The organism is Microbacterium sp. NPDC090007 (genome assembly GCF_044748345.1).
In the GTDB taxonomy this organism is placed as follows: Bacteria; Actinomycetota; Actinomycetes; order Actinomycetales; family Microbacteriaceae; genus Microbacterium.
The window spans coordinates 1024920-1079129 of record NZ_JBIVFV010000001.1 but is presented as its reverse complement, the minus strand read 5'-3'; the positions used below and the strand labels follow the sequence as shown (position 1 = coordinate 1079129).

Genomic DNA, 54210 nt, shown 5'->3' with positions numbered 1-54210 from the left:
ATCAGCATCCACGCCACCATCGGCCGCGACCGCGGAGATGGTGAACGTCGTCGAGTCGGTCGACCCATCGAAGTCCTGCGTGGCGGTGGCCGTGTACCCGCCGACCCCGAGGCCGACGAAATCGACGGACCAGGTGCCGTCACCCTCGACCGTGGTCGTCTGGGTGCCTTCGCCGGGAATGGCGACCGAGATCTCCGCGCCCGCCTGACCGGTTCCGGTCACGACCACCGTGCGCGTCGCGTCGGGTTCGCCGACCTCGTACTCCGTGCCGTCGACCGGCGTCGTGATGACCACCTCGTCGGCGAGGACGACCGCGAAGGTCGCGGTGTCACTGGAGCCGTCCGCATCCTGCGTCGCGGTGGCGGTGTACTGCCCGATCGGCAGACCCTCGAACTCGACGCTCCACGTGCCGTCGTCATCGGCCGTGTCGGTCTGCACGTCCCCGTTGTCGAGGGTGACGGTGACGAGCGCACCCGGGGATGCCGTGCCCGAGACCGGAACGATGGCCTCGCCGTCGTCCTGCCCGACGGCGAACTCCGCGCCGTCGGCGGGCGTGAGGATCACGACGTCCGGTGTCTCGGCGACCGAGAAGTCGACGGTGTCCGTCGAACCGTCGAACGGCTGCGTGGCGGTCGCCGTGTAGTCGCCCACCGGCAGATCTTCGAACGTCGCGGTCCACTGGCCGTTCTCGCCCACGGGGACGGTCTGCGTCTGGTCGCCGACCGCGACCTCGACGTCCTCTCCGGGAGCACCCGTACCGGTCACGGTGACGTCAGAGGTGTCATCGGCGTCGGCCACCACGAAGATCTGGTCCGGCGTCGGCGAGGTGATGACGACGTCAGGCGCGGCGACCACGACGAACGACACGGTCGCCTGCGACCCGTCGACGTCCTGGGTGGCCGTCGCGGTGTACTCCCCGATCGGCAGAGCGTCGTACGTCGTGGTCCACTGACCCTCCGCGTTCACCGGTACCGTGCGGTCCGGCTGCCCCGTCACCGACACGGTGACGTTCGCGTTCGGCTGGCCCGTTCCGGCGACGACGACGGGTGTCGTGTCATCCGCGTCGGGGACGACGATCTGCGTCCCGTCCTCGGGCGCGGTGATCGTCACATCGGCGTTGGCGTCGAGGGCGTTGGGGCCGACGGTCGCGTTGGCGAGTTCGAGCTGCACCGCCCCGCCCGCGCCCAGCACCGGGAGCACCGTCACGATCGCTGCCGTGATCGAGAAGACTCCGGCCTCGCTCGTGGACTGGTTGTTGACCGTGATGCTCGCGACGGCGGGGATCACCGCGTCGAACGCGGGGAGGACGACGGCGTTCACCGGCGCGAGCGCCGCCGCCACCAGGTCGGTGACCTCGTCGACCAGTGCGTCCAACGGGGCCGTCAGCGCCGCGACGACCTCGTCGAGACCGAAAGGCAGCGAGATGGGCACGCTGAGCAGCTCGACTCCCGTGAGGTCCCCGTCGAGCAGTGCGCCGACGGTTGTGTCGATGGTGAGCAGATCGGCACTGCCCACGATGAGGCTGATGCTCGCTCCACCCTCGATCGTGATGCCGCGGATCGCCTGGGTCAACGCCTCCTGCACCTCGGTGAGCAGACCGTCGACGGCGGCGAGGATGGCGTTCTCGACGTACTGGACGGTGGCGCCGGTGAGGATCCCCTCGCCGATGCCGCGGGTATTGAGGTCGATGATCTGCTCGAGGTCGACGGTGACTGCTCCCGTGCCCAGGTCGATGGAGACACCGGGGTAGTCGGGGTCCGTGATGGTTCCGGTGAGCAGTGAGCTGACGGCGGTCGTCAGGTCAACCGTGCCCACTTCGAGGTCCAGGGTCGCGATGCCGTTCAACAGCCCGAGGACCTCGTCCAGGCTGCCCTCGAGTGCGCCCTGCAGCCCGTCGACGGTGCCCTGCAGCTCGGCGACGTCGGCGGCGATGCCCGAGGTGAGCGCTGCGAGCGTGGCGCTGTCCACCACGAGTTCTGCGCTCGCGATGGTGTAGTCACCGGTCGCGGGGTCGGGTGCGGCCTGTTCGGCGCGCGCACTCACGGCGTCGAGCGTCAGGCGCGCGTCGGCGAGGTCGCCCACCAGGTCGGCGGCGACCGTACCGGTCAGCGACGCGATCGCATCCTCCAGCCCGATCGTCAGGGGGCCGCCGGCCGGGGCTCCCGTACCGATGACGCCACCGGAGCCGACGGCACCCGAGGCGCCCACCGACGACCCGTCGGGAGCGGCTTGCGCGTACTGCCCCAGGACCCCGGCCGAGCCGAGGTCGAGCGGGACCTGAATGCCCCCGTCGACGGTGACGTTGACGAGCCCGAGGGCAGTGAGGTCGAGCGTGTTGAAGTCGACGACGGTGTCGCCTGTCCCGTTGCTCGTCGCCTGGGCGCCCTCGATGTTGGCGACGGCATCCAGATCGATGGCGTCGAGGATCGACCCGCCCAGGAATGTTCCCGTGGCGTTCGAGGTGTCGCCGGGCGCGGCGCTGGCCGCGGTCACCCCTCCGAACAGGCTCAAGGAGGCGGCCCCCACAGCCGCGGCGGTCTTGACCGCTGCTCTCCCCACCCGGGAGCGGGTCCAGACCGCGCTCCTTCTCCGTGTTCCGGCACGTCCGGGTGATGTCCCGGACGTCCCCCAATCCGCGCGATCCATAGAGGTGCTCCTGTACCTGGTGCTCGGACGCGGCAGACACCGCGCCCTCTGCGGCCTTCCGACAGCCGTACGGACCATTCAAGGGCGCAGGGGGAAAGCTGTGAACGAGCTGTGGTACCGGGATGACTACGTAAAGGCCGCGCGGCCCGGACGGGCGACTACCGGGATCGGGCTCGCACCTGATCCCGTCGGCCCGCACCATTGGCAAGGTCCGAGGACTACCGAGGCGACATCAGTACTACGGGGATGCCGGGGCCGGGACCGGTCGAGTGTGCGGCGTGCGCTATGTCCGTCAGAGCTTTCGCAACAACACCGATTCCACGGTGTGGTCGGCGCCCTTCTGCAGGACGAGCTTGGCGCGGTGCCGGGTCGGCAGCACGTTCTCTTCCAGGTTGGGCAGGTTGATCTCGCGCCAGTACCCGAGGGCGCGCTGGACGGCCTCTTCGTCACTGATGTCGGCGAAGACGCGGAAGAAGGATGTGGGGTTGGTGAAGGCGTTGTCGCGCAGCGCGAGGAAGCGATCGACGTACCAGCGCTCGATGTGCGCGGCATCGGCATCCACGTAGATCGAGAAGTCGAACAGCTCGCTCACCGCGACCTCGTTCGGCGAGGGCGGCGGCTGCAGCACGTTCAGCCCCTCGACGATGACCACGTCGGGGCGGTGCACCGTGATGTGGGCATCGGGCATGATGTCGTACCGCACGTGAGAGTAGAAGGGGGCGCGCGCCTCGTCTGCGCCGGACTTGACCGTGCTCACGAACTCGACGAGGGCGCGGCGGTCGTACGACTCCGGGAACCCTTTGCGTCCCATCAGCCCGCGGCGCTCGAGCTCGGCGTTGGGGTAGAGGAACCCGTCCGTCGTGACCAGTTCGACGCGCGGGGTGTCGGGCCAGCGGCTCATGAGTTCGCGCAGCAGCCGCGCGATGGTCGACTTGCCCACCGCGACGGATCCCGCGACCCCGATGACGAAGGGCGTCGTGGCATCCGGTTCGCCCAGGAAGGCGCTCGTGTCCTCGCCCAATCGTCGCGTCGCCCGCGCGTACAGGCTGAGCAGGCGGCTGAGCGGCAGGTAGACCTCGGCGACCTCGCGCGGGTCGAGGCGGTCGCCGATGCCGCGCAGCTGCACGATCTCGTTCTCGGTGAGGGGCTGCTCGATCCCCCCGGCCATGCGGGCCCAGTCGCCGCGATCGATCTGACGGTACGGACTCAGCGACGGTGCGGGAGAAGCTGTCTCGGCGGCGGACACCCGCCCATGTTACGTGGGCCCCCCGCCCGCCCGAGCGATCCGACGCGCGGCGGGCGGTCCCGCGGCGCATCGATGCCGCGCGCGCGGCGAGGGCGGCGGCCGGGAGGCCGTCCGGCGACGGGTGCGCCACGCCACTACGCTCGGAGCGTGCGCCTGGGAGTCCTCGACATCGGCTCGAACACCGTCCATCTGCTGGTCGCGAACGCGCGCGCCGGCGGTCGGCCCACGGCGACGACCTCGCATCGTTCGGTGCTGCGCCTCATGCGGTACCTGCAACCGGATGGCTCGATCTCGCCCGAGGGCGTTCGCGGGCTCGTGGATGCCGTGACCGCCGCCCGGGACCGCGCCCGCGCCGAGGGTGTCGACGAGCTGCTCGCCACCGCGACCTCGGCCGTGCGCGAGGCGACCAACGGCGATGCGGTCATCGCCCTGATCGAACAGACGCTCGGCCAGCCGCTGCAGGTGCTGGGAGGCGAGACCGAGGCCCGGCTGACCTACCTGGCCGTCCGCCGGTGGTTCGGGTGGTCGGCGGGGCAGATCCTGCTGTTCGACATCGGCGGCGGATCGCTCGAGATCGCCGGCGGCGCCGACGAGCTCCCCGACCTCGCCGAGTCCGTGCCCCTGGGCGCGGGGCGCTCGACCGTGCGGTTCCTCCCCCACGATCCCCCGAGCGACGTCGAGATCGACGCGCTGCGTCAGCACGCGGCATCCGTCCTCGCACCGGTGGCGGAGAGGTTCTCCGCCCTCCCCCGCCCCGACCACGTCATCGGTTCGTCCAAGGCGATCCGCTCGCTGGCGAAGCTGGCCGGTTATCCCGTGCCGGGGTGGTCGGGCATCGACCGGATGGTCCTGCCACGTCGCGAGCTGAAGGATTGGATCCCGCGTCTGGCCCGCATTCCCGCCGACGCCCGCGAGGCCCTCCCCGGCATCACCGCGGATCGCACGTTCCAGATCGTCGCGGCGGCCGTGGTGGTGGAGCGGGCCATGAAGGCGATGGACGTCGAAGAGCTCGAGGTGTCGCCGTGGGCCCTTCGCGAGGGTGTGCTGCTGCGCTACATCGAGTCCCTCGAATACTGACGGACGGCTCGGTCACCCCGCGGGGGAACCGAGCCGTCCGTGGATGCGTTCAGAGCGACAGGCGTTCCCGCACCACCGCGGCGAGTCTGTCGGCGTGCGCGCGCGCGGTGCCCGCGTCGGCGGCCTCGACCATGACCCGCACGAGCGGCTCCGTCCCCGACGCGCGCAGCAGCACGCGACCGGAGTCGCCGAGCTCTGCGGCGGATGCGGCGACGGCGTGCTGCACGCCCTCATCCGACACCCCGTCACGATCGACGCCGCGCACGTTCACCAGGACCTGCGGGTACACGGTCATGATGGCGGCGAGTTCGGCGAGCGTCTTGTTCTGTCGTGCCATCTCGGCGACGATGTGCAGGCCCGTGAGCAGGCCGTCCCCGGTCGTGGCGAATTCGCTCATGATGACGTGGCCGGACTGCTCACCGCCGAGCGAATAGCCGCCCTCGTTCATCGCCTCGAGCACGTAGCGATCGCCGACGGCGGTCTGCAGGACGCGGATGCCGTGGGCCTGCATGGCACGGTGCAGACCGAGGTTGCTCATGACGGTCGCCACGAGCGTGTCGTCCGCGAGCGCGCCGCGCTCCTTCATGGCGACCGCGAGGATCGCCATGATCTGGTCGCCGTCGACGACGTTGCCCTCGGCATCGACGGCCAGACAACGATCGGCGTCGCCGTCGTGCGCGATCCCGACATCGGCGCCGAGGCGCACGACCGCCTCGGCCAGCACGTCGAGGTGCGTGGACCCGACACCGTCGTTGATGTTGAGCCCGTCGGGTTCGGCGCCGATGACGGTCACCTGGGCGCCGGCGTCGCGGAAGGTCTCGGGCGACACGCCGGCGGCCGCGCCGTGGGCGCAGTCCAGGACCACGTGGATGCCGTCGAGCCGGTGCGGCAGCGATCCCAGCAGGTGCAGGACGTAGCGGTCCTCGGCGTCGGCGAACCGACGGATGCGACCGACTCCGGCTCCCGTCGGCTGCAGCCGGTCCCACGTGAGGGCGCTCTCGATACGCTGCTCGACGATGTCGGGCAGTTTGGTGCCGCCGCGAGCGAAGATCTTGATGCCGTTGTCGGGGGCGGGGTTGTGCGAGGCCGAGACCATCACGCCGAAGTCGGCGTCGTGGTCGGCGATGAGGAAAGCGGTCGCGGGGGTGGGGATCACTCCGGCGTCGAGCACGTCGACGCCCGAGGAGGCGAGTCCTGCCGCGACCGCGGCGGCGAGGAACTCCCCCGACACACGCGGATCGCGCGCGACGACGGCCGTCAGTCGACGGCCCTCCGCCTTGCGCGCCTCCGCAGAACGGCCCTGGCCCAGGACGACAGCAGTCGCCTGGGCCAGGTGCAGCGCGAGTTCGGCGGTGAGGAGGCCGTTGGCCAGCCCCCGCACCCCGTCCGTGCCGAAGAGAGGCATACGGAGGATCGAACTCAGCGCTTGGAGTACTGAGGCGCCTTGCGGGCCTTCTTGAGACCGGCCTTCTTGCGCTCCTTGACGCGAGCGTCGCGCGAGAGGAATCCGGCCTTCTTGAGGGTCGGGCGGTTGTTCTCGGCGTCGATCTCGTTCAGCGCACGGGCGATGCCCAGACGCAGCGCGCCGGCCTGACCCGAGGGGCCGCCACCGGAGATGCGCGCGATCACGTCGTACGAGCCGGCGAGCTCGAGGACGGTGAACGGGTCGTTGATCAGCTGCTGGTGCAGCTTGTTGGGGAAGTAGTCCTCGATCGTGCGGCCGTTGACCGTGATCGTGCCCGAGCCGGGAACCAGGCGCACGCGGGCGATGGCCTGCTTGCGACGGCCCACGGCTGCGCCGGGGACCGAGAGCACGGGGCGCTCGGTGGCGACGGCCGACTGCTCGGCCGGCGTCTCGGTGCTGTAGTTGCTGGAGTCGATGTTCGACACTGTTTCGTCCTTATCCGGCGGCGCTTACTGGGCGACCTGGTCGAAGGTGTATGCCGTGGGCTGCTGGGCACCGTGGGGGTGCTCGGCGCCGCGGTAGACCTTGAGCTTCTTGAGCTGCGCCGCGCCGAGGCTGTTCTTGGGCAGCATGCCGCGGATGGCCTTCTCGACCGCGCGGACGGGGTTCTTCTCGAGCAGTTCGTCGTAGGTGACGGACTTGAGACCGCCCGGGAAGCCCGAGTGGCGGTAGGCCTTCTTCTGCGTGAGCTTCTGACCCGTGAGCGCCACCTTCTCGGCGTTGATCACGATGACGAAGTCACCAGAGTCGATGTGGTTGGCGAAGGTCGCCTTGTGCTTGCCGCGGAGGAGGACCGCCGCGTGCGAGGCGAGACGGCCGAGGACGACGTCGGTGGCGTCGATAACGACCCACTCGCGCGTGACCTCAGCGGCCTTGGGGGTGAAAGTGCGCGTCACAGTAGTGCTGCTTTCTTGATCGAACGGAGGAGTTCGTGAATCCCGCTCCGGTGGTCCGTTGCCCCGACGATGCCGAGAGAACAGGGCCGGTGGAGGGCTCACGTTCGGGCGACCCGCTCGCAGAGAGGCGGGCACCAAAGAGCAAGACTACGGCATCCGGATGCCAGCACCAAACGCGGCCGGACCCCTCAGGCGAGAAGCGTGCCGATCGCGAGCAGCGCGAACCCCGTGGCGTTGAAGACGACGTGCATCACCACGGCCGGCGCCAGGCGACCCGTCGCCGTGGTGAGGACTCCGGCGACCGCCCCGAGGACCGCGAGGGTCATGAGGTCCGCACCGTCACGCGGAGCGGTGAGCGCGTGAGCGATCACGAAGAGGGTCGTGGAGCCCGCGATCGAGGCGACCACGGCCGGCCGGTGACCCGCGATCGGCCGCAGCAGGACCACCAGACAGATCAGGACGACCCCACGGAAGAACAGCTCCTCCACGACGGGCGTCACGATCGTCCCGGCTGCGGCCTCCGCCCAGAAGCCGGTCGGGATCCTCCCGTCGGTCGTGACCAGGGCGGGCCACGCGGCGGGTACACCCCGCGCTCCCTCGATCAGCCCCTGCACGCCTCGGACCAGGACGCCCAGCAGCAGACCCGCAGCCAGGTCGATCGCCCGGATCCCGAGCAGTCCGCGCGGTCGCGCCCGGCGCAGGCCCAGCAGCACCGGCACCGCGAGGGCGATCCAGACCATCGCCTGGGTGAGCGCGGGGGCGATCCCGCCCGGCGCGATGCGCGAGAGGACCGGGACGGCGAGGGTCGACAGGCCGATCGCGGCGATCGCCCAGCCGAGGAGTTCCGCGCCCCACCCGTCGACCACCGCATCGCGGGCGGTCCAGAGCCGCCTCCGGGCGTCGGAACGTCGGACGGCTCGGGACATGAGGGAACAGTAGGGCCGGGGATGCCGCGGTCGCGGGGCCGATCGCGGCTGCGGCGGCCCGCGCCGGACTCATTCACCCGTTCACTCACCCGCGGCTCGTGGGTACCTGCACAGATGCCCCGTCGCGAACGACGGGGCATCCGTGCAGGTCGAGCGTCCACCGCGGCTGCGGGCCAGAGCGCGGACGCCGAGTCCTCGTGAGAGCCGCGATCGGTGCGCAATCCCCCGCACTGATCGCCGCCGGGATCAGCGCTGCAGGAAGTCGACCAGCGCGCGGTTGAACTCGTCGGCGTGGCTGACGTTCACGCCGTGGGGCGCGCCCGCGACCACGTGCAGCTCGCTGCCGGCGATCGCCTCGTGCGTGCGCTTGCCCGAGCCCTCGAAGGGCACGGTGGCGTCGCTGTCGCCGTGGATGATCAGCGCCGGCACGGTGACGTTCGGCAGGTCCTGGCGGAAGTCGGTGGTGGCGAAGGCCTCCATGGACTTCAGCGCGGCGTGGTGGTCCGCCTGGTTGGCCAGCCGCTCGGCCTCGGCCTGCTCCTGCTCCGGCACGGCGAGCGAGCCGTTCACCGAGAAGAAGTCGGTCGTGAACTGGTGGTAGAACGACTTCTCGTCATCCTTCAGTCCCTGCTTCATCCCGTCGGCGGTGGCGTCGTCGAGCGGCCCCTCGGGGTTGTCGTCGGTCTGCGCGAGGTAGGGCGGGACCGCGGCGGCGAAGACGACGCTGTGCACACGATCGGCGCCGTGGCGGGTGAGGTAGCGAGCGACTTCGCCACCGCCCATCGAGAATCCGACGAGGGTCGCGTCGCGCAGATCGAGCGTCTCGAGCACCGCCTGCAGGTCATCGGCGAAGGTGTCGTAGTCGTACCCGGTGCGCGGCTTGTCGCTGCGGCCGAATCCCCGACGGTCGTAGGTCACGACGCGGTATCCGGCGGCTTCGAGGGCCGGAACCTGGTGGGCCCAGGACTCGCCCGAGAGGGGCCAGCCGTGGATGAGGACCACCGGACGGCCGGTGCCGCCGGTGTCGTCGACGTGGAGGTCGATGTCGGTCAGAAGTCCGTGGTGTGCGGTGATCTCGCTCATGACTGACATGGTTGGGCCGCTTCCTGGATGCGGGTCCGCGATTGACAAACGGTCTCGGATAGGTAACGGGACCGCTCCGCGGTCCGCCAGCACACGCGCTGCGCGGACGCAACGGTCCGGGGCGTGCGGCACGCACTCGTTAGCCTCGCGTCATGGCTCCGACCCGCATCCCCGCTGTCGCCCTCCTCGCCGTCGCGACGCTCGCCCTGGGCGCCTGCGCGCCTTCTGCGGACAGCGCCGGGCCCACGGCCCGCGAGGCCGTCCGTGCCATCACGACCGCCGAGTCCGCGGCGGGAGGCCGCGCATTCGAGCTCGACACGGAGGACGGGGAGTGGGAGGTCCACGTCGCCGTCGGCGACCGCGAGGTCGACGTGCGCGTCAGCGCGGACGGTTCGACGGCGACAGTCTCCGAGGACGACGACGGACTGGACGTCGACGACCGCGAAGCCCTGCAGGCGGCGACCACGACCCTCGCTGACGCGGTCCGCATCGCGGGGGCGCAGAACCGCGGCGGAGATCGCATCGACGGCGCATCCCTCGAGCGCGAGGACGGCGTCGCCGTCTGGGAGATCGAGTTCGACGACGGCTCCCCCGTCCGGGTCTCGGGGGCCGACGGCGCGATCCGCTGACCACGCAGAAGACGCATCGGCACGCAAGCCCCGCGCCTGTCGGCGTCCTCTCGGGTCGCCCTCACTACACTCGGCGCATGATTGCAGCGCGCGGCACCGACGGTCATCATGCGAGCGCCCGGGTGACCCCGGGCGTCCGCGGGTCGAGTGGGATGGCGAAGCGATGAACGACCTCGCCCTCAACATCATCCTCGTCGTCGTGTTCGTCCTCATCGGCGGGGTGTTCGCCGCTACCGAGATGGCGCTGGTGACCCTCCGCGAGAGTCAGGTGAACGCTCTCGCCGCCCGGGGCAAACGCGGCCGCAAGGTCGCCGACCTCGCCCGCAACCCCAACACCTTCCTCTCGGCCGTGCAGATCGGCGTCACCGTCGCCGGTTTCGCCTCGGCCGCGTACGGGGCGTCGTCGATCGCCCCCTCGGTGACCCCGTTGTTCATCGGGTGGGGGCTCGACCCGGCGCCCGCGGCGACCGTCGCCACCATCGCCCTCACTCTGGTGATCGCCTACCTGTCATTGGTCCTGGGCGAGCTGGTGCCCAAGCGGCTCGCGATCCAGCGCAACGCGGCGTTCGCCTACGGCGTCGCGCCGGTGCTCAACGGGTTCGCGACTCTCATGCGCCCGGTCATCTGGCTGCTGTCGATCTCGACGAACGTGCTCGTGCGTCTGCTCGGTGGCGACCCGAACAAGACCGGAGAGGAGCTGAGCGAGGAGGAGCTCCGCGACATCGTGTCGAGTCATGAGGGCCTGCCCGCCGATGAACGCCGCATCCTCGACGACGTCCTGTCGCTGCGGGACCGGCACGTCAGCGAGGTCATGCGGCCCCGTCCCGAGGTGGTGACCCTGGATGCCGCGGGCACCATCGCCGAGGCCCGCGACCGCGTCCGCGACCTGCCGTTCTCGCGCTACCCCGTGGCCGAGCAGACGATCGACGACGTCATCGGGTTCGTACACGTGCGCGACTTGTACGACGACGCCGAGCGGCCCCTGACAGCGGTCGTGCGCGAGATCCGCTACATCCCGTCCACGGCTCGGGTCCTGCCCACGCTGACCGCCATGCGGGCCGAGGGCAGCCACATCGCCGTCGTCGTCGACGAGTACGGCGGCACGGACGGCATCGTCACGCTCGAGGATCTGGTCGAAGAGGTCGTCGGCGAGATCTTCGACGAGTACGACACCGATGCCGAGCAGCCGCTCGCCGAGGGCGAGCACGGCACGGTGGAGGGCCGGCTGAACCTCCAGGACTTCGAGGAGGCCACGGGGGTCGCCCTTCCCCGGGGCGCCTCGGACACGGTCGCCGGATTCGTCATCGAACGCCTGGGGCGCTTTGCGCGCGTGGGCGACACCGTCGACGTGGACGGCGCGACGCTGCAGGTGAGCGCGATCGACCGGCGCCGCGTCGCCGAGCTGCTGGTGACACGGCACCCCGTCGACGAGGGCGACGAGGCGGGCGCGGACGAGCGGGACTGATCGACGATCACCTCCGTGGCACGGGTGGACGCGCTCCGCGCGCGGCCGACTCAGTGCGCCCCGGGTCCCTCGTCGAGGTCGAAGTGGTGCCCGTTGATGGCGAGCAGGTCACGGTCTCCGTCGGGGAGGAACCCCGACGGACCCGTCATGCTCGCGTCGCTCCGGCTGATCATGCGACCATGCTGACCCGAACCGCAAGGGGACGGCAGGGCTTGACATCGCGCGGTCGATCGCACGTCGCAGTTGAATTGTGCACAACTTAATTGTGTGCAAGAGTCTTTCCATGCCCGCCGTCGACTCCCTCGTCTGCTTCGCCCTGTACGCCGCGAATCGCACCACGACTCAGGCCTACCGCGTGCTGCTCGAGCCCTGGGGCCTCACCTACCCGCAGTACATCACCCTGGTGACGCTGTGGACCGACGGCGAGCAGACGGTGGGCAGCCTCGGCGAGGCCCTCCAGCTCGATTCCGGCACGCTGTCACCGATGCTCGCGCGCATGGAGACCGCCGGGTACGTCACCCGCACCCGCAAGGGCGACGACGAACGCATCGTGATCGTCGCCCTCACCCCGCGGGGAGCGGCGCTGCGCGACGAGCTGACGCACGTCCCCCGCTGCATCGCGGCGGGAGCGGGGCTGACGGATGCCGACAGCGCCCGCGACCTCGTCGACGCCCTGCACCAGTTGACCGAGGCGATGAAGAGCCTGCGCGACCACCCCGACGTCGTCCTCCAGGCGGTCGGGGCACCCCGACGCGACGCCTGATCCGCCACCCGGACCACCCCAGAGAGGAACACCATGGACGTTCTCTACACCGCCGAAGCCGTCTCCACCGGTCACGGCCGCACCGGCCACGTGACCGCCGGCTCGTACATCGATCTCGAGGTCGCCCCGCCGACCGAGATGGGCGGGTCCGGCAAGGGGACCAACCCCGAGCAGTTGTTCGCCGCCGGGTACGCGGCCTGCTTCCACAGCGCCCTGCACGCGGTAGCGCGCGGGCACAAGGTCTCGCTCCAAGACTCCTCGGTCGGCGGCCGTGTGCACATCGGACCGAACGGTCAGGGCGGCTATCAGCTCGCCGTTCTGCTCGAGGTCGTCCTGCCGGGCGTCGAGCCCGAGCTCGCCCAGCAGCTCGCCGACGAAGCCCACCAGGTGTGCCCGTACTCCAACGCCACGCGCGGCAACATCGAGGTCACGGTCACCGTCTCCGAGGACTGACCCCCCCACCCCGGGGCGGGGCGCTGAGCCCCACGTATCGTGCCCCGTCCCGGCTGCTCCGGCAGGACCGACGCCGCCCGCGCCCCGCGGGCGGCGTCGTCGCTCCGAAGCGTCACACCAGGCGCAGCTCGGTGTCGGTCTTGGCGTACGAGCGACGCAGCCACTGCCCGAATCCCGGCTGCGCCAGACACGCCGCCGGACCGTGGCACGTCACCACGGGATCCTGCGCGGCATAGACCTCGTACACATCGACCTTGGCGTCCAGCGCGGCGCCGAACACGTTCGCCGGCTCGTGCTGCGAGGGATACCCGATGTAGTAGGTCACGGCGTCCGCCGGCACTCCCACCGAGGGCGCGACCGCCCGCACGAGTGAACCGACGCACGTGTGATCGGGGTGGTCGCCGTGGGCGAAGGCGCTCTCGTGCGGGATGTTGGTCATCACACGATCGGGGCTCCCGGCGTGGATGAGCTCGGCGATCGTGTCCGACAGACGTCGCGCGTCGAAGATCGGACCGCCGTCGACCGGCTCGAGCGCCGGCACGGTGCCGTTGATCAGCTGCGTCAGACCGGCGTCCCCGGTGGTGGGAAAGCCCTTCGCGCTCAGGTTGCCGTCGGGCAGACGCAGCACCGTGATCGACAGCCGCGGATCGTCCACCGGTACGAACCTCGTCGCGCGGGCGCCGCTGAGGAGCGTCATCTCGCGCGTCTCCCACGGTGCCGTGCTGCCGCGCATGAGGTCGTAGGCGGCCCGGATGCCCGCTTCGCGCTGGCGGGCGTACACCAGACCACGGCCCGCGTCGCCGGCGGTGACGAAGACGGTCCGCAGGGTGGCGCCTGAGGCGATCACCGCACCGAGGTGGGGGTTGGCGAAGATGATGTCGTCGTCGGCGTGCGCCCACACCGCCACGGTCGTGTCGTCACCGGGCGGCTCGGCCGCGGGGGACGGCTCGCGCGGAGCCGCGTCGGGGACCGGCACGATCGGGCTGAGCGCGACCCAGGTCCCCTCGGGCCCGGCCGACCGTCGGATCTCGCGGTACAGCAGCGCGCCGCCGCCGACGGCCGCGAGTCCCCCGACGGCGATGCCGCCGAAGAGAAGCGCTCGACGACTGATCCCGGAGCGCGCCGGCACCCCCTCGGTCGGGGAATGCTCCCCGTTCGAAGGCTCGTCGATGTCACTCACGGCGACTCCGTCCTGTCATGCGCCCCCCGGCGACGGATCTCGGATTCCGCGCCCGTGGACGCCCCTCGACGCTATCGCGCTCGAAGCGGCATCCCGGACACGAAACCCCGTCGCGGCACCACCGCGAGGGCGTATGAGCCGGTCGCGCCGATCCATCATCCTGCGGGTGAAACGCACCCCTCGCCGGTCCGGATCGAACCCATCGGCGATGCTCAGCGGGCACCTAACGAGGGCGTGGACACTCAGCCTATGCAGACGTCCTCACCCCCGCGGTCGCTGTCGCCCGCGGCCCTCGAAGTCCGCGCCGTCCTCAACGACTGGGACCCCATCGGCGTCCACCTCATCGGCCGGGGTTGGCCCGACGACGAGTACGACGACCTCATCCTCCCCATCCTCCGCGCCCTCGACACGCGGCCGTCTGTGGAGGACCTTGCGGCGGAGCTGCGGGAGGTGGTCGAGGTCGACTACGGACTTCCCGCACCGCAGGGATGCCACGACGTCGCTCGATCCCTGCTCGCGCTCCCCCGCTAGCGATATCCGTCCGCCGCGGAGGGCGCAAGCCCTCCCGACGCGCCGGGCAAGGCGAATATCGTCCCGATCATGGTCGATCTCAGCCGCCCGCAGACCCCCGATCCGTATCCGCTGCTCCCCGCCGTCGCCTCGTTCGACGTGTCGAGCGATGATGTCGCCGACGGTGAGCCCCTCGGGGATGCACAGGTCGCCGACAAGGGGAACACCTCGCCCCATCTGCGGTGGTCCGGCGCGCCCGAGGGAACCAAGTCCTTCGTCGTGACGTGCTTCGACCCGGACGCCCCCACCCCGAGCGGGTTCTGGCACTGGGTCCTGGTCGATCTGCCCGCCGACGTGCACGAACTGGCCACGGGTGCGGCCGGCGCCGCGCTTGCCCCGGGCGCTTTCCACGTCCGCAACGACGGTGGCGAGAACGGCTTCATGGGGGCCGCGCCTCCGCAGGGCGACCAACCCCACCGCTACTTCTTCGTCGTGCACGCCGTCGCCGAGGAGACGCTCGGTGTCGACGCGGACGCCTCGCCCGCGGTGGTGTCGTTCAACCTCGCCTTCAAGACGCTCGGCCGCGCGATCCTGCACGGCACCTACCAGCACTGAGAACGGCCATGACGTCACGCAACGAGGAGTTCGACAAGGACGAGACCGTGGCCGGTGTGGAGGAGCGCGTCCAGGCACGCTTTCCCACGGCGCCGCACGAGGTCGTCCACGATGAGGCGGTGGCCGCCGTCGACAAGTACGCCGACGCGCCGGTGAAGGACTTCGTCGAGATCATCGCGGAACGCGATGCAAGGGCCGCGGTCGCCGAGGTCCTCGACGAGGACTGAGCCGGCTCAGCCGATCTGCAGTTCCGCCTCGGTCTTCGGATAGGACCGCTGCAGCCACTCGCCGAACTTGCGCGTCTTGAGGCACGCGGACCGGTCGGCGCAGCGGATCACCGAGTCCTGCTGCGTGTAGATGCGGTACGTGTCGGTCTTGGCGTCCAGGACCTCACCGCCGACATTGCGCGGCAGATCGGCGGACGGGTATCCCACGAAGTAGCGGATGCCGGGACCCGCCGCCGCGTCCGAGGTCAATGCGTCGCGCACGATGCTGCCGACCACCGAGTGGTCGGGGTGATCCCCGGGGGCGAAGGCACTGCCGCGGGGGATGTGCGTCAGGGTCGACGTCGGCGAGAACGCCGCCGCCAGCTCCTGTACGGATGCCAGCAGCTGGTCCCGCGTCACCGCCGGGGCCCCGTCGATCGGCTGAAGCACCGCGACGCCGCCCTCGTAGAGCTTGCTCAGTGTGGCGTGTCCAGTGGCGTCGAACCCCGCTCCGGTGATGTTGCCGTCGGGCAGTCGCAGGAACAGGACCGACAGACGCGGGTCTCCCTGGGGCGACAGGCGCCGCGCCTGCACGCCGGTGTTCAGCGTCAGCTCGGTGGCGTCCCAGAGGCCGTCCGTCCCGCGCATGTGGTTGTAGGCGCGCAGGATGCCGAGCTCTCTGGCGTTCACGTACACCCCGCCCTTTCCCGCATCGCCGGCCGTGACGAAGACCGTGCGGACGCACTGCCCCGCGGAGATCGCGTCCGAGATCGTGGGGTTGGCGAAGATGATGTCGTCGTCGGGATGGGCCCACACCGTCAGGACCGTCGTCGATCCGTCGCACCCCTGGGCGGCCGGCGAGGGCGGGGGCGGCGCGGGCGCGGCCGTCGGAGCGGCCGTCGGGGCGGGTGCGGCGGTCGGAGCACGCGTCGGGGAGGGGCTCGCCGTCACCGGCGCGGTCGGTGTCGAGGCCGTCGGCGCGAGCGGCGCGGCGGCGCCGGCCTCGGGCCGCAGGAGCGCGAAGGCGAACACCCCCGCAACGGCGGTGACCACGATGACGGCCGCGGCGATGGCGGCGATCAGACCGGCGGGGACGTGGCGGCGCGGCGGCGGCGTCGAGACGCGAGACATGGCGGCTTTCGTGCGGTGGGCGTCGACCACTTCCGCGGGGCGGGGCGATCTCGGCGATCGCCGGGATCGGCTGACCTGCGCCGAGTGTAGCGAAGGTGCCTCGTCCCGCCGATTCTTCACCCCTCGGGCGATGGGCGATCCCTTTCCGTTCACGTTTCCTGCGTATGACAAGCGTTAACGGGTGACTTTGTGGGTGACATCTGCCTGTTATCGTTCGCAAGGGGATCGACAAGGGTCGGTCGGGAGGAGGGTCGAGAGGGTGACATTCGACCTTCGAGAGAACACGACCGGACCGGATGCCGATCCGGGCTCGACGTCGGACACCCCCCTCGACCCCGCCGCCTCCTCCGCCCCCGCCGCGGGCAGCACGGAGGCCGCCCCGCCCGCGCGTGATCCCTGGCGCGCGCGGTACCGGCGCAACCTCGTCGTCACCGACCTGGCCTCGCTCGTCTGGGTCGTCTACGGCACGCAGATCCTGTGGTTCGGGCTCGGCAACGCCCAGCTCGCCGCCGGGCGCGACAGCCGCATCAGCGATCTCTCCTACTGGGCCTTCTCGGCCATCCTCGTGGCGATGTGGATGTGGGCGCTGGCCTTCGTGGAGTCCCGCAGCGACCGGGTCGTCGGGACCGGCTCCGCGGAATACGTCCGCATCGCCGACGCCAGCTTCCGCCTCTTCGGCGCGGTCGCCATCGTCGCCTTCCTCGCCCAGATCGACGTCGCGCGCGGGTACCTGCTCGTGAGCCTGCCGCTGGGTATCACCGTGCTCTGCCTCACCCGGTGGATGTGGCGGCAATGGCTCGTCGTCCAGCGCTCGCGCGGACGATATTCCGCGAGCGTGCTGCTGGTCGGCTCACTCCATTCCGTCGCCCAGCTCGCGCGGGAATTCGCCCGGACCCCGAGCGCCGGATACCGCGTCGTGGGCGCCTGCGTCCCCCACGGCAAGATCGCCGACGTCATCCCCGGCACGGGCATTCCCGTCATGGGTCACGTCGGCGACGTCACGAGGGCACTGCGGGCGACAGGGGCCGACACCGTCGCCATCACGAGCGCCGACGAGCTCCCCGCCGACAAGGTCAAGCAGATCTCGTGGAGCCTCGAGGCCGGCCGTCAGCACCTGGTCCTGGCTCCGAGCATCGTGGACATCGCCGGCCCGCGTCTGCACACCCGACCGGTCGCCGGGCTCCCTCTCATCCACGTCGAGACACCCAAGTTCTCGCGCGGGCAGAGCTTCCTCAAGCGCAGCGTCGACCTCATCGCTGCGTCCGTCGGCGTCCTCCTGCTCAGCCCCCTGCTGGCCTTCCTGATGATCGCGGTGCGGCTGTCGAGCGAGGGCCCCGTGTTCTTCCGGCAGACGCGCGTCGGCTTCCGCGGTCGCGAGTTCACCATGATCAAGTTCCGGTCGATGGTGGTCAACGCCGAGGACCTGCTCGCCCAGCTGGCGACGCAACAGCGCGACGCGGGCAACGAGGTCCTCTTCAAGATGAAGAACGACCCACGGGTCACGCCCATCGGACGCATCATGCGCAAGTTCAGCCTGGACGAGCTGCCGCAGCTGTTCAACGTGATCGGCGGTTCGATGTCGCTCGTCGGCCCGCGACCGCCGCTGCCGGCCGAGGTCGCCGTGTACGCCGACCACGTGCACCGTCGGTTCCTGGCGAAGCCGGGCATCACGGGCCTCTGGCAGGTCAGCGGACGCTCCTCGCTCTCGTGGGAGGAGTCGGTGCGCCTCGACCTGTCGTACGTCGAGAACTGGACCCTCCTCGGCGACTTCGTCATCCTCGGTCGCACCGCCCGGGCCGCCCTCGCCCCGGGGGATACGGCCGCGTGACTCACCCCCTCCCCGCCTCGCCCCCGCCCTCCGAGGCGGGGCGGCGCCGACTTGAAAGGCTCTCGCCATGCGTCTGTCTGTTGTAGGTTGCGGATACCTGGGAGCCGTGCACGCGGCCGCCATGGCATCCATCGGTCATGAGGTCGTGGGTATCGACGTCGATGAGCGCAAGATCGCCGCCCTGTCGAAGGGCCAGGCGCCCTTCTTCGAACCGGGGCTCCAAGAGATCCTCACCGAGGGCATCGCCTCGGGCCGTCTCGCCTTCACCACCGAGATGTCGGCCGCCCGGGGCGCCGCGGTGCACTTCGTGGGTGTCGGCACCCCGCAGCAGGCGGGCGGGTACGCCGCCGACCTCACCTATGTGGATGCCGCGATCGACGGCCTGCTGCCCTTCCTCGCCGAGGGCGACATCGTCGCCGGCAAGTCGACGGTGCCGGTCGGCACGGCCGCTCGCCTCGCCCCGCGCGTGGCGGAACGCGGTGCCACCCTCGTCTGGAATCCCGAGTTCCTCCGCGAAGGCTGGGCCGTGCAGGACACCGTCGATCCCGACCGCCTGGTCGCCGGAGTGCCCTCGGACGACGGCTCGCCCACCGCCGACGGGGAGCGCGCCGCCCGCATCCTGCGCGAGGTCTACCACCCCTCCGTCGCGAAGGGTACGCCGTTCATCGTCACCGACTACGCCACGGCGGAGCTGGTGAAGGTCGCGGCGAACGCGTTCCTGGCGACGAAGATCAGCTTCATCAACGCCATGGCCGAGATCGCCGAGGTCACCGGTGCCGACGTCACGACCCTCGCCGACGCGATCGGGCACGACGCGCGCATCGGGCGGCGCTTCCTCGGCGCCGGCATCGGATTCGGCGGAGGGTGCCTGCCCAAGGACATCCGCGCCTTCTCGGCCCGTGCCGAAGAACTCGGCCGGGGCGAGTCGATCGCCTTCCTCCGCGAGGTCGACGCGATCAATCTGCGTCGTCGCGACCGGGCTGTCGAACTCGCGACCTCCGCGCTGGGCGGAAGCGTCTTCGAGAAGAAGATCGCCGTCCTCGGAGCGGCGTTCAAGCCGCACAGCGACGACATCCGCGACTCCCCCGCGTTGGACGTCGCCGTGCGCCTGCACGGCCTCGGCGCCCAGGTGACCCTGACCGACCCGGCGGCGATCGACAACGCCCGACGCCTCCACCCACAGCTGACCTACGACCGCGACCTCGATGCGACCCTGCGCGATGCGGACGCCGTGATCGTCGTCACCGAGTGGGACGAGTACCGTCGCCACCTCACGCCCGAACATGCGGCATCCCTCGCCCGCGGGCGCGTGGTGATCGACGGACGCAACTGCCTCGACCCCGCCGCCTGGCGCGCGGCCGGATGGACCTATCACGGGATGGGCCGCCCCTGACGGTCTCACCCTCGACGCCCCGGTCCCTGCGGCCGGGGCGTCGTTCGTTCGGTCGCATCGCAGGACGGGGCTCCGAAACACCCCCGCGCCGCGCGGCCGATACCGCCCTGTCCGCGATGTGCGGTTCACGCGTGACGATTGCCCCGCATGCAACGTCTTGTCTGTGACGAGCCCGCTGCACCGCCCATCCGGACGGGAGCAAACGGCCCGTTCGAACGGAGGATGCCATGCGCAACAAAATCGTCCTGATCGGCGCGGTCGCACTGATCGCCTACGTCGTGGGGACGCGCACCCCGCGCGTGCAGATGAAGAGCCGTGAGTCGGTGGGCCACCAACTCGTGCGCCTGTGGAACGACCCGAGCGCGCGCAAGCGTCGGCACAAGGCCGCGAAGAAGGCCGCCGCCGCCGCCGAGAAGCGTGCGAAGAGGACCTTCCGCGACCTCCGCACGTGATAACGCACCGAAGGGAGAACGCCATGCGCACCACCATCGCCCGCCGGAGTCCCGTGAGGTCGCGTCACGGTGCGACCGCCGCCGCGACCGGAGCCGTCGTCGTCGTGCTCGTCGCGCTCGGGCTCTTCCTCCCCCTCGTGGGTCTGCTGGTGGGGGTGACCGCGTCCACGGCCGGGCTCGTCTCCTTCCCCGGTCTCAGCGTGACGGCGGTGACCTTGGTGGGCGCGGTCGTCGTGCTCGCCCTCCTGCTGGTCGCCCTGACGCGCAGGCGCGCCGCGGCGGCGTGGACGGCCGCGGGGTGCGCGGTGTTGGCCGCCCTCGGCGTGACCGTCTTCCCGGTGATCGCCGTGGCGGCAGGCTCGGCCGAGCGCGTCGGCGACGTCGCCCCGCTCCTCATCGACATCTGGCAGCGGATAACCGGCGGTTCGTGACCCCGCGCACCCCGGACCACGTCCGGATACCGCGGATCGCCCCCGGTCCGCGGCGCCCGGGCGGGATACGCTGACCCCGTGGTCGCCAGCATCCTCATCTCGATCTCCGCCGTGGTTTCGGCGGTGCTGGTCGGTTTCGTGGCGCGCCGGATCCTGGGCACGGCGGTGGGATGGCCGCGCAGCATCGTGGTGGGACTCATCGTCTTCTTCCTCGGCGTCCCCTCGACGGCCTGGACGCTGCGACAGACCGGTCTCGACGGTGCCGGAGCGGTCTCGGCGGATGCCGTGTGGCTGTGGATCGGAGTCACCGTCCTCTCGTTGGCCTGGGTCTTCGCCCTCGGCGTAGCGGCTCTGGTGGCGAGCGAGGCCATCTTCCCTACGCGACCCCTGCCCAACCCCGTCGACGTCGTGCGCGCGGCGCTGCGTCAACGCAAGCGCACGCGGCGTTACGTCAACATCCTCGCGATCGCCTCCCGCCACGGCGTGGGGTGGATGTTCCACGGCGGGCGCGCTCGCGTCGAGGAGCAGCTCAGCACCTCGGAAGAACGCGCGCACGCCATCGTCGCGACCATCAACGACGCGGGGGTGAGCTTCGTCAAGCTCGGCCAGGTCCTCTCCACGCGCCGTGATCTCGTGCCGGAGCCCTACCTGAGCGCCCTGGCCTCGCTGCAGACGAATGCCACCACCCTGCCGTGGGAGACCGTGCGAGGCGTCATCGAGGCGGACCTGGATGTCCCCCTGGATCAGGTCTTCGCCGAGGTCGACCCCGTGCCGCTGGCCGCCGCGTCGGTCGCGCAGGTGCACCGTGCACGTCTGCTCGACGGCACCGAGGTGGTGGTGAAGGTGCAGCGACCGGCGGCGCGGGCGCAGGTCGAAGCCGACGCCGACATCATCCTCCGTCTCGCGCACCGGGCCGAGGCGCGCACGCGCGTCGGCCGCGACCTTCGGATCGAGTCCGTCGCCCGGGGCTTCACCACGACGCTTCTCGAGGAGCTCGACTACCGCATCGAGGCACGCAACACGCAGATGATCGGCGCCACTCTCGATCGCATCGATCGAGCCGACCCCTCCCGGCGTCGGGCGGTGACCGCCCCGACGATCGTCCCCGCCGCCTCGCATCAACGCGTCCTGACGATGGGCCTGGTCGACGGCACCGCCCTCAGCGACTCCGCCGATCGCCTCCGCTCGATGGATGCCGAGGACCGCGACCGTCTCGCCGAGGTCCTCATGTCCACGGTGATCGAGCAGATCCTCGTCTACGGCGTGTTCCACGCTGATCTCCACCCGGGCAACGTCCTCCTCCGCCGAGACGGGTCACTGGGCATGATCGATTTCGGCGCGGTCGGGGTCATCGAGCGCAGCCGGCGCCAGCACCTGACGGCGCTGCTGCTGGCTGCCCTGAGCGAGAACGACGTCGCCGCCGTCGACGCCCTGCTGCTCATCGTGGAGGCGCCGGCCGACCTCGACATCGATGCCTTCCGTCACGACGTCGGCGTCGTCCTGACCACCGAGAGCCTGCGCACCGACGCGCACGGCTCGATCTTCACGAGCATGATCGACGTGATCCGCCAGCACCATCTGGCCCTTCCCGGCGAGCTCGCCTCGGCGTTCCGCAGCTTCGCCACCCTCGAGGGATGCCTCCGGGTCATCGTGGACGACTTCGACATGGCCGGTCGCGCGCTCGCGCTCATGCCGACTCTCCTGCGACGGACCGTCTCGCTCTCGCGCATGGCCACCGACGCGCAGGCGAACGCGGTGATCGCCATGGCGCGCCTCGAGCAGGTCCCGCGTCGACTGGACGCCCTGCTCACCGGGGCCGAGAAGGGTTCCATCGGCATCACCCTGCGCGGAGAGGACGGCCGTGATCTGCGCGGCCTGTTGGACCGCGCCACCGCGGAGATCGCGTCGACGCTGGTGTCCATCGCGGCCGTCGTGCTGGCGGTCGTGCTCATCGTGAGCGGCGGCGGTCCCGTGCTCGGCGGATCGATCACGCTCTTCGCCGTGCTGGGGGCGGGGATCGGGCTCTTCGGGTTCCTCGGGTTGCTGCGCATCGTCCGCCGCACGTTCGCCGGAAAAGACTGAGTCCGACACGCCCCGCCGTTCGCGGCGCCGCGGCGGGCGTCGGCACCGCGGCCGAGTGCGCCTAGGGTGAGGCATGCCCTCCGTCGCCCCGCCCCGTCCGCGTCGACTCGTCGTCGGGTTTCTCGCGGGGTCGTACGTGGTGGGGCTGGCCGTCGTCCTCCTATGGCCGGACCACCTCGATCGTGACGTCGGTCTGCTCTACGGGATCCTTTCCGCGATGTTCCCCACCGCCAGCGCGGGGCAGGTCGATTTCGCGCTCAATGTCGCATTGTTCGTGCCCTTCGGGGTGATGTCGAGCTTCCTCCTGGGGCGTCGGTCGGCGGCAGTCGTCGCCGTCGCACTCGCCGTCCCGATCGCGGTCGAGACGGTCCAGGCGCTGTTCCTCCCGGCGCGCACGGCGAGCGTCGCCGACGTCGTGGCGAATGTCGTGGGCGCTCTCACCGGCGCGGTCCTCACCGGCGTCATCCGTCGGCGTCTCACCCGAGACGGCACCCCGAGGACCGAGTGACATCACCCGTTTCGTCGAGTCGACGGCGGTACTCCCGCCGCGTCAACGGCGTCGACGACCCCGTCCCGGAGGACGGACCGGACAACGCCGAGATCGCCCCCAGGATGGTCGAGACCGCCAGGGTGGCCTGACGCTCGAAATCGCGCCAGAGGGCCGGAGGACCGTTCACCGGATCGACGACGTCATCGGCATCGCCCTCTCGCCCGGGCGTCGCCAGCCGGTACCTCCCCGCGGCGCGGACGAGGTGGGTCCAATCGCTCACCGCCCCCTCCGCGCACACCGCCTCGGCGCATCTCGCGAACTCCCGCAGCGTGAAGACCGACGACACGAGGTCGGGGCGCAGATCCAGCACGGTCCGGCGATGGACCCGCTCCGCGCAGAGCACCGTGTCCCCCGCACGAAGGATGCCGTCGTCCAGTCGTCGAGCGCGGTGGTCGCCGAGGTCGAGCCCATAAGCCCGGGCGATCTTCTGCACCTCGGCCGTCGCGCTCGCCCCGGGGCGGGCGGCAGTGCCCGCGCTCTCGATCTGGAGTCGAACGTGGGGGGACGAGTGCACCCGCGAGGAGAGCATCCCGGCAACGAACGGAGAGCGGATCATGTTCGCCGTGCACACGATCACCAGCCGGTGCGCGATCATCGGACGGCCTCGAACATCGCCCTCTCCTCTCGCTCGCGGATGCGCAGCGCCTCCGAGTAGACCCGTGCGGCGACGGGCGGAGCGTCGCATCCGATCACCGGCCTCGCTCCGACGGACGGGTGAACTACGTGACAGGGGCGGGCGAGCTTGAGCCCCGAACCGCCCGAGGTGACGATCGGGATCCCAGCATGGAGGTGCACCCATCGAGAGGAAGGCCGACATGGGCATCTTCGGAAACGCATTCTCGGGCTGGCATCTGCTGCTCATCCTCGCGGTCGTCGTTCTTCTGTTCGGTGCCGCGAAGTTGCCGGCGCTGGCGAAGAGCGTCGGCCAATCCGTCCGCATCCTCCGCTCCGAGACCGCGGAGGTCACGGGGGAACCCGCCCTTTCGGAGGCGGCGGCACGGAGCGATACCTCCGAGACCGATCACTCCGACGGGTCGACGTCGACGACGTGATCCGCGGGGCGCCGCAGGGCCCGACTCTGCAACGGGCCCTGAACCCGGACGAACGCCCACCCCTCGCAGATGCCCCCGGTTCCGGCGACGCGTGGTCGTCTGCACCTCGACAGTCGCCATCGAAGGCACCGAGGGCTTCACGATGACCGACCGAGCCCGATCTCACCGCCGAGAGAGGTGGGGCCGCCGCGTCTGCCCATGATCGAGAGCGGACGGCGCCGCACTCGCCGTCTTCTCGGCCGCTCTCGGCACATCGGCCGACCTCCTGAGCGTGCTCGTCATCGCGGCGCTCGGCACGCGCACGGCGGGCCGACGCCCGAACCGCCCGACAGATCCGGGCGCTCGGCACGCGCACGGCGGGCCGACGCCCGAACCGCCCAAGAGGTCGCCGTATCGCCCGCGGACCACGAGGCGCACCGCGGGGTCAGCGAGAAGACGACCGCGGTGACGCGCCGGCCTGCCCGCGCGCCCGCTCCACCTCGCGCTCGAGCTGACGCCCGATCGCCCCGGCGTCCTCGAGAGCGAGCGCGAAAGAAGCGCGCCCACCCGCCTCGACGACGATCCAGGTCGCGGTGTCGTCCCGACGCCGCAGAACGCCGATTTCGACGGCGCGGAGATCCCCGTCTCCGCACGCGCGCGCGTCGCGCACGCGGATGGTCAGACCCACACCGTCGCTGCGGTGGTCCTCATCAGCCGGGTGCACCGTGTCACCGTGCGGGGTGACGCACCAGCCGTAGACGCACCGGGACGCGGGTGGGCGAGCGTCGGAGATCGCGGGGGTCATGGCGTGCACCTTTCTCGAGGGATCGTCGCCGGTGACGGCGATCCGAACATCGGTGGGCACCCCCGCATTGAAACGCGAACCTCCGACATCCCCCTCACCGGCCGGGTGCGAGGCCCTTCGGCGGGGTCGGCACCAGTTCGTCGAGGGAGAGGTCCAGGACCTCGGCGAGCGCGATGAGAGTCCGCAGGCGCGGGTTCGCCGCGGTACCCGGATTGGACTCGCCCTTCTCCAACTTGCGGTACGTGAAGGTGGCGAGGCCGGCCGCATGGGCCACCTGTTCCTGCGACATGTGCTTGTCGGCGCGGGCGCGGAGCATGCGCACTCCGAGTTCGCGGGCGAAATCGTTCCAGGCATCGGGCGCATCGCTCATTCGTCCAGCCTGCGCGATCCGCTATTCCCACATGAACATGTAAACATTCTCCTCCCGCGCAGCACGTGCGGACAGAGCTGCTTCCACGAGTGGTGAAACCCATCGCCGAACGGGTGACAATCCGGGCGATACGCATACCGATCCCGCGATCCCGTACCTCCGCCCCGGGACATCCTCCGCGCGGCGATCGTGAGCCAACCGTCCGAAAGCCCAGGATGGTGGCGCCCCACGCCGCGCATCTCACCCGATCGAGCGAGATTCCGCCCGCGTTCCTCCCGCCTTCGGCGGTGGGAGAGTCATCGCGCTCCCGGCGTCCACCTGCGGCCGCCGGGCGAAGAAGACGTCCTCGGACGCGGGAGGCAGACGATCCGTGAAGACATCCGTTTCGTACCGTGACTCACCCGGGCTCTCGTCCGGCGCGACCCCTTATAGGTCCCCCCGGCGAGTCTCGTGGCAGCGCCGCTACGGCCGGTGGGTCCTGCTCACGGATCTGACGGTGATCACCCTCGTCGTGTTGTGCACACAGGTGCTGTGGCTCGGCCCGCCGTCCGTGGCGGTCAGCTCCACGGGGATCGACTACGGCACGGTTTCCGTCGGCGTAATCATCGCGTGGATGCTGGCGCTCTGGCTCAGCGGTTCACGACAGGAGCGCGTCATCGGGTACGGCGTCACCGAGTACCGCCGCGTCGTGGCGGCATCGGTGCAGCTCTTCGGCATCGTGGCGATCGCCGCCTACCTGACCGCCGTCGATCTCTCGCGCGGATACTTCCTGCTCAGTCTTCCGTTGGGCTCGCTCGCCCTCACGACGGGTCGCGCGCTGTGTCGCCGTCGGCTGGCTCGACATCGCCGCGCGGGATCGATGGGGACGCACGTCGTCCTGATCGGCAGCCCCGATGAGAACGCCCGGGTCGCGGCCGAGCTCGAACGCCAGCCGTCGGCCGGTCTGCATGTCGTCGGCGTGCACAGTGTCGACCGCGTCGGCGGATCGCCGTGGTCAGACGAGCAGTCCGACCGCCTCCGACGGCGCGTCGACGACCTGGGGGCCGACGGGGTGCTGGTGACGGGCGGAGCGGTGCTCGACGCCCACGATATCCGACGCATCGGATGGAGTCTCGACCCCGGCCGACGGCAACTCATCGTGGCGATGAATCTGACGGATGTCGCCGGACCGCGCCTGCACACCAGACCGGTGGCGGGTCTTCCTCTGGTACACGTGGAGACCCCCCGCTACTCACGGTCGCAGCAGCTGTCCAAGAGAGCCTTCGACGTGGTGGGCGCGAGTCTGCTCGTGGTGATGCTCTCGCCCCTTCTCGCCACCGTGGCCCTGCTCGTGCGCGCGTCGAGCCCGGGTCCCGTCCTCTTCCGGCAGGAGCGTGTCGGGCAGGGCGGCGTTCCCTTCGCCATGCTCAAGTTCCGGTCGATGGTCGACGGGGCGGACGACGCTCTGCTCGAGCTGTTGCGCGCCCAGGGGCGGTCCGGTTCCCCCCTCTTCAAGGTCGAGAGAGACCCGCGCATCACCCCGGTCGGGCGCTGGCTGCGCCGCCACTCTCTCGACGAGCTCCCTCAGTTGTTCAATGTGATCGCCGGCCAGATGAGCCTCGTCGGACCGCGTCCGCAGCGCGACGCCGAAGTGGCCTTCTACGACGATGTCGCTCACCGTCGACTGATCGTCCGGCCCGGCATGAGTGGGCTCTGGCAGGTCAGTGGGCGGTCCGCGATCTCCTGGGACGACGCCATACGACTCGATCTGTTCTACGTCGAGAACTGGTCCCTCATCGGGGACCTCATCATCCTGGCGAGGACCTTCCGCGCCGTCTTCGCTCCGGGCGACACCGCACACTGATCGCGCGGCGGTCCCGGTGTCGACCGGGACTAGCACGCGGTTGTCGCTTCGAACGGTCACCTCGAGCAGTTGACTCCGGACTCTCCCCCATCGAGGCCGCCGCAGGGTCGCACCGTCGCGGGGATCCGCTCCGACCGAGCGGATCCCCCTACTCCGTAGCCCGCGGCGACGACCGCCATCGACATGGTCGCTCCGGCAGCGCCTCATTCGACGCGTTCGCTCGACACCTCACCCGAGACCGTGTTGAACCTCACCCGTCGGCGCGGCTGCGATCCCTTGCGGCGCCGCGTTCGACCGACGACGCGGTCCGGACGCGACCGGGGGGTTCTTCGCCGACCTTCGACGGGCGCGACGGCGCGGCGGACGCGCGTCGCCACCCGGATTCGCGGCGCTCGTGCGCCCACGTTCATAAGAGTCGGTGTAACGGGCCCCGTAGTACGAGGAGTCCGGTCCGCGCAAGGGAACTCGGTTCAGGACGATGCCCAGCAGTCGACCGCGGGTCCTCGAGATGTTCTCGACCGCCCGGGTGAGCATGTCGTCCGTCGTCCGGCCGGCCGTCACCACCATGACCGCACCGTCGGCCCAGCTCGCGATGACGGCGGCATCCGCGACTGCGAGGGTCGGCGGCGAGTCGATGATCACCACCATGTCCTCGGCGAGCGTACGGGCGAGGGTCTGCATGCGCTGGGAGCCGACCATCTCCGTGGGATTGGGAGGCGTCCGCCCCGCCGCCACCACGAAGAGACGTCCGTCCTGGTCGACCCGATGGGCGACCTGCTCGATCTGCACGCGGGACGCGAGGACGTCGGACAACCCGACGTCCTCGGAGACGCCGAACATCCCGCCCATGACGGGGCGCCGCAGGTCGCCGTCGATCAGGATGACGGACTGACCGGTCGCGGCGATGCTGACGGCCAGGTTCGCCGCGGTCGTGGATTTGCCGTCCCCGGGCAGCGGGCTCGTGACCACGATCACACGCGGGGGGTGGTCGACGTCGACGTACTGCAGGTTGGTGCGCAGCTCGCGCATGGCCTCCTTGTGGGCGAACGAACCGCGCCCATCCCGGACGTCCGCGAACGAGAAGACCGCCCGCCCGGTCGCGAGCTCTTTGTCGACCGGCAGGATTCCGACGACCGAGACATCGACGGCGTCGTTGATGTCCTGCACCGTCCGGACCCTCCGGTCGAAGGTGCGTCGCACCAGCGCGAACACGACGCCCACGACGCCTCCGGCGATCCCACCCACCGCGACGTCGATCTTGACATTCGGCGAGGAGGGCGCGGTCGGAAGGCGCGCGGAATCACCCGCGACGAGTCGTACCGCTCCCCGGCCCGTGCCGCCCGTCTCGAGATCGTCGACCTGCGTCGTCATTCCCCGGATCCACGCCTCGGCCAGGTCCCGGGCCGACTCCGGCGTCGGCCCGGTGGCATCCACCCGGACGTTGACCGTGTCGACCGGGTTGGAGACGCGGACACGTTGCACGAGGGACTCCGGGCTGTCGTCCACCCCCAGGGCTTGGCGTGCGGACTCGGCCACGCTGCGCCAGTACCCCATGTCCACGAAGGACTTCACCTTCGACAGCGCCAGCTGATCGCCCGCGAGGGCGGACCCCGTCGACCCGTCGGATGACACGGTCGCGACGTACCCACTCGCGTCGGCCGTGTAGACCCTTGGCTGCAGCGCACTCCATCCCCACCCGGCCAGCGCTCCCAGCGCCAGCAGAGCCCCGATCGTCTTCCAATACGCGCGCATGATGCGCACGACTCGCTGCATCTCCACTCGGGACCGCCTTTCGTGCCGCGACGAGGAAGTCGTCGAGGTCGCACGAAGCCTAGGACCCGCTCGGCGCGGCGCCGTGACGACCGCCGGTGCCGCGAGGGGGACGAGAGAGCTCTTCTCAGCCCGCGGGGGTGACGACCGAGGGTGACGAAAAGGGTGATGCCAAAGAGGGTGATGAGGGGATGACGAGAGGGATGAAATGGGTCGTTTTCGACGGCCGGCATCCGACCTCACCCCGAAGATCGTTCCAGCGCGACCGCCCACTCGCCCCGCCGACGGCACTCCTCACCCGCAAGAGACGCCGCCCGACCCCTTGGAGGTAACTGATGCTGATCGATGTGGACTCCGTCTCCCCCGGCGTCCGGACGGGCCGACGAACCAGCCGGTTCTGGGCCGCACGGTCGACGGCCATCGCCCGCCTGCGCGAGGCCCTCTCCGGCGACGTCGTCCTCGTCCGCGGGCCCGCCGGAGTCGGCAAGAGCTCGCTCCTGCGTCAGTTCGCCGCCGCTCTCGATGACGACGAGAACCTGGGCGTCCAGGTCGTCGACGGGAGCCTGGCGGGGTCCGACACCGCGGAGCGCATCGCCGAAGCATTCGCCGTGGGCCCGTCCGCGCACGTGCTCCTCGTCGACAACCACGTCGATGGATCGAAGCTGTCCACGGAGCACCTCCTGCAGCTTCTGCGGGCCGATCCGCACCTGCGCATCGTCGTGGCGACGCGGCACGCCACAGGGCTGGAGAGCCCCCTCATCGCACTGGAGTTCGACGTCCACGTGATTCCGGCCGACGCTCTGCTGATGACCCGCGACGAGATCGCGGAGGTGCTCGAGCTGAACGGCATCGTCACCGCCGACGTGGCGATCGACGACCTGGCTGCGCGCATCCACGGGTGGCCCGCGTTGGCGCAGCTCGCCGCCGCGCGCCTCCGCCTGGAGGGACTGCCCCTGCGTACGCGCGGCGAGGCGGCGACGGTGGCGGAGTACGCCACGGCCGCTCTGACGGCGGAATTCGAGCAGCGACTTCAGCTACCGGTGACCGACGACATCCGTCTGCTGGCGGTGGCGCCGTACGTGACGGCGGAGATCGCGGAGGCGCTGAGCGCCGACCCGTCGATCGGCTCCACGGCCGATCTGATGGTCCGCCTGCAGGACGGCGGACTCGCCTGGCCGAGCTCGACCCGCCTGACCCTGGCCGAACCCGTTCGCGAGAGATGGCTGCGCGACATCACGGACCGTGCGCCCGACCGGGTGAGTCGCGCGCGGCTCCATCTGCTCGAGCACCTCGTCGACGCCGGTGAGCCGCTCGTCGCCGCACGTCTCGCATCGGCCGCCCACCAGTGGAACACGCTTGCGCAGATCCTCCGCTCGTCGGGTCCCGAGATCTGGGCTCGGGATGCGCACTGCCTCACCGGACTGCTCGACGATCTGGTCGCGCACGCGCCGACGACGCCTCAGACGGTGGAGGCCCTCCTCTCGCTCGACCCGCGCACCGCGTCGTCGACCGAGGCACCCGCGCTCGCGGTCGCCGCTCTCTCGCAGATGTCGGATGCCAGGACCCCGGCCGGCGCAAGTGTCGAAGCCCTCACGCTCCGCGTCGGTCTGCTTCGCGCGGCGGGCAGGTTCGCCCTGTCCACCGAGTCCGCCGCCGCGCTGGGCGAGGCTCTGCGTCAGGCTCGTGGTCTCACTCCCGAGGTCGTCTGCGAGGGCTGGTACCACGTCGGAATGACGGCGTTCGCGATGGGCAAGCTCCGTGACGCGCGGATCGCTCTGGCGCAATCGGAACGCGTGGCCCCACCGGCGCGACGCCTGCGGTCGCGGGGAACGATCGCGGTGCTCGAACTCATCGAGGGGGACGTCGCCGCTGCCCGGGCCCTCATCCAGTCGGACGAGGGCGGAGCCTGGAAACCCTCCCCCTGGGGCGAGGCCCTTCGCCTGGCGGAGGCGTGGCTGCGGCTCGAAGAAGGCGACGCGGCGCAGGCCCGCGCGTTGCTGGACGATCTGTCTGCGACCGCCTGCGCGCGCGAGCTCTGGCCGTATGCGGCATCCGTGCACGCCCTCTCCTTCCTGCTGTCCGATGCGGCATCGGACGCCCTCGGCCTGCTCCGCCTCTGGACGGGGCGGACACGCAGTACACCCCCCTCTCATTTCCAGTCCATCCATCTGTTGACGGCGCGGGCGAAGGTGTTGATCGCGCTGCGACAGGCACGCAAGGCCACGTCGCTCTTCGAAGGGCCCTATGCGCTCTCAGCGGCCACCGCGCCCGCCATCGCCCTATCGAACCTCTACGCCGGGCGCACGCACGAGTCCTTCGTGATGGGCGTCAAGTGGGGCCTGCACCACGAGCCGTCGCCGCGCGCCGCCCTGGAAAGCCTGGTGGTCAGCATCGTCGCCGACGTGCGGCTGAACGGCGTGACCGCCCACCGGACGACCGCACAACGCGCCGAGGCGCTGAGCGTGCGTCATGACCTGTGGAGTCCGTGGAGCGCGGTCGCCCCCGAAGATCGGCCGCTCGTGCTCAAGATGCTCTCACCCGAGACACGTGAGCGTCTGAACGACCGACGGTCGTTCTTCGCCTCGTCCGTGAGCGTGCCTCACCTGACGAAACGCGAGCAGGTCGTTCTCGCGCACCTGACCCCGACGTCGACGATCTCGGACATCGCCCGGGCGCTCGTCGTCTCTCCGAACACGGTGAAGACCCAGCTGCAGGGGCTCTACCGCAAGCTCGAAGTGTCCGATCGCTCGAGCGCGATCCGCGCGGCGCACGCGTGGGGGCTCATCGAGACCGAGTCGGAGGTGTGACGCTACGCCGCCGCCGACGACGTCGAGACCACCCGGTCACCCCACGCGCGACGAACAGGCACGCCAGCACGAGCGCGACGCCGGGCACCGAGAGGGGGACTCCGGCGCCTCGCAGGACCACGAGCACGACGACGAGTGAGACAAGGAACGCGGTCCACGACAGGAGGGACCGCAGACGGCGCACCGAAGCCGACCCGCTCGGCCCCTTCGGTCGGACACTCACGGCGCCCCTCCCGCGCGCGGCCGGGGTTCGTCGGCCGGGTCTCGCGCGTCCTGAGCGACCTGGAGGCCGAAGACGCCGAACCAGATGATGGCGAGCGTCGCCGCGGTGAATTCCAGGTTGCCGCCGAGGACGGTGTCACCGCGGTAGAGCGCGATCATCGCTCCGGTGAACGAGGCGACACCGACCGCGATGAGCGTCAACATGCTCGCCGCTCGCATCCAGGGACGTCGACGCAGCGCCGTCGTCTGCGCCATCGCCACGATCGCCAGCGCGAAACCGAGCACGGCGAAGGAGATGTGCACGAGGTCCTGCGGGAGGGCACCGGCGGTGAAAGGCACCGGACACCCCGGCGAGCAGGTGACGACCGAGGCGAAGCCGAAACAGAGACCGCACAGCATCAGCGTGGTCGCGATCGGCCACCCCGCGACGTACCCGGCCCCGCGAACGAGCAGCGCTCGCTCGACCAGCACGGCGGCGATGGCCAGAAGCAACAGGGCGAGATTGAACAGCGGCGCCGTCGTCATCCCGGTCGCGCCGAGCTGGCTCACGTAGTGCACGCTCGGGTCCCAGAGACGGCAGAGCCAGATGAGCGCCGAGCTACCGAACGCACACAGGGCGCCGAGTACCGCGAGGGTGCGCGAGCGCGTCGCACGGGGACGGGAGCGGGGGAGGGTGCCGACGGGGGTCTCGAGGGTCTTCGACATCGGCTCCTCCTGAATAGCGCTCGGCCACCCTACCGCCTCCTCTCACGCCCGCCCGGGCGAGGTGGTGATCTGGCGAGGGTGGCGGGTGATTTTGCGCCCTCCCGGTCGATCTCGCCCCGCCCCACAGGCGAAGCTGAACCCGCGGGCAGGGCGACGGCGTCGCACGCGAGCCGGGGGGCCGCATCGCATGATGCTCTCGCCCTGCCCGCGCCTGTGACGGTCACCGCCCCGGCCGCCCGTTGCGGGCGGCGGGCAGACCTCGCCCCCGATGCTCGCCGTCAGCCGCTCCTCCTCCCCCTGGACGTGTTCGAGTCCCCCTGCGCCCGTCGTCCGATCGATGGCGCCCCCGAAGCGATACCGGCCATTCGTAGACCGGGAGACGGGCGAATCCACGGGTGAGAAATGGGGACTGATCCCCGCTCGACCCGTTGCGATGTGCGAGCCTCGACATCGAGCGGTCGTCGTGCGGCTCTCCCCCAAGATCCCACTCTCCCGACACGACCGCTCTCCCCCGATGCGCGGTCTCGCAGGCTCCGTACCCCGCTTGCGAGACCGTGCATCCCCACCCGATCTCCAGCCCCGTCCGCCCCCGCGTCGTAGGCGACGGTCACCACGGCCTTCGCGCGTCCCCCGTCCAGTCCCGCCGGTCCCGCCGGTCCCGCCCGGCCCGGACCGGCTCCAATCGGAGACGGGTTAGGACGGGTCTCGACGATCCGGCGCCCCGACCCCGCTCCCGGCGACTAGCGTCGTCACATGCGCACGATCCCCCTCGGCCCCAGCGGAATCTCCGTCCCCAACGTCGTCGCCGGCATGATGCGAATCGACGGCAAGAGTGACGACGAGGTGCAAGCCCTCTACACCGCCTCGAGAGACGCCGGCATCGACTTCTTCGATCACGCCGACATCTACGCCCGTTCGCTCCACTCCGCCGAGATGCGGTTCGCCGAGGCTCTGCATCTCAGCCCTTCCGAGCGGGGTGAGATCCGTCTGCAGACCAAGGCGGGGATCGTCCGGGAGGGGCCCTTCTTCGACTTCTCCTACGACCACCTCGTCTCGTCCGTCGAGGCCTCTCTGCGCGCGCTGAACACCGACTACGTCGACGTGCTCCTCCTGCACCGTCCCGACGCGCTCGTCGAACCCGCAGAGGTGGCGCGGGCTTTCGACCACCTCGAGGCGAGCGGGAAGGTCCGAGCCTTCGGCGTCTCGAACCACACCCCGCGCCAGATCGACCTGCTGCGCACCGCGGTGCGGCAACCCATCGTCGCCAACCAGGTGCAGCTGTCGATCGCCCATGCCCCCGTCGTGGTCCACGGGCTCGCGGCCAACATGGAGAACACCCCGCAATCCGTCGTGCTCGACGGAGGCGGCCTGGTCGAGTACTGCCGAATCGAGGGGATCACGCTGCAGGCGTGGTCGCCGGTGCAGGGCACACGGGCCGGGGGCGGGGCCTTCCTGGGCAACCCGGAATACGCCGAGCTCAACGCGGTGATCGACGAGCTGGCGGCGCGTTACGCCGTGACCCCGCTGGCCATCGCGGTGGCATGGATCACCCGGCACCCGGCTGGTATGCAGGTGGTGCTCGGAACGACGACCCCGCAGCGTGTCACGGACGCCGCGGCGGGATCCGACGTCGCCCTGACCCGGGCGGAGTGGTACGCGCTCGTCCGCGCCGCGGGGTACCTCGTCCCGTAGGGGTCGCCGTCAGTCCCCCCGACGGCCGCGGCGCCCTCGTGCGATGACGATGATCGCCCCCACGACCACGACGGCAGCGGCGATCAGCGGGATGATGACGAAGGCGAGGCGACCGGCCTCTGCCTCGGCATCCGGAGCCGTCTGCGCAACCGCCCGGTCGGTGAGTCCGGCCGCCGCAACGGTCGACGGACCGACGAGCGAGGCGACGCCGTGGACGACGGCGACCTCCGAGCCCTGGGAAGCAGCGGGGGCGGAGCCGAAAGCCGGCGCGGCACCACCGGCGGCGAGAAGGGCGGCGACGATCGCCGCGATCATTCGGAGACGCAACAGAGGGGCCTTTCGTCGATTTCGCAAAGTTAGTGAAGACCGGCGTTCCGCGCGCGGTACTGGACGCGAGCCCCAGCGCACGATAGTGGCCCGTAGGCTGAAACCGACGAGCTGAAGAGGAGGACGTATGGGCCGGTCGTCGACGCTTCCCCTCGGCGCGATGGCGAGTACCGTTTCGGCGGCCATCTGCGCCGCGCCGACACTCTTCTTCCCCGCCGACGCGCCGATCGCTCCCAAACTCGCTCTGCTCGCCGCGGGCACGGTGGTCTTCGGTCTCGCCGTGGCCCGCGTTCGACGCGAGAGCCCATCGCCCCCGCCCGCGCTGGACCCTCAGGACGTCAACGAGCTCTGACGTCCTCGAGGGCGTCGGGGGTGATGATCGTCAGGGGTTCCGTGGGCAGATCCCACGACGTGATGTTGTTCATCTGCTTCTTTCATCAATCGGCGTCCGCGAGGAACGAACACCGTGGGCGCAATGCGGGGACGAACGCCGCGGCATCCGGCGAATGCCGCGGACGGGGAACGCGCCTACGCGACGCGCGCGAGCGATCGGGGAGCTTTCGCGGGCTCGGTGCGCGCCGGTACGCCAGCGGCGGCGGGCTGGTCGGGGTCGATGTCCAGGCTCAGACCGCGTGAAGAGTTGGCGTCGTTCGCCATCCGCTTGAGCAGGTTCTGATCCAGCGCCTCCGGCTGCTCGGAGTCGAAGACGAAGCGCAGGGGGATGGACGGCTGCAGCCAGATGGTCGACCGGCCGATGGGCTCGTCGTCACCGTGTACCCACGAGAGGGTGAAGCTCTCACCTCGACGCAGCTTCGTGGCCGCGACGACCTTGACGTGCGCCAGCATCCGGTCGTCGATCACGATCGGTTCGGCGGTCGTTCCGTAGAAAAGCTTGGCCATGGTGTACCCCTCTGCTCGTTGCTTGCTCATCAACTTACTAGTTAGACTAGCGAATAGGCAAGCGAGTTATTAGGAGCGCGGATGAAACGCGACGACACATCGCCTCCGCCGTACTGGTACGGCGAGAGCGCCGAGGACGATCGGGGGACGCGGGTGATGGAGGCCCTCCGGGCATACCGCGCGGCCGAGATGAGCATGCGCCGACAGACCCAGGCGGCGATGGCCATGGGCGAGAACGAACTCCTCGTCCTCCGGTTCCTCACGCGCGCGAACTCCTCCGGTCGCGACGTCACCCCGATCGATCTCGCCCGACACCTCGTCGTGTCGACCGCGTCGGTCACCGCGATGCTCGACCGGCTGGAACGCTCGGGGCACGTGATCCGCACGCCCCACCCGTCGGATCGTCGCAAGGTGATCGTGTCTTCGACGATCCGCGCCGACGACGAGATGCGCCAGGCGCTCGCGGCGATGCACGCGCGCATGATGCACGCCACCCGCGCGATGAGCGCCGAGCAAGCCGAGGTGGTGACGACCTTTCTCCAGCGCATGCGATGCGCGGTCGCCGACGACTGCGAGAAGCAGGGGACGGGGTGCTGCGGTGCGGTGCGGATGACTTCGGCCCCCCTCTCGGACGCCGCCGCCTGAAGGCGCGGATCGCGGTCGATCTCGCTCTCGTCGTCGATGCCGCGGCGGACGTGGTCCTGTCCATCACCCCACCCGCCGCGTGGATCCACGACGAGCAGCTGGGCATCGTCCTCGACGGCCGCACGATGACGGCTGCGCAGGCGGAGGACGCGCATGGCGGCCGCGTCCACCGCCTCGTGCTGGCGCCCGGCGCCGTCGAGATCTCCTATCGCGCCGAGACTCGCACGCCCGTCGCACCGGCACCATCCGACGATCTCGATCCCGTCCGTTACCTCCGCCCCAGCCGGTACGCGCAGTCGGATGTCCTCTTCGAAACGGCCGCGCTCTTCTCCGATTCGACAGCTCGCGACACGGTCTCGCGCATCGCGCAATGGGTCCACGACAAGCTCAGCTACGTGCCCGGGTCGAGCAGCCCGACCGATTCCGCCGTCGACACCCTGCGGGCGGAGCGGGGCGTCTGCCGGGACTACGCGCATCTGACCATCGCCCTGCTGCGTGCCCGCGGGATCCCGGCGCGCCTCGTGTCCGCTTTCGCCCCGGGCCTGGACCCGATGGATTTCCACGCCGTCGTCGAGGCGTTCGTCGACGGACGATGGGAGGTGGTGGATCCCACGCGACTTGCGCCGCGCCCGCATCTGGTGCGGATCGCCACCGGCCGCGACGCCGCCGACACCGCTTTCCTGACCACTCTGTCCGGCGCGGTCTCCGTCCAGCGGATGACGGTCATGGCCGTGGCATCCGATTCTCTCGCGCACGACGACCACGTGGGCGCGGTGCTGCTGCGCTGAGCCGGCGACGAGCGGCGACGATCAGCCGGCGAGACGAATGACCTCGGACACCACCCGTGGATCGGCGAGGATGCGGAAGTGGCCTCCCTCGGCGAGCTGGACGTTGCGGGCTCCCGCCAGTTCGCTGCCCTCGGGGATGTGCGGATCGAAGGGGCCGTAGATCGACACGATCCGGGTGTTGGCCGCGGCGGACGCGGCGAGCGCGCGCATCGTCGCGTCCCCCGTCGCGAAGGCGCGAAGCGAAGGGGCCGGCATGAGGCGGCTGTACCGGGATCCGCCGAACGGCGTCGCCACGGCGACCATGCCGCGGATACGGGCGCCGACCGGGTCGAAGGTCATGACGTGTTTTCCGATCAGGCCGCCTTTGCTGTGGGCCAGCAGGACGACGTCGTCGAGACGGCGGTCACGGAGCACGGCGGCGACGCGTGCCGCTGAGGCCGCGATGGGACGCCGGTTGCCGCCGAGCTCGGTCACGACGTGCACGGGATGCCCGTGCGCGTGGACAGCCTGGGCGAGCGGTTCCAAGAAGCGCCAGGTCTCGTAGATGCCGGGAAGCATGACGATCGGAGTCCCCGAGCCCTCGGCGAGGGCCTCGGGTGAGGAACGACCTGCGAGGGCTCGGGCCTGACCGCGGACCGCGTACGCGTAGTCTCGCGCCCACCAGTCGAGCCGGCGCCGGAGGGCGGGCGCGGGCACGGGGGCATCGGTCGACATGATCCCATCCTCGCTCTCCGCGCCGCGACCATACGGGCCTTGCGTGCCCGGCTCCGCCGCACATCGCGCGGCGGGGCGCAAGCCCGGGATCCGGGTTCGAGCCCCCGGCCTATCGTGTCGCCATGAACATCTCTGACATCCGGTGGAATGAGCCCGCTCGACAGAAGATCCTCGACGACGCCGATCGCGTCCTGCGGGAAGCGGTGGTCGCCGTCGCCCGCGAGAGCGAGGGGATCTCGTCGGATGAGGCGTTCGCGCAGATCAACGGTCGCATCAAGGACCGCTTCATCGACTACGAGCCGGGCCCCGATATCCGGACCTATGCGGACGCGATCGCCGCCGGAGAGATCCCCACCGACGACGCGCGGTGATCCCGGCGCCGACGGCCTGGCAGCCGGCGCGCGCCCCCGCCCCTGGCTGCGCACGGCGCCCCGACTCGCGAACCCACCCCGCGTAGTCTGAGCCACGTCGCAGCGCGACGACTCCCACCCGTCGAGCCCGTCTCCCATCGGGCTCCGGGCGGGAGTCGTCGGCCGCTTTCAGCGGTCTTCGCCGTACCCGCGGATGCTGCGCAGGTCGTCCTTCAGATCCTCTTCGGCGGCGTCGGACTCGACCGCCGCATCGGCGGCGCGCTGTTGCTGCGCCCCCTCCTTCTTCTCTTCGACCCCTGCATCGGTCGCGCCGTCCATGACGGGGGCGTCCTGGGTCTCTTCGCGTTCGGTCATCGTCGTCCTCCTCGGAAATGGGCCGTCTGGGCATCCTGACGAACACCGGACCGGCGGCGCCGGGGCTTGCGCACCGCGGGGCGGGGTGCTCTGGAGCGGCCTCCCGGGTATCACAGCGGTGCGCCGGGTGTCCAGTCTGCGCACACTCAGCCGGGTCCCGTACAATCGATTCGCGCAAGGGGAGTACTCCCGCGCGACGATCTCGTCAATACGGCCCACGCCATCGTGGACCCGGGACGTCGGCCCATCTCGCCGGGTGGAGGAGACCTTGGTGTCTCGTCGTACACCTATTTCCCTTGGAGGCCGCCTTGGGCGTCACCCCCCTCATCTGGATCATCACGATCGCGATCACCATCGCGTTCTTCGTCTTCGAGTTCTTCGCGCACGTGCGCAAACCGCACGAACCCACGATCGGCGAATCCGCACGCTGGTCGGCGTTCTACATCGGTCTGGCGCTGCTGTTCGGCGTCGGGATCGGCGTCGTCTCGGGATGGACCTACGGCGGCGAGTATTTCGCCGGCTACCTGACCGAGAAGGCGTTGTCGATCGACAACCTGTTCGTCTTCCTCATCATCATGACCGGCTTCGCGGTGCCCAAGAAGTACCAGCAGAAGGTGCTCATGATCGGCATCGTCATCGCGCTCATCATGCGCGGCGCCTTCATCGCGGTGGGAGCCGCGCTGATCGAGAACTTCTCGTGGATCTTCTACATCTTCGGCGCCCTGCTGCTCTTCCTGGCCTACCGTCAGGCGTTCGCGCACGGCGACAGCGATCCCGCCAACGGCAAGTTCATGCGGTGGGTACGTCGTGTCCTCCCCGTCTCCGAGGAGTACAACGACGACAAGCTCACGGTGAAGAAGGACGGAAAGCGCTTCGTCACTCCGATGCTGCTCGTCATCATCGCCATCGGCTTCATCGACCTCGTCTTCGCCGTCGACTCCATCCCGGCCATCTACGGCCTGACGAACGAGGCCTACATCGTCTTCACCGCCAACGCCTTCGCGTTGATGGGGCTCCGACAGCTCTACTTCCTCATCGGCGGGCTGCTGGAGCGGCTCGTCTACCTCGCGCAGGGTCTGGCCGTCATCCTGGCATTCATCGGCGTCAAGCTCGTCTTCCACGCGCTGCACGTCAATGAGCTGCCCTTCATCAACGGCGGCGAGCCGCTGCTGTGGGTGCCCGAGATCCCCATCTGGTTCTCGCTCCTGTTCATCGCCGCGACGGTGGCGGTCGCCACGATCGCGAGTCTGCGCAAGACCCGCAACGACGCCCAGAAGAAGGAGCGGGAGACCTTCGACGGCGAGAAGGTCATCCACGCGCCCGAAGACTGACCCTCGCGCACATCGGCGGGTCCGCGGCCCCGGCCGCGGGCCCGCCGTCGTCTGCCGTATCGCGCGGGGGAACGCAACCCCGCCGGGCGCGTCGCGGACTCGTCCTACCGTGGCCCGCATGACGCGATTCGGCTACACCCTCATGACCGAGCAGAGCGGCCCGAAGGCGCTCGTGGACTATGCGGTCGGCGCTGAGCGCGCCGGCTACGACTTCCTCGTCTCGAGCGACCACTACTCGCCGTGGCTCACCAGCCAGGGACACGCCCCCTACGCCTGGACGGTCCTCGGTGCCGTCGCCCACGCGACGACCGACGTCGAACTGATGACCTACGTGACCTGCCCGACGGTGCGGTACCACCCGGCCGTCGTCGCGCAGAAGGCCGCGACCCTGCAGCTGCTCTCGGACGGCCGCTTCACCCTGGGCCTGGGATCCGGGGAGAACCTCAACGAACACGTGGTGGGCGAGGGATGGCCCGCCGTGCACGCGCGACAGGACATGCTGGTCGAGGCGATCGAGATCATCCGCGCCCTGCACACGGGCGACCTCGTCACCTACGACGGCGAGTACTTCCGCGTCGACTCGGCGCGTGTCTGGGACGCCCCCGAGGGTGGCGTCCCGATCGGGGTCGCCGTGTCGGGCAAGAACTCCATCGAGGCCTTCGCCCCCTTGGGCGACCACCTCATCACCACCGAGCCCGACGCGGACATCGTCTCGGGCTGGGACGAGCACCACGACGGCGAGTCCCGCAAGATCGGTCAGATCCCGATCAGCTGGGATCCGGACAAAGAGACGGCCGTGGCCCGGGCGCACGATCAGTTCCGGTGGTTCGCGGGAGGCTGGTCGGTGAACGCGGACCTGCCGACGCCCGCCGGCTTCGCCGGCGCCTCGCAATTCGTCCGCCCCGATGACGTGGCCGACTCCATCGCCTGCGGACCCGACCTCGACGAGCTCGCCGAGAGCGTCCGGCCGTTCATCGACGCGGGCTTCACCGATATCGCCATCGTCCAGGTCGGAGACGCGCAGCAGGGGCGCTTCGTCGACGAGATCGCCGCCCCCCTGCTCGACAAGCTCCGCGCGCTCTGAACCGACGGGGTGCGGCTTCGGCCGCGCCCCGTCAGCGCGGCGTGTACCCGGCCTCGACGACCCACTGTTCGAGACGCCACACCGGGAGGCGGAAGACCCGTGCCACCGCCGGGAGCGGATGGTCCGCCTCGGTGACGGCGGCCACGGCGAATTCCCGCAGGGAACGGAAGTCGCGCCCGGCGAGAACCCCCGCACGCAGGTCAGCGAAGGTTCTCAACTCTCTCGGAGCACCGGCCCCCGGGGCGACGAGGACGTAGCGCGAGGCACCACCCACTCCCTGCTCGGCGGCGCGGCGATGCACGTGGGCGGCGGCGGACGCCCTCCCCGACGCGACCGGAGGAGCGGGCGGGCCGGATGCGTTCGGCTCGGAGGGTCCGTTCGGACGGGCCTGTCCCCCGCCCGAACGGGAGGATGCCGCTTCGTCCGCGTCCCGCGGCCGGGCCGGAAGACGCCCGCCCCAGGTCTGCTCCGTCGGGGCGACGCGCTCCCCCACCTCGCGATCCGACACCGCCCGACGCGCGAGCACCGACCCGGGGGAACGATCGTCCGGCCCCGGTACGGGCATCTCGCGCGGGACGACGGCGTCGACCCAGGGAGCGGGAGGAAGGTCTCCTCCCCACACGACCTCGCTCGGCACCACGTAGGCACTGGCTGTCGGGGCGGGGGCAGGGGTGGGTGCGGCCGACAACCACGGTGCCGGGGGCAGATCCCCGCCCCACTCGACCTCGCCCGGCACGGGGATGACCCCCGACGACGGCTCCCCCGCGACGGACGGGGTGCGCTCGGCATCGCTGAAGAGGTCGGCGACCGCGATCTCGAACGTCTCGGCCAGGGCGACGAGGGTGGCCAGCGACGCCGTCGTGCGGCCGGCCTCGAGCGCCCGCAGTCGGGACTCGGACAGCCCCGATTCGTACGCCAGCGCGACCAGCGTGAGGTCCCTGTCTTCGCGCAGCCGACGCACACGACGCGCGAGCGCGCTCAGCACCTCGTCGAGGCGGTGCTCGACGGTCGAGTCGGTCACGACGGCATCCCCTCTTCTGCCCGGAGGGGACCACCCGCGCCGACGGACGGCAACGCGGACGGATGCTCGCCTCGCACGTGTTCAGATCGTCGACCAAACGGGATGCCGACCCTCGACCGTGACCGTGAACCCACCCGCATGAACCCTCTCTCGACGAGCGATCGCTCGAAACCGTGCCCGGGGAGTGACCTCTGAACGATATCGCGTCCGGTGGGTCGGCCGCGTCCCGTGGTCCAGCGGTGGGTCAGGAGCGGAAGGCCGCCGTTCCGAGGACCCGCTCGACGGTCATCTCAAGGACGACGCGGTCGGGATTGACTCGCGGCTGCCGGTACCGCGCCGCATACAGTTCGACGGCGTGGGCGACGGCATCCGCGTCATCCGTCACCCGGGCCGGCCCCTCGAAGCTGATCCACTTCGCCCCGTCCACCGAGCAGACCGATGCTCGCCCATCGCGGGCGGCGTTGACGAACTTCTGCGTCCCGCGCGAGCCGATCACGCGGACGATGCCGTCCTCGTGGGTGAAGCCCACGGGCACCGCGTGGACGCGGCCGTCGCGTCCGACGGTCGAGAGGGTCGCCAGATGGTACTCGCGCAAGAAGGCGCGCGCTTCGTCGGTCAGCACCCCTCCAGCGTGCCATGACCGACGACGTCCGTCACCGTCCGCGATGCCGCGTCCCATCGGCGCAGCCCCACCGCTCGAGCGGGGATCTCGTCCGCCCCGCTCTCAGCCAGAGCCGCCAGGGCGTCGCCGATGCGGTCGAGGGGTATACGGCGGGCGATGGTGACGTGCGGGGTCCACGCACCCGGGCGCGTGTGGTCGGCGTCGCCGCCCGCTCCCGCGAGTTCATGAACGCGTCGGTGCACGCGCAGGAGCGCAGTCGTGGGAACGACCGAGCGCGCGATGACCCGCGATCGGCCGGAGCCGAACAGCACGGGAGCACCGAGGGTGAGTGGGAACGGAAACAGGGTCTCCAGATCGTGCGCCGCGATCTCGGCGAGCGCGGGACGCACGAGCAGGGTGATGTGAGGACGGTTACTCTCCCCCTTGTGCTGCGCCTGGCTGGGCAGGCCCGCCCGCGTCAACGCCTCCCACTCGGCCCGTACCGCGGCATCCGCCTCGCCGTCCAGGGTGAGCTCGAGGCTGACGACGTCCGACATGCTCAGCGCGTCGACCACCAGGCCGCGGCGACGAGACCGGGCTGGAAGAACAGGCGCACGAGACGCTTGCGGTCGGTGTCGAGACCGAAGGCGGAACGTCCCTTGCGCCACTGGTCGATGTTGCCCGGGAAGATCGCGACGAAGAACGCCGCGAGCGCCGCACCGATGCGCCGCCGCTCGCGGGGAAGGGCGAGCAGTGCCACCCCGAAAGCTGCTTCGACGACACCGGATGCCACGACCACCGCGTCGCGATCCAGCGGGCCGTTCTCGACGAGTGCATCGGGGACCTGGGCCTGGAAGTCCTTGCGAGCGAAGGTGAGGTGGGACACGCCCGCGAAGAGCATCGCCAGGGCCAACACCCAGCGCACGACAGATCTCATGTCTGCACGCTAGCGACCCGCCCGAGCCGCGCGGGCGGGCTTGACGCCCCCCGCCGAGCGGTTCCCGTGCGCTAGATCACCCGGCCGCGTTGCGCAACCCCGGGCCGGTGACCGCCGGTCGCGGTTGACTGGGTCGAGCAAGGAGGTGTCCCATGACCATGACCGACGCGGCGAACCCCGCCACCAAGGACGACGACCTGGACGGTCTGCTTCGACGTGCCGCGACGGGCGACTGCGACGCCTTCGTCGCCTTCTACGACGTCACCGCCCCACGCGTCTACGCCGTGCTGCTGTCGCTGACGGGGATGGCATCCCGAGCGGAAGCCCTGCTCGAAGGCATCTACGTCGAAGCGTGGGAACGCATGCGGGGCCGCACCGCTCCCCCGTGCCCTGGGATGGAATGGGTGTCCGCCATCGCCCATCGCCACGCCGCGAGGGGCGTCTGACTCAGCGCGTCGGGGTGTGCTCAACCGCCGGGTGCTCTTCGAGGTCGACCGTGAGCCCGCTCGACGAGTTCGCCGAGTTGGCATAAGTCTGCAGGAGGGCCGGGTCGAGGATCTCGGGTTCGGCCGTCCCGAAGACGAAGCGCATCGGGATCGAGGGCTGGATCCAGATGGTGCTGCGACCCGCCTGCTCCCCGGCGGGGTGACGCCAGGTCATGGTGAAACTCTCGCCGCGTCGCAGCTTGGTGGCGATGACGACTTTGACGTGAGCGAGGACGCGGTCCGGAATGCGGATCGGGCTCTCGGAGGAACCGTAGAACAACAAGCCCATGAGCCTCTCCTCCCGGATGATCCGGCACGGCATATTTTACTAGACGGCCTAACTATCGCAAGTGAACGCCCCACGAATGCGGCCGATACGGAGGGTTTTTAGACCGGGACCGGATTAGAACGGTCGACTGGAATCTCGACGTCCGAACTACAATGGCGCGAGGGGGCGTCCGAGCGCTCGAGGAGACTGATGACGATCGACATCGAACACGACCAGGCCGCGACGGCGGCACGGGCGGTCGAACGCCTTCGCCTCGCCGAAGCACGTCTCGCCCGTCGTCGTCAGAGCGACTGCGGCCCCAGCGAGAACGCGCGGGCCGCGATGCGTCTCATCCTCGAACGCGCCGACGCGGGTGTCGGGGTCACCCCGACCGAGATCGCCCAAGCGCTGGCCATCTCCACCGCGTCGGTCACGGGAATGCTCGATCGGCTTCACGCGGGTGGCCTGATCACCTTCGTCGCCAATCCCTCCGACCGACGCAGCAAATACGTGGTGCCCTTCGATCGAGACGCCGACCCGGACGCCATCGACCCGGTGACGGCACGCATCCGCGAGTTCGCCCTCGCCCTGCCCGAAGACGCCGCCGGGCAGGTGGCGGCTTTCCTCGACCGCGTGCGCGAGGTCGTCGACGCCGAGTGCGCCTGACGATCCACCGCGGCGGCGCGCGGCCCTGCGAGCCGGCCGCTCTCAGACGGTAGGCGCTGCCTCGGGATCGGGTTCCGCGACGATGCTGAGCCCTTGGGGCGCACTCGCCTCGTTCATGAGATCGTCCACCCACCGTCGGTTCAGCTGCGGCGCCCGGCTCCCGTAGAAGTGGAACACGAGAGGGATCGACGGCGAGATCCAGAGCGTCCTCGTGCCACTGCCGTCACCCATCGGGAAATGGAACATGAACGGTTCGCCACGACGCAGCTTGTTCATGAACACCACACGGAGGTGTGAGAGCGTTCGGTCCTCGATGTCGAAGGAGTGACCGAGCGTGTTGTAAACCAGTTTTCCCACGATATAAGTGTATCCCGTCGAATACACTAGCTACTCCGGCGCCCTGCGGCGAGCGCTCCACTAGAGTCGGGATCGTGGCGAGAAGACGACGACCAAACGGGCGCACGCGCCGGATTCCGCGCGCCGTCCTCGTGGTCGGCGCGGTCGTCGTCGTCATCGCGTTGATCGGGGGGATCGCGGTCGTGGGCAATCTCGTGACCACGCTCTTCCGCACGATCGGCGCGACGCCCCCCGCCGTCGACACGCGGATCGTCACCGCCGACGAATCCAAGGCCGCGCAAGCGGCGCGACGCGGTGACGGCGACGCGGAGCAGAACGCCGCGGCCGAATGGCTCGCCTCTCAGCCCACGACCTACTGGCTCACCCCCGAGATCGATCCCGTCGACGAGGTGTGGGATCGCGTCGCTCACCTCGCCGCCGAGGCGCGAGAGCAGGACGCGACCCTGTCCGTCGCCGTGTACGGACTCCCCGATCGCGACTGCGGGAATCACTCCGCGGGAGGCCTCGACCCCGATTCCTACCGGGAGTGGACGGCTCGCATCGGCGACGCACTGCGTAACGCCTCTGACGTCCGCAAGATCGTGATCCTCGAGCCCGACAGCATCGCCCTCGCTTCGTCATGCGGGTCCATCGAGGACCGCGCGCGCTTCCTCCGCACGGCTGTCGACGGCATCCGCGGAATCGACACGTGGATCTATCTCGACGGCGGTCATTCCGCATGGCATCCCGTGCCGGAGATGGCGGCTCTGCTGCGTGCCACCGGGCTGCTGTCCGACGTGCGGGGAGTGGCCCTCAACGTCTCGAACTACCAGGACACTGCCGCGGAGTTCGACTACGCCCACGCCCTCTCGGAGCAGCTCGGGGGGCTGCACGCCGTGATCGACACCTCGCGCAACGGAGCCGGCCCCGCCGGTTCCGAGTGGTGCAATCCGCCGGGCCGCTTGGTCGGAAGCCCGACCGGAGCCTACGGCGACGGCGTCGTCGACACGAACCTCTGGATCAAGCCACCCGGTGAGAGCGACGGCTCGTGCAACGGCGGCCCCGAGGCGGGTGCCTGGTGGCCGGATGCCGCGACGGAGCTGACGCGCGAGCAACGCTGACGGCACCGCATCGCGAGATGCGCACCCAAATGTGTCAAGATTGCGCTCGTCGCGTCGCGACGCCGTGTCTCGGGGGAGTACGCGGGCACGAACTCGTGCGAAGCCGGAAGAGTGGGTCCATATGAGCGACAGCACCGAACTGCTGAAGACGGCGGTCATCGTCGAAGACGATCCCGACATCAGACACCTTCTCGTCGAGGTGTTGGAATCGGCGGGTTTCTCGACTGTATCGGTCGGCAACGGCATCGACGGCGTCCGCGCTGTGATCGCGTATCAGCCGCTCATCACCACGCTCGATGTGAACATGCCGGGCATCGACGGCTTCGAAGCGGCCCGTCGCATCCGCCAGCAGAGCGACACCTACATCATCATGCTCACGGGCCTCGAAGAAGAGGCCGACGTCGTCCTCGGCCTCGGAGCGGGTGCCGACGAGTACGTCGTCAAACCCTTCCGCCCTCGCGAACTGCGGGCGCGGATCGAGGCGCTCCTCCGACGACCGCGCAGTGGAGACCAGGCAACCTCCACCGCCCCCCGCCAGGACAGTGTGGGACCGTCGTTCCCCGCTCCCCGGCCCGAGACGCCCGCCTCCGCACCGGCACCTCAGCCCACCGCCGCGGTGGTCGTCCCGTCATCGCAGGGGCCGGAACCGCGAACGACGTCGGCCGGTACCGACATCGCACACCGCGCGCCCGCCGGTGAACTCGCACCGAACGGGGGCACGTGGATCGCGCATCGCGATCTGCAGCTCGATCCGGACAGCCGCCTGGTTCGCGTCGCCGGGGAAGAACTCGACCTCACGCGCACCGAATTCGACCTTCTCGCAACTCTCATGGAGTCCAAGCGCCGAGTGCGCAGCAAAGCCGATCTGACCTTGGTGCTGCGTGGCGAGTCGTACGTCACGAGCTACTTCGTCGGCGAAGCCGACAAGCGCGCCATCGAGGCCCACATGACCAACCTGCGCCGCAAGCTCGGCGACAACCCCGCGAACCCGCGGTACATCGAGACGGTGCGCGGCGTCGGCTACCGGTTGACCTCGGAGCTGCTCGCCGCCCCCTGATCCTCGCCCGGGAATGACGGATGCCTCGACCCTCCCCAGGGCCGAGGCATCCGTTTTCTGACGCGTTCGGGCGGTCAGATCATGGGTCCGTCAGACCTTGAAGCCGTGCTGGCGACGGACGAGCTTGGAGAACATCAGCAGGGTCTGCAGGACCGTGACCACACCGACGATGGGCCATCCGATCCACAGGATCGAGGACTGCACCATCGGGCCGACCATCACCCAGATGACGGCGAGAGCGATGGCCACGGCGATCAGCACGACCATGGGCGTCCAGTGCCCGAGGCCGCCACCACGCTCGGCCTTCGCCTGCATCGCCCAGTTGTCGACCTTCTTGCGCGACAGGAAGCGCGTCCACGAGCGCACGAAGTGGCTGATGCGGATCCACATGAACAGCTCGGCGGGGAAGAAGAGGATGGCGAAGAGGATGTCGGTGCGGTTGACGTTCTTCATGGTGCGGGCGATGCGGAGGTTCAGCAGCATGGCGATCACCGGCGGGATGAGCCAGAGCGGTGAGAAGACGAAGGCGCCGATCGAGAGCGAACCCGCGAGGAGCGTCAGGAACGCCACGCGCACGAACAGGTTGGTGAGCATCCCGAAGTTCTCGAACCAGCGCAGGCGCAGGTTGGGGTGGAACGGCTGTCCCTTGGTGTCGCCGCGCTGGCCGGGCCACATCAGCTCGATGGCACCGTAGGTCCACTTCACCTGCTGCGCGTCGTAACCGGACAGCGTGGTCATGCCTCCCACGTCGGCGCGGGCGTAGGGACTGATCTTGGTCAGGTAACCGGCGCTCTTGATCTGCAGCGAGAGCAGCGAATCCTCCACCTCGGAATCCTTGACCCACGGGGTGGACTGATGGTTCTGCTTCATGGCATCGCGCAGCGCGTTGGTGGAGAAGATCGAGAACTGGCCCCCGAGCACGGCCATGTTGCGTCCGCGCAGCATGTTCTGCAGGTTGAAGGCGGCGAACTGCGTCCGCTGGCCCGCCGTCAGGAACCGCGCCATCAGGCCTTTGATCGGCTTGTCGTCGATCGTGTAGATGGCCGAGATACCGCCGATGCGCGAGTCGGACACGGCCTCAGTCTCGAGATACTCCACGGCTTTGCTGTCGGCGATCGTGTCGCCATCCACGCCGAGCAGGTAGTCGTAGCCCTCGACGAGCGAGTAGCCGTAGTTCAGCGCTCCGACCTTCTTGTCGGGGTTCTTGCCGATGTCGTGAACGAAGACCTCGGTGAACTGCTCGCCCAGCTCGGTGTGGATCTCGTGCGGCCCGCTGTACTCGGAGGCGATCTTCACGGTCGCGTCCGAGGTGTTGTTGACGACGACATGGATGACGTCCGGAACCCGCGTCTGCGCCAGGAGGGCCTCGATCACGTCGGCGATCGATTCCTCCTCGTTGTACGCGGGGATGACACAGCCGATCGTCGAGCGGTGCACCGACGTGTTCTCGAGGACCGCGGCGAAGTCGTCGGCGAAGCCGTGCTCTTCGCCCGCCGTCAGCTCACGCGAGTGCAGGCTAAATTCCCGAGCGTCGGGGGTGAAGCTGCGCGCATCCGTCATGGCCGTGTCTTCCTGTCGGTGTAGTGGCGTATCTGCCATGTCTCACTCTGGTAGGTTCGCCGCAAGACGACCGCCTCCCACGACGACCGTCTCCGCAAGATTCCCTCAAGATTGCGTCGGCGCCGCAGAAGGAGACGACACGTGATCGTCCTCGCCCTGCTCGCCTCGATCCTCGCCGCCGGTGTCGCCCTCACGATGCTGATCCTCGCCCACGGGCGCCCCGAGGACGATCGCGGCGGTCCGCGCGCCGACATGGTCCGGCACTTCGGGATGGCCGCGGTCGCTGCTCTGGCATGCGGCGGTCTGAACGTGCTCGAGGCGGCCGGGGGCGGGGTGGGGGCCGCCGCCGCCGGCAATGCGACCAACCTGCTCGCCGCCGGCCTGCTCTGGGCGGGGGCGCGGCGCTTGAACAACCGCCGTGCCGTCGGCGCCGTCAGCACGGGAGCCGGCGCCATCCTGATGTTCGGCCTGACATTCCTGGTGCCCCTGGATGATGCGACACTTCTGAAAACGGCCGGGCTGGTCGTGTTCGGCGCCCTCGGGGCGCTCGAATGCGCGCGCCGACCGCTCGGCGATCTGCGGGCAGCTCGTCTGCTGTCGTGGACGCTGAGCGTCTACGCCGTCTTCAACCTCGTGCGTCTGGCCGCTGTCGCGGTCTTCGGAACGCGTGTGATCACGTCCGTGGGGCCGGTCTCGGCCCAGGCGACAGCGGCGGTCAGCGCCGTCGCGATCGTGCTCGTCTCGGTGGGGGCCGTGCTCTTGGGCCGACAACTCGATGATGCGCCCACTCCCGGCACGCGCGCGCACGACCGCGGCGCGCTACGTCGTCAGGCCCTCCGGCTCCGGAGCGCGCACGCGACCGTCCGCGCCACGCTGGTGCGCGTACCCGAGATCGATCTCATCCGTGCCGCGCACAGCGTGGAACGCGGTGACGTCATCCTCAAGACCGTCGCTGAGTCGCTGGACGACGCTCTCGACGGGGCGGTGACGGGGATGCCGGTACGCGACACCGTCTTCGCCGTTGCGGCCGCAACCCTCGGCACCGCCGAGATCGAGAAGTCGGTCCGACGGTATTTCGCCCGCCGCATGCCCTCGATCGACTACGACGACGTGCCGGACCTGTGGTTCGAGCACCATGCGATCACGGACGTGGACGACCTGTCGTTGCTGATGGAGAGTCGGAGCCTCCGGTCGCGCCTGGGGTACCCCGGCGCGACCTGACCCGACCCGCGCGGGTCAGCCTTGACCGTCCGTCTGGCCCCAGCCGGGAGCGCGACCGCTGCCACCCGAGGTGCCCGCGGTCTGACCGGCGCCGGCGGCCTGCCCCTCGTCGGCGAAGATCGCGATGGGCAGGTACTGGTAGACGGTCTGCTGCGAGAACGAGGAGTCCGTGTTCGCGGCCCCTTCGACGGCCACGTTCAGGGCGAACTCGAGCGTGATGCCGTACGTGTCGACGGGGAGCTGGCGGATCGACGTGGTCGGCACGAGCAGCCCGCCCTGGAAGCTGTTCAGGAGCAGCCCTCGATCGGAGCGCAGCGTGTCGGAGGGCACGAGCGTGCGCGGGTCGGCGCTGAACTGAAAGGGATTGGATACCTGACCGCCGGTCTGCGCCGTCTGCGAGGTGACCGAGATCGACGACACGTATACGCGTCGCTTCTGGGCCAGCACGGCCTTCTCGTCGACGCGTCGATCGACGACGTTGACGGCGAAACCGAGTTGCTTCTCATTGGTGGGGGTCCACTCGCGGGTGCGCTTCGGCTCGACCGCCCAGACGTCCAGGCGTAGGTCGAGGCCGTCCGCCACCTCGGACGTCAAGGACACCGACCCGTCATAGGTGAACTGCGAGTCGAAGGGCCGGGCGTCGTCCGTGGCCTGCGGGACGGGTGTCGCCACGACGACGGACGAGCCGGCGCCGACCTGACCGGGCAACGAGTTGATGGCCTGCGCGACCTGCGCGCACCCGGTCAGACTCACGGGGGCCGCGAGGGTGAGAGAGAGGGCCAGGGCGGACGCGCGCAGGCGTCGGCGAGTGGTCGGGCTCACAGGGTCTCCTGAGGAAGGGGCGCGAGGTGCGCCGAGGTCGCTGAACGACCATCACGCTGCGGGATGCAGGCCTCAGGGGGAGTCTGACCGGGCGTCGTGACGCGGGATCACGAGCGGCGAGCAGAGACAGGATGGCGCGCAGAAGACTACACCACTCTCTATACACTCGAACTCATGGCATCCCTGAGGAACGTCCCCCCGGCGCTTCCTGCGGATGGCATCCCGCACGACGAGGCGGAAGCACCGAGCAGTCGCACCCGCTCGGTCTGGCTGCTCCAGCTGGTCCTGGGCGCGAGTGTGGTCATCACCGTCCTGCTCGTCCAGGCGCTCGAGCCCTCCCTGTTCACCCACTGGCCGTTCTCGTCGGGAGTGGGGATCATCATCGCCCTGACGGCCCTGGCGATGGTGGTCCCGTGGCATCGTGTCCCCCGCGGGGCCGTTGCGATCATGCCCCTCGGCGACATCGTGGGCATCGGTCTGCTCAGTTTCGGAACCGACCTGCGATTCGGGTTCTTCTGGGTCTTCCCGATCATCTGGATCGCCACGCATTTCACCCTCGCCTACCTCATCTCGGCCCTGGCTGCCGTGGGTGTCATCATCGTCGTGGACACCACCCTGAACGACGCCGGCCCCACGTCGGCGCTCCGACTCATCGTGGTCCTGCTCTCGCTGACCTTCATCGCGATCACGTCCTATCTGTCCGCTCGACAGACCCGCGCGTTCAAGCAGCTGCTTCGCCGACAGGCGAGCCGCCTTCAGGGCACGCTGCAGCGCGTCTCGGGCCAGGAGAGGCGGGTGTCGCAGATGCTCAACGGGCTGGACACGGGCATCGCGCGCCTCTCTGCGGACGGCGAAGTCCTCGCCCTCAACGACACGTACGTGGCGCTCTACGGCGTCGACCGCGAGGAGCCGCAGCGTCCCGGGAGCGCCGTCGAGTACGCCACCCTTCGCGGCGATCCGCTCCCGGATTCCGAGCGACCTTTCGCCCGCGCAGCCAGAGGCGAGCAGTTCGACGATGAACGGGTGTGGCTCTTCGACCCCCACGGCGAGTGGCACGCCCTGTCGGCTTCGACGCGCCTGCTCATCTCGTCCGACGAGCCCGAGAGCACTCTGCTCATCGTCCACGACATCACCGCGCTGATCGAGTCCGAGCGCGCCCGGGAGCGGCTCGCCGCCACCGTCTCGCACGAGCTGCGCAACCCGCTCACCGCGATCGTCGGACACGCCGATCTGGCCCTGGACGACCCGACCCTCAGCCCGAAGGTGCGCGAACAGCTCGAGGTCATCGCGGGCGCCGGAGAACGGATGCAGAAGCTCATCTCCGAGATCCTGGCGACGTCGAGAGGGGTCTTCCGCGACTCGGCTGCTCCGGCCGCGGCCGATGCGAGCCGCATCATCGCCTCATCGTTGGCGTCTTTCCGCCCCGCGGCGAGCGCGCGCCGGGTGAGCGTCGTCGACGACCTCCCGGCGTCCGCCGAGGTCGCCGGAGACGCGTTCCGCCTCCGCCAGGCCTTCGACAACATCCTGAGCAATGCCATCAAGTACACGCCCGCGGGCGGGACGATCCGCATCTCGGGCGAGGTCTCTCACGATGACGTCATCCTGCGCTTCTCCGACACGGGCATCGGCATCCACCCCGACGACCTGGCGCGTGTGTTCGATCCGTACTTCCGAGCGCGCGCGGTGCGCGAGAGCTCGACCCCGGGGACCGGTCTCGGGATGGGGATCATCCGCAGCATCGTGGAGGACCAGGGTGGGTCGCTCTTCCTCGAGAGCGAACTCGGCTCGGGAACGACGGTCACGGTGGTTCTCCCGACCCGAAATGACTCCGCAGCCGCATGATGCCCACGGACGTCCTGGCGAATCTCGGACTGGCTCAGGCCACCGTGGCCACCCTCGGAACGGTGATGGTCATCGGGCTGGGGTTCCTGCATCGACCGTCGCGCTCAGCGCTGCTGTGGTCGTTGGCTTTCGTCCTGGCGATGACGAGCACCTGGGTGTCCGTCACCGGCGCGATCGTCGGCGACGAGGGCGTGCGACGCGCGGGCCTGGGGCTCATGCTCGGCGCTCCCGCACTCATCTGGTCCGGCTTCCGTGCACGGCGGGGCGTGCGGGCTCTGCCCTGGATCGGCGGCCTCTACGCCGTCGCGACCGCCGCCGTTTTCACGACGGTCACCGATCCCAGCGCGTACGGCCTGAGCTTCCGTCTGGCTTTCGTCGGCGCGTCCGTCTTCGCCGGGCTCACGGTCGCCGAGCTCCGACGGGCGGCGGACCGGCTCGAACGTCTGGCACTCCCCCTCTCCGTCGTCTCCGTCGCGTTCGTCGCCGTCGGGGTGGCCATCCTGGTCTCGGGCCTGGCCGCCCCTGCTGCGATCGGCGATCTCGCCCTGGCCCGTGTCATCAACGGCCTGGCGATGCTGGTGTTCCTCGTCTGCGCAACCGTGTCGCTGCTGTACTTCACCTCGGTATCGCCCAGCGGGCGCGATTCGGCGGCGAACTGGCCGCATTTCGTGGTGACCGCGTCGGATCGGCTCCGGCGGGCGGCACGCGCGCAGGAGCCGAACTGGGCGGTGCTCAGCATCCGACTCGATGATCCGGCCCAGGTGCGCAGTGCCGCCGGAGAGAACGCGTGGCAGCGCGTCGCGGCGGCTTTCGAGACGACCGTCGCCGAGTCCCTTCCAGCCGAAACCGATCTCGGCAGCGAGACGCGCGGCCGGATCGTCGCCGTCGTGTGCCGCCCCGACTCCGTCCTGCGCGAGCACGTCCGGGGAGTTCTGCGCGCGGTCACCGAGCTCGACGCGTCCGCCCTCGTGGACGTGCAGCTGTCGGCGAGCATCGGCTGGGTACCGGCCGAGACCGGGGACTTCGACCTGCGTGCCCTCATGTCGGCCGCGGACGAGGCCGTCACAGCGGCCACCCGACGAGGCGGAGACAGGTGGGAACGCGTGCGGCTCTGATCAGCCGTCGGCACCGCCGGCGATGGCGACGGTGATCGTGTCGCTCGCGGTCTGCTTGGCGAATTCGCTCGAGGTCGGGGTCGACTGGACGAGGTACTCGTAGGTGAACTGCAGGGTGACAAACGTCGCGTCGGCGGGAACCTCGCCGACGTTGAAGGTCTGCGAATAGCTGTACGGCGCGAGCACGAGATACCCGGGCGCATCGGTCTGATCGACCTGTGCGGCGAGCGGCGAGAACGACTGCGAGGCGTTCCCGGGCACCGCGGTCATCGTGGCACGCTGCAGGTAGACCTTCTGCCCGTCGTCGGGGGTGACGGTCGTCACCATCGACAAGCTGACGGGCTTGAGCGCCGTCGGCGTCCAGCGGTCCAT

At 70.0% G+C, this 54210-nt stretch carries 59 protein-coding genes (1 of these 59 cut by a window edge); 31 read left to right on the top strand and 28 right to left on the bottom strand.

Annotation, left to right across the window (positions count from 1 at the left end; all coding sequences use genetic code 11):
• Both ACIPVB_RS05075 and coaA read right to left on the bottom strand, forming a co-directional pair.
• A partial coding sequence (locus ACIPVB_RS05075) for a choice-of-anchor G family protein (RefSeq protein ID WP_400367430.1) occupies positions 1–2493 on the bottom strand: 2493 nt, incomplete at its 3' end.
• A 445-nt stretch (positions 2494–2938) separates the two neighbouring features.
• Complete coding sequence (gene coaA / locus ACIPVB_RS05070) at positions 2939–3892, bottom strand: type I pantothenate kinase (RefSeq protein ID WP_400367429.1); 954 nt, start codon at positions 3890–3892, stop codon at positions 2939–2941.
• Between the two features lie 147 nt (positions 3893–4039).
• On the opposite strand from coaA, the gene ACIPVB_RS05065 reads away from it, so the two are divergent.
• On the top strand, positions 4040–4969 hold the full coding sequence (locus ACIPVB_RS05065; RefSeq protein WP_400367428.1) for a Ppx/GppA phosphatase family protein: 930 nt from the start codon (positions 4040–4042) through the stop codon (positions 4967–4969).
• 49 nt (positions 4970–5018) lie between these two features.
• Here the strand turns inward: ACIPVB_RS05065 and glmM are convergent, their stop codons facing one another.
• The 5 genes from glmM to ACIPVB_RS05040 all read right to left on the bottom strand — a co-directional run bounded on the left by glmM (position 5019) and on the right by ACIPVB_RS05040 (position 9339).
• The gene (gene glmM / locus ACIPVB_RS05060) at positions 5019–6374 is read right to left on the bottom strand and encodes a phosphoglucosamine mutase (protein WP_400367427.1); all 1356 of its coding nucleotides are present in this window, start codon (positions 6372–6374) and stop codon (positions 5019–5021) included.
• 14 nt (positions 6375–6388) lie between these two features.
• The gene (gene rpsI, locus ACIPVB_RS05055; protein WP_074696481.1) at positions 6389–6859 is read right to left on the bottom strand and encodes a 30S ribosomal protein S9; all 471 of its coding nucleotides are present in this window, start codon (positions 6857–6859) and stop codon (positions 6389–6391) included.
• Positions 6860–6883: 24 nt separating this feature from the next.
• Positions 6884–7330, bottom strand: coding sequence for a 50S ribosomal protein L13 (gene rplM, locus ACIPVB_RS05050; protein ID WP_094734663.1), 447 nt, complete (start codon positions 7328–7330; stop codon positions 6884–6886).
• A gap of 188 nt (positions 7331–7518) precedes the next feature.
• Positions 7519–8256 carry a lysostaphin resistance A-like protein gene (locus ACIPVB_RS05045; protein WP_400367426.1) on the bottom strand — a complete coding sequence of 246 codons (738 nt, stop codon included), beginning with the start codon at positions 8254–8256 and terminating at the stop codon, positions 7519–7521.
• Positions 8257–8502: 246 nt separating this feature from the next.
• Positions 8503–9339, bottom strand: coding sequence for an alpha/beta fold hydrolase (locus ACIPVB_RS05040; RefSeq protein ID WP_400367425.1), 837 nt, complete (start codon positions 9337–9339; stop codon positions 8503–8505).
• Between the two features lie 152 nt (positions 9340–9491).
• On the opposite strand from ACIPVB_RS05040, the gene ACIPVB_RS05035 reads away from it, so the two are divergent.
• Together ACIPVB_RS05035 and ACIPVB_RS05030 are read left to right on the top strand one after the other, a co-directional pair.
• Positions 9492–9968 (top strand): PepSY domain-containing protein, encoded by a 477-nt coding sequence (locus ACIPVB_RS05035; protein WP_400367424.1) that lies wholly within the window; start codon positions 9492–9494, stop codon positions 9966–9968.
• Positions 9969–10131: 163 nt separating this feature from the next.
• Complete coding sequence (locus tag ACIPVB_RS05030) at positions 10132–11433, top strand: hemolysin family protein (protein ID WP_400367423.1); 1302 nt, start codon at positions 10132–10134, stop codon at positions 11431–11433.
• A gap of 50 nt (positions 11434–11483) precedes the next feature.
• Here the strand turns inward: ACIPVB_RS05030 and ACIPVB_RS05025 are convergent, their stop codons facing one another.
• The gene (locus ACIPVB_RS05025; protein WP_400367422.1) at positions 11484–11606 is read right to left on the bottom strand and encodes a hypothetical protein; all 123 of its coding nucleotides are present in this window, start codon (positions 11604–11606) and stop codon (positions 11484–11486) included.
• Positions 11607–11716: 110 nt separating this feature from the next.
• Here ACIPVB_RS05025 and ACIPVB_RS05020 point away from each other — a divergent pair, with 110 nt between their 5' ends.
• A complete protein-coding gene (locus ACIPVB_RS05020; RefSeq protein WP_400367421.1) occupies positions 11717–12196 on the top strand; it encodes a MarR family winged helix-turn-helix transcriptional regulator in 480 nt (159 codons plus the stop codon).
• Between the two features lie 33 nt (positions 12197–12229).
• Positions 12230–12649 (top strand): organic hydroperoxide resistance protein, encoded by a 420-nt coding sequence (locus tag ACIPVB_RS05015; RefSeq protein ID WP_400367420.1) that lies wholly within the window; start codon positions 12230–12232, stop codon positions 12647–12649.
• Positions 12650–12761: 112 nt separating this feature from the next.
• Here ACIPVB_RS05015 and ACIPVB_RS05010 read toward each other — a convergent pair whose 3' ends face one another.
• Positions 12762–13829 carry a PIG-L family deacetylase gene (locus tag ACIPVB_RS05010; protein WP_400367419.1) on the bottom strand — a complete coding sequence of 356 codons (1068 nt, stop codon included), beginning with the start codon at positions 13827–13829 and terminating at the stop codon, positions 12762–12764.
• Positions 13830–14078: 249 nt separating this feature from the next.
• Between ACIPVB_RS05010 and ACIPVB_RS05005 the strand changes: the two genes are divergently transcribed.
• The 3 genes from ACIPVB_RS05005 to ACIPVB_RS04995 all read left to right on the top strand — a co-directional run bounded on the left by ACIPVB_RS05005 (position 14079) and on the right by ACIPVB_RS04995 (position 15181).
• Positions 14079–14360 (top strand): hypothetical protein, encoded by a 282-nt coding sequence (locus tag ACIPVB_RS05005; protein ID WP_400367418.1) that lies wholly within the window; start codon positions 14079–14081, stop codon positions 14358–14360.
• A 69-nt stretch (positions 14361–14429) separates the two neighbouring features.
• Positions 14430–14954, top strand: a complete 525-nt coding sequence (locus ACIPVB_RS05000) for a YbhB/YbcL family Raf kinase inhibitor-like protein (RefSeq protein ID WP_400367417.1) — start codon at positions 14430–14432, stop codon at positions 14952–14954.
• 8 nt (positions 14955–14962) lie between these two features.
• Positions 14963–15181, top strand: a complete 219-nt coding sequence (locus ACIPVB_RS04995) for a three-helix bundle dimerization domain-containing protein (RefSeq protein ID WP_400367416.1) — start codon at positions 14963–14965, stop codon at positions 15179–15181.
• Between the two features lie 6 nt (positions 15182–15187).
• Here ACIPVB_RS04995 and ACIPVB_RS04990 read toward each other — a convergent pair whose 3' ends face one another.
• Positions 15188–16291, bottom strand: a complete 1104-nt coding sequence (locus ACIPVB_RS04990) for a PIG-L family deacetylase (protein WP_400367415.1) — start codon at positions 16289–16291, stop codon at positions 15188–15190.
• A gap of 259 nt (positions 16292–16550) precedes the next feature.
• On the opposite strand from ACIPVB_RS04990, the gene ACIPVB_RS04985 reads away from it, so the two are divergent.
• The 6 genes from ACIPVB_RS04985 (at position 16551) to ACIPVB_RS04960 (ending at position 22985) form a co-directional block, all read left to right on the top strand.
• On the top strand, positions 16551–18119 hold the full coding sequence (locus ACIPVB_RS04985) for a sugar transferase (protein WP_400367414.1): 1569 nt from the start codon (positions 16551–16553) through the stop codon (positions 18117–18119).
• 67 nt (positions 18120–18186) lie between these two features.
• Positions 18187–19512, top strand: a complete 1326-nt coding sequence (locus tag ACIPVB_RS04980; RefSeq protein ID WP_400367413.1) for a UDP-glucose dehydrogenase family protein — start codon at positions 18187–18189, stop codon at positions 19510–19512.
• A gap of 227 nt (positions 19513–19739) precedes the next feature.
• Positions 19740–19964: a hypothetical protein gene (locus ACIPVB_RS04975; RefSeq protein ID WP_400367412.1), complete on the top strand. Its 225-nt coding sequence runs from the start codon at positions 19740–19742 to the stop codon at positions 19962–19964.
• A 23-nt stretch (positions 19965–19987) separates the two neighbouring features.
• Positions 19988–20395, top strand: coding sequence for an MFS transporter permease (locus ACIPVB_RS04970; protein ID WP_400367411.1), 408 nt, complete (start codon positions 19988–19990; stop codon positions 20393–20395).
• Between the two features lie 78 nt (positions 20396–20473).
• Positions 20474–22477, top strand: coding sequence for an ABC1 kinase family protein (locus tag ACIPVB_RS04965; RefSeq protein WP_400367410.1), 2004 nt, complete (start codon positions 20474–20476; stop codon positions 22475–22477).
• Between the two features lie 73 nt (positions 22478–22550).
• Complete coding sequence (locus ACIPVB_RS04960) at positions 22551–22985, top strand: VanZ family protein (protein WP_400367409.1); 435 nt, start codon at positions 22551–22553, stop codon at positions 22983–22985.
• On the opposite strand, the gene ACIPVB_RS04955 is transcribed toward ACIPVB_RS04960, so the two are convergent.
• Positions 22954–23622, bottom strand: coding sequence for a hypothetical protein (locus ACIPVB_RS04955; protein WP_400367408.1), 669 nt, complete (start codon positions 23620–23622; stop codon positions 22954–22956). The two genes, ACIPVB_RS04960 and ACIPVB_RS04955, sit on opposite strands and share 32 nt — an antisense overlap.
• 220 nt (positions 23623–23842) lie before the next feature.
• Between ACIPVB_RS04955 and ACIPVB_RS04950 the strand changes: the two genes are divergently transcribed.
• Positions 23843–24079: a twin-arginine translocase TatA/TatE family subunit gene (locus ACIPVB_RS04950; RefSeq protein WP_400367407.1), complete on the top strand. Its 237-nt coding sequence runs from the start codon at positions 23843–23845 to the stop codon at positions 24077–24079.
• 424 nt (positions 24080–24503) lie between these two features.
• Here ACIPVB_RS04950 and ACIPVB_RS04945 read toward each other — a convergent pair whose 3' ends face one another.
• Both ACIPVB_RS04945 and ACIPVB_RS04940 read right to left on the bottom strand, forming a co-directional pair.
• Positions 24504–24923, bottom strand: coding sequence for a hypothetical protein (locus ACIPVB_RS04945; RefSeq protein ID WP_400367406.1), 420 nt, complete (start codon positions 24921–24923; stop codon positions 24504–24506).
• 34 nt (positions 24924–24957) lie between these two features.
• On the bottom strand, positions 24958–25233 hold the full coding sequence (locus ACIPVB_RS04940) for a helix-turn-helix domain-containing protein (protein ID WP_400367405.1): 276 nt from the start codon (positions 25231–25233) through the stop codon (positions 24958–24960).
• Positions 25234–25729: 496 nt separating this feature from the next.
• Here ACIPVB_RS04940 and ACIPVB_RS04935 point away from each other — a divergent pair, with 496 nt between their 5' ends.
• Positions 25730–27076 carry a sugar transferase gene (locus ACIPVB_RS04935; protein WP_400367404.1) on the top strand — a complete coding sequence of 449 codons (1347 nt, stop codon included), beginning with the start codon at positions 25730–25732 and terminating at the stop codon, positions 27074–27076.
• A 228-nt stretch (positions 27077–27304) separates the two neighbouring features.
• Here the strand turns inward: ACIPVB_RS04935 and ACIPVB_RS04930 are convergent, their stop codons facing one another.
• On the bottom strand, positions 27305–28849 hold the full coding sequence (locus ACIPVB_RS04930; RefSeq protein WP_400368185.1) for a polysaccharide biosynthesis tyrosine autokinase: 1545 nt from the start codon (positions 28847–28849) through the stop codon (positions 27305–27307).
• 332 nt (positions 28850–29181) lie between these two features.
• Here ACIPVB_RS04930 and ACIPVB_RS04925 point away from each other — a divergent pair, with 332 nt between their 5' ends.
• Positions 29182–31653 carry a LuxR C-terminal-related transcriptional regulator gene (locus ACIPVB_RS04925; RefSeq protein WP_400367403.1) on the top strand — a complete coding sequence of 824 codons (2472 nt, stop codon included), beginning with the start codon at positions 29182–29184 and terminating at the stop codon, positions 31651–31653.
• Between the two features lie 219 nt (positions 31654–31872).
• Here the strand turns inward: ACIPVB_RS04925 and ACIPVB_RS04920 are convergent, their stop codons facing one another.
• The gene (locus tag ACIPVB_RS04920; protein WP_400367402.1) at positions 31873–32580 is read right to left on the bottom strand and encodes a DUF998 domain-containing protein; all 708 of its coding nucleotides are present in this window, start codon (positions 32578–32580) and stop codon (positions 31873–31875) included.
• Positions 32581–33333: 753 nt separating this feature from the next.
• On the opposite strand from ACIPVB_RS04920, the gene ACIPVB_RS04915 reads away from it, so the two are divergent.
• Positions 33334–34272 carry an aldo/keto reductase family oxidoreductase gene (locus tag ACIPVB_RS04915; protein ID WP_400367401.1) on the top strand — a complete coding sequence of 313 codons (939 nt, stop codon included), beginning with the start codon at positions 33334–33336 and terminating at the stop codon, positions 34270–34272.
• Positions 34273–34281: 9 nt separating this feature from the next.
• Here the strand turns inward: ACIPVB_RS04915 and ACIPVB_RS04910 are convergent, their stop codons facing one another.
• Positions 34282–34587: a hypothetical protein gene (locus ACIPVB_RS04910; protein WP_400367400.1), complete on the bottom strand. Its 306-nt coding sequence runs from the start codon at positions 34585–34587 to the stop codon at positions 34282–34284.
• Positions 34588–34759: 172 nt separating this feature from the next.
• On the opposite strand from ACIPVB_RS04910, the gene ACIPVB_RS04905 reads away from it, so the two are divergent.
• Positions 34760–34951, top strand: coding sequence for a hypothetical protein (locus ACIPVB_RS04905; RefSeq protein ID WP_400367399.1), 192 nt, complete (start codon positions 34760–34762; stop codon positions 34949–34951).
• Positions 34952–35127: 176 nt separating this feature from the next.
• On the opposite strand, the gene ACIPVB_RS04900 is transcribed toward ACIPVB_RS04905, so the two are convergent.
• Positions 35128–35529, bottom strand: a complete 402-nt coding sequence (locus tag ACIPVB_RS04900) for a hypothetical protein (protein ID WP_400367398.1) — start codon at positions 35527–35529, stop codon at positions 35128–35130.
• A gap of 51 nt (positions 35530–35580) precedes the next feature.
• On the opposite strand from ACIPVB_RS04900, the gene ACIPVB_RS04895 reads away from it, so the two are divergent.
• Positions 35581–36144 carry a MarR family winged helix-turn-helix transcriptional regulator gene (locus tag ACIPVB_RS04895; protein ID WP_400367397.1) on the top strand — a complete coding sequence of 188 codons (564 nt, stop codon included), beginning with the start codon at positions 35581–35583 and terminating at the stop codon, positions 36142–36144.
• On the top strand, positions 36090–36932 hold the full coding sequence (locus ACIPVB_RS04890) for a transglutaminase family protein (protein WP_400367396.1): 843 nt from the start codon (positions 36090–36092) through the stop codon (positions 36930–36932). Before ACIPVB_RS04895 ends, ACIPVB_RS04890 begins: the two co-directional genes overlap by 55 nt.
• 21 nt (positions 36933–36953) lie before the next feature.
• On the opposite strand, the gene ACIPVB_RS04885 is transcribed toward ACIPVB_RS04890, so the two are convergent.
• Entirely contained in the window at positions 36954–37646 is a 693-nt protein-coding gene (locus tag ACIPVB_RS04885; RefSeq protein WP_400367395.1) for an esterase/lipase family protein, read from the bottom strand.
• A gap of 122 nt (positions 37647–37768) precedes the next feature.
• On the opposite strand from ACIPVB_RS04885, the gene ACIPVB_RS04880 reads away from it, so the two are divergent.
• Positions 37769–38017 (top strand): hypothetical protein, encoded by a 249-nt coding sequence (locus ACIPVB_RS04880; protein WP_400367394.1) that lies wholly within the window; start codon positions 37769–37771, stop codon positions 38015–38017.
• A gap of 168 nt (positions 38018–38185) precedes the next feature.
• On the opposite strand, the gene ACIPVB_RS04875 is transcribed toward ACIPVB_RS04880, so the two are convergent.
• A complete protein-coding gene (locus ACIPVB_RS04875) occupies positions 38186–38371 on the bottom strand; it encodes a hypothetical protein (RefSeq protein ID WP_400367393.1) in 186 nt (61 codons plus the stop codon).
• A 308-nt stretch (positions 38372–38679) separates the two neighbouring features.
• Here ACIPVB_RS04875 and ACIPVB_RS04870 point away from each other — a divergent pair, with 308 nt between their 5' ends.
• On the top strand, positions 38680–39702 hold the full coding sequence (locus tag ACIPVB_RS04870; protein ID WP_400367392.1) for a TerC family protein: 1023 nt from the start codon (positions 38680–38682) through the stop codon (positions 39700–39702).
• Between the two features lie 118 nt (positions 39703–39820).
• Positions 39821–40786: an LLM class F420-dependent oxidoreductase gene (locus tag ACIPVB_RS04865; RefSeq protein ID WP_400367391.1), complete on the top strand. Its 966-nt coding sequence runs from the start codon at positions 39821–39823 to the stop codon at positions 40784–40786.
• A gap of 31 nt (positions 40787–40817) precedes the next feature.
• On the opposite strand, the gene ACIPVB_RS04860 is transcribed toward ACIPVB_RS04865, so the two are convergent.
• The 4 genes from ACIPVB_RS04860 to ACIPVB_RS04845 form a co-directional block, all read right to left on the bottom strand.
• Positions 40818–41807 (bottom strand): helix-turn-helix domain-containing protein, encoded by a 990-nt coding sequence (locus tag ACIPVB_RS04860; RefSeq protein WP_400367390.1) that lies wholly within the window; start codon positions 41805–41807, stop codon positions 40818–40820.
• A gap of 244 nt (positions 41808–42051) precedes the next feature.
• A complete protein-coding gene (locus tag ACIPVB_RS04855; protein WP_400367389.1) occupies positions 42052–42429 on the bottom strand; it encodes a PPOX class F420-dependent oxidoreductase in 378 nt (125 codons plus the stop codon).
• Positions 42423–42965: a 2'-5' RNA ligase family protein gene (locus tag ACIPVB_RS04850; RefSeq protein ID WP_400367388.1), complete on the bottom strand. Its 543-nt coding sequence runs from the start codon at positions 42963–42965 to the stop codon at positions 42423–42425. Before ACIPVB_RS04850 ends, ACIPVB_RS04855 begins: the two co-directional genes overlap by 7 nt.
• A gap of 2 nt (positions 42966–42967) precedes the next feature.
• Positions 42968–43345 carry a MauE/DoxX family redox-associated membrane protein gene (locus ACIPVB_RS04845; protein ID WP_400367387.1) on the bottom strand — a complete coding sequence of 126 codons (378 nt, stop codon included), beginning with the start codon at positions 43343–43345 and terminating at the stop codon, positions 42968–42970.
• A gap of 152 nt (positions 43346–43497) precedes the next feature.
• On the opposite strand from ACIPVB_RS04845, the gene ACIPVB_RS04840 reads away from it, so the two are divergent.
• Positions 43498–43791, top strand: coding sequence for a hypothetical protein (locus tag ACIPVB_RS04840; protein WP_400367386.1), 294 nt, complete (start codon positions 43498–43500; stop codon positions 43789–43791).
• A gap of 1 nt (position 43792) precedes the next feature.
• Here ACIPVB_RS04840 and ACIPVB_RS04835 read toward each other — a convergent pair whose 3' ends face one another.
• Complete coding sequence (locus ACIPVB_RS04835; RefSeq protein ID WP_400367385.1) at positions 43793–44119, bottom strand: hypothetical protein; 327 nt, start codon at positions 44117–44119, stop codon at positions 43793–43795.
• A gap of 189 nt (positions 44120–44308) precedes the next feature.
• Between ACIPVB_RS04835 and ACIPVB_RS04830 the strand changes: the two genes are divergently transcribed.
• Positions 44309–44764, top strand: a complete 456-nt coding sequence (locus tag ACIPVB_RS04830; RefSeq protein ID WP_400367384.1) for a MarR family transcriptional regulator — start codon at positions 44309–44311, stop codon at positions 44762–44764.
• A 42-nt stretch (positions 44765–44806) separates the two neighbouring features.
• Here the strand turns inward: ACIPVB_RS04830 and ACIPVB_RS04825 are convergent, their stop codons facing one another.
• Positions 44807–45121, bottom strand: coding sequence for an ATP-dependent DNA ligase (locus ACIPVB_RS04825; RefSeq protein ID WP_400367383.1), 315 nt, complete (start codon positions 45119–45121; stop codon positions 44807–44809).
• A 74-nt stretch (positions 45122–45195) separates the two neighbouring features.
• Here ACIPVB_RS04825 and ACIPVB_RS04820 point away from each other — a divergent pair, with 74 nt between their 5' ends.
• Positions 45196–46221 (top strand): glycoside hydrolase family 6 protein, encoded by a 1026-nt coding sequence (locus tag ACIPVB_RS04820; protein WP_400367382.1) that lies wholly within the window; start codon positions 45196–45198, stop codon positions 46219–46221.
• Positions 46222–46342: 121 nt separating this feature from the next.
• On the top strand, positions 46343–47278 hold the full coding sequence (locus ACIPVB_RS04815) for a response regulator (RefSeq protein ID WP_400367381.1): 936 nt from the start codon (positions 46343–46345) through the stop codon (positions 47276–47278).
• 90 nt (positions 47279–47368) lie between these two features.
• Here ACIPVB_RS04815 and ACIPVB_RS04810 read toward each other — a convergent pair whose 3' ends face one another.
• On the bottom strand, positions 47369–48838 hold the full coding sequence (locus tag ACIPVB_RS04810; RefSeq protein WP_400367380.1) for a glycosyltransferase: 1470 nt from the start codon (positions 48836–48838) through the stop codon (positions 47369–47371).
• A gap of 141 nt (positions 48839–48979) precedes the next feature.
• On the opposite strand from ACIPVB_RS04810, the gene ACIPVB_RS04805 reads away from it, so the two are divergent.
• The gene (locus tag ACIPVB_RS04805; RefSeq protein WP_400367379.1) at positions 48980–50059 is read left to right on the top strand and encodes a hypothetical protein; all 1080 of its coding nucleotides are present in this window, start codon (positions 48980–48982) and stop codon (positions 50057–50059) included.
• Positions 50060–50074: 15 nt separating this feature from the next.
• Here ACIPVB_RS04805 and ACIPVB_RS04800 read toward each other — a convergent pair whose 3' ends face one another.
• Positions 50075–50881, bottom strand: a complete 807-nt coding sequence (locus tag ACIPVB_RS04800; protein WP_400367378.1) for a fructose 1,6-bisphosphatase — start codon at positions 50879–50881, stop codon at positions 50075–50077.
• Positions 50882–51055: 174 nt separating this feature from the next.
• Between ACIPVB_RS04800 and ACIPVB_RS04795 the strand changes: the two genes are divergently transcribed.
• Both ACIPVB_RS04795 and ACIPVB_RS04790 read left to right on the top strand, forming a co-directional pair.
• Entirely contained in the window at positions 51056–52723 is a 1668-nt protein-coding gene (locus ACIPVB_RS04795) for a sensor histidine kinase (protein ID WP_400367377.1), read from the top strand.
• Positions 52720–53838: a hypothetical protein gene (locus ACIPVB_RS04790; RefSeq protein WP_400367376.1), complete on the top strand. Its 1119-nt coding sequence runs from the start codon at positions 52720–52722 to the stop codon at positions 53836–53838. Before ACIPVB_RS04795 ends, ACIPVB_RS04790 begins: the two co-directional genes overlap by 4 nt.
• On the opposite strand, the gene ACIPVB_RS04785 is transcribed toward ACIPVB_RS04790, so the two are convergent.
• Positions 53839–54210, bottom strand: partial view of a hypothetical protein gene (locus tag ACIPVB_RS04785; RefSeq protein WP_400367375.1) — the 3' portion only. Its footprint extends 111 nt past the window's final position; 372 of the gene's 483 nt are visible here — the last part of the coding sequence; its start codon lies beyond the right edge, outside the window; it ends in the stop codon at positions 53839–53841.

What these genes read in the sequence shown, in the direction of transcription:
- ACIPVB_RS04915 (WP_400367401.1), top strand. Translation starts at nt 33,334, where the DNA reads ATGCGCACGATCCCCCTCGGCCCCAGCGGAATCTCCGTCCCCAACGTC.
- ACIPVB_RS04930 (WP_400368185.1), bottom strand. Translation starts at nt 28,849, where the DNA reads ATGCAGCGAGTCGTGCGCATCATGCGCGCGTATTGGAAGACGATCGGG.
- ACIPVB_RS04975 (WP_400367412.1), top strand. Translation starts at nt 19,740, where the DNA reads ATGCGCAACAAAATCGTCCTGATCGGCGCGGTCGCACTGATCGCCTAC.
- glmM (WP_400367427.1), bottom strand. Translation starts at nt 6,374, where the DNA reads ATGCCTCTCTTCGGCACGGACGGGGTGCGGGGGCTGGCCAACGGCCTC.
- ACIPVB_RS04920 (WP_400367402.1), bottom strand. Translation starts at nt 32,580, where the DNA reads ATGTCGAAGACCCTCGAGACCCCCGTCGGCACCCTCCCCCGCTCCCGT.
- ACIPVB_RS05025 (WP_400367422.1), bottom strand. Translation starts at nt 11,606, where the DNA reads ATGATCAGCCGGAGCGACGCGAGCATGACGGGTCCGTCGGGGTTCCTC.
- ACIPVB_RS04795 (WP_400367377.1), top strand. Translation starts at nt 51,056, where the DNA reads ATGGCATCCCTGAGGAACGTCCCCCCGGCGCTTCCTGCGGATGGCATC.
- ACIPVB_RS05000 (WP_400367417.1), top strand. Translation starts at nt 14,430, where the DNA reads ATGGTCGATCTCAGCCGCCCGCAGACCCCCGATCCGTATCCGCTGCTC.
- ACIPVB_RS05045 (WP_400367426.1), bottom strand. Translation starts at nt 8,256, where the DNA reads ATGTCCCGAGCCGTCCGACGTTCCGACGCCCGGAGGCGGCTCTGGACC.
- ACIPVB_RS04910 (WP_400367400.1), bottom strand. Translation starts at nt 34,587, where the DNA reads ATGATCGCGGCGATCGTCGCCGCCCTTCTCGCCGCCGGTGGTGCCGCG.
- ACIPVB_RS04995 (WP_400367416.1), top strand. Translation starts at nt 14,963, where the DNA reads ATGACGTCACGCAACGAGGAGTTCGACAAGGACGAGACCGTGGCCGGT.
- ACIPVB_RS04980 (WP_400367413.1), top strand. Translation starts at nt 18,187, where the DNA reads ATGCGTCTGTCTGTTGTAGGTTGCGGATACCTGGGAGCCGTGCACGCG.
- ACIPVB_RS04925 (WP_400367403.1), top strand. Translation starts at nt 29,182, where the DNA reads ATGCTGATCGATGTGGACTCCGTCTCCCCCGGCGTCCGGACGGGCCGA.
- ACIPVB_RS04840 (WP_400367386.1), top strand. Translation starts at nt 43,498, where the DNA reads ATGACCATGACCGACGCGGCGAACCCCGCCACCAAGGACGACGACCTG.
- ACIPVB_RS04885 (WP_400367395.1), bottom strand. Translation starts at nt 37,646, where the DNA reads ATGTCGACCGATGCCCCCGTGCCCGCGCCCGCCCTCCGGCGCCGGCTC.
- ACIPVB_RS04990 (WP_400367415.1), bottom strand. Translation starts at nt 16,291, where the DNA reads ATGTCTCGCGTCTCGACGCCGCCGCCGCGCCGCCACGTCCCCGCCGGT.
- ACIPVB_RS04850 (WP_400367388.1), bottom strand. Translation starts at nt 42,965, where the DNA reads ATGTCGGACGTCGTCAGCCTCGAGCTCACCCTGGACGGCGAGGCGGAT.
- ACIPVB_RS05035 (WP_400367424.1), top strand. Translation starts at nt 9,492, where the DNA reads ATGGCTCCGACCCGCATCCCCGCTGTCGCCCTCCTCGCCGTCGCGACG.
- ACIPVB_RS04875 (WP_400367393.1), bottom strand. Translation starts at nt 38,371, where the DNA reads ATGACCGAACGCGAAGAGACCCAGGACGCCCCCGTCATGGACGGCGCG.
- ACIPVB_RS05005 (WP_400367418.1), top strand. Translation starts at nt 14,079, where the DNA reads ATGCAGACGTCCTCACCCCCGCGGTCGCTGTCGCCCGCGGCCCTCGAA.
- ACIPVB_RS04835 (WP_400367385.1), bottom strand. Translation starts at nt 44,119, where the DNA reads ATGGGCTTGTTGTTCTACGGTTCCTCCGAGAGCCCGATCCGCATTCCG.
- ACIPVB_RS04830 (WP_400367384.1), top strand. Translation starts at nt 44,309, where the DNA reads ATGACGATCGACATCGAACACGACCAGGCCGCGACGGCGGCACGGGCG.
- ACIPVB_RS04810 (WP_400367380.1), bottom strand. Translation starts at nt 48,838, where the DNA reads ATGACGGATGCGCGCAGCTTCACCCCCGACGCTCGGGAATTTAGCCTG.
- ACIPVB_RS05015 (WP_400367420.1), top strand. Translation starts at nt 12,230, where the DNA reads ATGGACGTTCTCTACACCGCCGAAGCCGTCTCCACCGGTCACGGCCGC.
- ACIPVB_RS04955 (WP_400367408.1), bottom strand. Translation starts at nt 23,622, where the DNA reads ATGATCGCGCACCGGCTGGTGATCGTGTGCACGGCGAACATGATCCGC.
- ACIPVB_RS04940 (WP_400367405.1), bottom strand. Translation starts at nt 25,233, where the DNA reads ATGAGCGATGCGCCCGATGCCTGGAACGATTTCGCCCGCGAACTCGGA.
- ACIPVB_RS04905 (WP_400367399.1), top strand. Translation starts at nt 34,760, where the DNA reads ATGGCGAGTACCGTTTCGGCGGCCATCTGCGCCGCGCCGACACTCTTC.
- ACIPVB_RS04815 (WP_400367381.1), top strand. Translation starts at nt 46,343, where the DNA reads ATGAGCGACAGCACCGAACTGCTGAAGACGGCGGTCATCGTCGAAGAC.
- ACIPVB_RS04950 (WP_400367407.1), top strand. Translation starts at nt 23,843, where the DNA reads ATGGGCATCTTCGGAAACGCATTCTCGGGCTGGCATCTGCTGCTCATC.
- ACIPVB_RS04970 (WP_400367411.1), top strand. Translation starts at nt 19,988, where the DNA reads ATGCGCACCACCATCGCCCGCCGGAGTCCCGTGAGGTCGCGTCACGGT.
- ACIPVB_RS04790 (WP_400367376.1), top strand. Translation starts at nt 52,720, where the DNA reads ATGATGCCCACGGACGTCCTGGCGAATCTCGGACTGGCTCAGGCCACC.
- ACIPVB_RS04900 (WP_400367398.1), bottom strand. Translation starts at nt 35,529, where the DNA reads ATGAGCAAGCAACGAGCAGAGGGGTACACCATGGCCAAGCTTTTCTAC.
- ACIPVB_RS05040 (WP_400367425.1), bottom strand. Translation starts at nt 9,339, where the DNA reads ATGAGCGAGATCACCGCACACCACGGACTTCTGACCGACATCGACCTC.
- ACIPVB_RS04960 (WP_400367409.1), top strand. Translation starts at nt 22,551, where the DNA reads ATGCCCTCCGTCGCCCCGCCCCGTCCGCGTCGACTCGTCGTCGGGTTT.
- ACIPVB_RS04845 (WP_400367387.1), bottom strand. Translation starts at nt 43,345, where the DNA reads ATGAGATCTGTCGTGCGCTGGGTGTTGGCCCTGGCGATGCTCTTCGCG.
- ACIPVB_RS05030 (WP_400367423.1), top strand. Translation starts at nt 10,132, where the DNA reads ATGAACGACCTCGCCCTCAACATCATCCTCGTCGTCGTGTTCGTCCTC.
- ACIPVB_RS04865 (WP_400367391.1), top strand. Translation starts at nt 39,821, where the DNA reads ATGACGCGATTCGGCTACACCCTCATGACCGAGCAGAGCGGCCCGAAG.
- ACIPVB_RS05020 (WP_400367421.1), top strand. Translation starts at nt 11,717, where the DNA reads ATGCCCGCCGTCGACTCCCTCGTCTGCTTCGCCCTGTACGCCGCGAAT.
- ACIPVB_RS04880 (WP_400367394.1), top strand. Translation starts at nt 37,769, where the DNA reads ATGAACATCTCTGACATCCGGTGGAATGAGCCCGCTCGACAGAAGATC.
- ACIPVB_RS04895 (WP_400367397.1), top strand. Translation starts at nt 35,581, where the DNA reads ATGAAACGCGACGACACATCGCCTCCGCCGTACTGGTACGGCGAGAGC.